The 57,412-nt window shown below is 71.0% G+C and carries 48 protein-coding genes and 1 pseudogene (2 of these 49 only partly in view); 28 read left to right on the forward strand and 21 right to left on the reverse strand.

Annotated elements, in window-relative coordinates; translation table 11 throughout:
- The 3 genes from IPI43_03160 to IPI43_03170 all read left to right on the forward strand — a co-directional run.
- Positions 1–1,235, forward strand: the 3' portion of a protein-coding gene (locus tag IPI43_03160; GenBank protein ID MBK7773126.1) for a hypothetical protein. The gene continues 523 nt to the left of window position 1, outside the view; only the last 1,235 of its 1,758 coding nucleotides appear in the window; the start codon falls outside the window, past its left edge; its stop codon occupies positions 1,233–1,235.
- Positions 1,236–1,301: 66 nt separating this feature from the next.
- Complete coding sequence (locus IPI43_03165) at positions 1,302–2,729, forward strand: sigma-54-dependent Fis family transcriptional regulator (GenBank protein ID MBK7773127.1); 1,428 nt, start codon at positions 1,302–1,304, stop codon at positions 2,727–2,729.
- The gene (locus IPI43_03170; GenBank protein ID MBK7773128.1) at positions 2,713–3,222 is read left to right on the forward strand and encodes a hypothetical protein; all 510 of its coding nucleotides are present in this window, start codon (positions 2,713–2,715) and stop codon (positions 3,220–3,222) included. Before IPI43_03165 ends, IPI43_03170 begins: the two co-directional genes overlap by 17 nt.
- A gap of 18 nt (positions 3,223–3,240) precedes the next feature.
- Here the strand turns inward: IPI43_03170 and IPI43_03175 are convergent, their stop codons facing one another.
- On the reverse strand, positions 3,241–4,992 hold the full coding sequence (locus tag IPI43_03175; protein ID MBK7773129.1) for a hypothetical protein: 1,752 nt from the start codon (positions 4,990–4,992) through the stop codon (positions 3,241–3,243).
- Positions 4,992–5,819 (reverse strand): tetratricopeptide repeat protein, encoded by an 828-nt coding sequence (locus tag IPI43_03180; GenBank protein MBK7773130.1) that lies wholly within the window; start codon positions 5,817–5,819, stop codon positions 4,992–4,994. The genes IPI43_03175 and IPI43_03180 overlap by 1 nt, the downstream gene beginning before the upstream one ends.
- 175 nt (positions 5,820–5,994) lie before the next feature.
- Between IPI43_03180 and IPI43_03185 the strand changes: the two genes are divergently transcribed.
- Positions 5,995–6,840, forward strand: a complete 846-nt coding sequence (locus IPI43_03185) for a hypothetical protein (GenBank protein MBK7773131.1) — start codon at positions 5,995–5,997, stop codon at positions 6,838–6,840.
- A gap of 9 nt (positions 6,841–6,849) precedes the next feature.
- Here IPI43_03185 and IPI43_03190 read toward each other — a convergent pair whose 3' ends face one another.
- Positions 6,850–8,136, reverse strand: a complete 1,287-nt coding sequence (locus tag IPI43_03190; GenBank protein ID MBK7773132.1) for a hypothetical protein — start codon at positions 8,134–8,136, stop codon at positions 6,850–6,852.
- An 81-nt stretch (positions 8,137–8,217) separates the two neighbouring features.
- Between IPI43_03190 and IPI43_03195 the strand changes: the two genes are divergently transcribed.
- Entirely contained in the window at positions 8,218–9,540 is a 1,323-nt protein-coding gene (locus IPI43_03195) for a sigma 54-interacting transcriptional regulator (protein MBK7773133.1), read from the forward strand.
- 6 nt (positions 9,541–9,546) lie between these two features.
- Here the strand turns inward: IPI43_03195 and IPI43_03200 are convergent, their stop codons facing one another.
- Positions 9,547–10,614, reverse strand: coding sequence for an MBL fold metallo-hydrolase (locus IPI43_03200; protein MBK7773134.1), 1,068 nt, complete (start codon positions 10,612–10,614; stop codon positions 9,547–9,549).
- A 266-nt stretch (positions 10,615–10,880) separates the two neighbouring features.
- On the opposite strand from IPI43_03200, the gene IPI43_03205 reads away from it, so the two are divergent.
- The 4 genes and pseudogenes from IPI43_03205 to IPI43_03220 all read left to right on the forward strand — a co-directional run bounded on the left by IPI43_03205 (position 10,881) and on the right by IPI43_03220 (position 15,589).
- Complete coding sequence (locus IPI43_03205) at positions 10,881–11,303, forward strand: YeeE/YedE family protein (GenBank protein MBK7773135.1); 423 nt, start codon at positions 10,881–10,883, stop codon at positions 11,301–11,303.
- 47 nt (positions 11,304–11,350) lie between these two features.
- Positions 11,351–11,677 (forward strand): annotated as a pseudogene (locus IPI43_03210) (YeeE/YedE family protein).
- A gap of 108 nt (positions 11,678–11,785) precedes the next feature.
- Entirely contained in the window at positions 11,786–13,612 is a 1,827-nt protein-coding gene (gene sulP / locus IPI43_03215; protein MBK7773136.1) for a sulfate permease, read from the forward strand.
- Positions 13,613–13,870: 258 nt separating this feature from the next.
- On the forward strand, positions 13,871–15,589 hold the full coding sequence (locus IPI43_03220) for an integrin (GenBank protein MBK7773137.1): 1,719 nt from the start codon (positions 13,871–13,873) through the stop codon (positions 15,587–15,589).
- A 28-nt stretch (positions 15,590–15,617) separates the two neighbouring features.
- On the opposite strand, the gene IPI43_03225 is transcribed toward IPI43_03220, so the two are convergent.
- Positions 15,618–15,977, reverse strand: a complete 360-nt coding sequence (locus tag IPI43_03225) for a GFA family protein (protein MBK7773138.1) — start codon at positions 15,975–15,977, stop codon at positions 15,618–15,620.
- A gap of 75 nt (positions 15,978–16,052) precedes the next feature.
- Between IPI43_03225 and IPI43_03230 the strand changes: the two genes are divergently transcribed.
- Both IPI43_03230 and IPI43_03235 read left to right on the forward strand, forming a co-directional pair.
- Entirely contained in the window at positions 16,053–17,543 is a 1,491-nt protein-coding gene (locus IPI43_03230; protein MBK7773139.1) for an alpha/beta fold hydrolase, read from the forward strand.
- A gap of 59 nt (positions 17,544–17,602) precedes the next feature.
- Entirely contained in the window at positions 17,603–18,760 is a 1,158-nt protein-coding gene (locus IPI43_03235) for a hypothetical protein (GenBank protein MBK7773140.1), read from the forward strand.
- 28 nt (positions 18,761–18,788) lie between these two features.
- Here IPI43_03235 and IPI43_03240 read toward each other — a convergent pair whose 3' ends face one another.
- Positions 18,789–19,127 (reverse strand): cytochrome c, encoded by a 339-nt coding sequence (locus tag IPI43_03240; GenBank protein MBK7773141.1) that lies wholly within the window; start codon positions 19,125–19,127, stop codon positions 18,789–18,791.
- 179 nt (positions 19,128–19,306) lie between these two features.
- Between IPI43_03240 and IPI43_03245 the strand changes: the two genes are divergently transcribed.
- The 4 genes from IPI43_03245 (at position 19,307) to IPI43_03260 (ending at position 22,807) form a co-directional block, all read left to right on the forward strand.
- Complete coding sequence (locus IPI43_03245) at positions 19,307–20,692, forward strand: hypothetical protein (protein MBK7773142.1); 1,386 nt, start codon at positions 19,307–19,309, stop codon at positions 20,690–20,692.
- A gap of 690 nt (positions 20,693–21,382) precedes the next feature.
- Entirely contained in the window at positions 21,383–21,598 is a 216-nt protein-coding gene (locus tag IPI43_03250; GenBank protein ID MBK7773143.1) for an energy transducer TonB, read from the forward strand.
- 89 nt (positions 21,599–21,687) lie between these two features.
- Positions 21,688–22,101 (forward strand): hypothetical protein, encoded by a 414-nt coding sequence (locus IPI43_03255; GenBank protein MBK7773144.1) that lies wholly within the window; start codon positions 21,688–21,690, stop codon positions 22,099–22,101.
- Positions 22,102–22,300: 199 nt separating this feature from the next.
- Entirely contained in the window at positions 22,301–22,807 is a 507-nt protein-coding gene (locus tag IPI43_03260) for a hypothetical protein (GenBank protein MBK7773145.1), read from the forward strand.
- Positions 22,808–22,891: 84 nt separating this feature from the next.
- Here IPI43_03260 and IPI43_03265 read toward each other — a convergent pair whose 3' ends face one another.
- From IPI43_03265 to IPI43_03280, 4 genes are all read right to left on the reverse strand, one after another.
- Positions 22,892–24,658, reverse strand: coding sequence for a HAMP domain-containing protein (locus IPI43_03265; GenBank protein ID MBK7773146.1), 1,767 nt, complete (start codon positions 24,656–24,658; stop codon positions 22,892–22,894).
- On the reverse strand, positions 24,655–26,013 hold the full coding sequence (locus IPI43_03270) for a hypothetical protein (GenBank protein ID MBK7773147.1): 1,359 nt from the start codon (positions 26,011–26,013) through the stop codon (positions 24,655–24,657). The genes IPI43_03265 and IPI43_03270 overlap by 4 nt, the downstream gene beginning before the upstream one ends.
- Positions 26,013–27,407, reverse strand: coding sequence for a hypothetical protein (locus IPI43_03275; protein MBK7773148.1), 1,395 nt, complete (start codon positions 27,405–27,407; stop codon positions 26,013–26,015). The genes IPI43_03270 and IPI43_03275 overlap by 1 nt, the downstream gene beginning before the upstream one ends.
- Positions 27,408–27,505: 98 nt before the next feature.
- Entirely contained in the window at positions 27,506–29,917 is a 2,412-nt protein-coding gene (locus tag IPI43_03280; GenBank protein MBK7773149.1) for a PBP1A family penicillin-binding protein, read from the reverse strand.
- A gap of 102 nt (positions 29,918–30,019) precedes the next feature.
- Here IPI43_03280 and IPI43_03285 point away from each other — a divergent pair, with 102 nt between their 5' ends.
- Entirely contained in the window at positions 30,020–31,351 is a 1,332-nt protein-coding gene (locus IPI43_03285; GenBank protein ID MBK7773150.1) for a serine/threonine protein kinase, read from the forward strand.
- 28 nt (positions 31,352–31,379) lie between these two features.
- Positions 31,380–32,084 carry an RNA methyltransferase gene (locus IPI43_03290; protein MBK7773151.1) on the forward strand — a complete coding sequence of 235 codons (705 nt, stop codon included), beginning with the start codon at positions 31,380–31,382 and terminating at the stop codon, positions 32,082–32,084.
- A 90-nt stretch (positions 32,085–32,174) separates the two neighbouring features.
- Here the strand turns inward: IPI43_03290 and IPI43_03295 are convergent, their stop codons facing one another.
- Positions 32,175–34,232, reverse strand: coding sequence for a thioredoxin domain-containing protein (locus IPI43_03295; protein ID MBK7773152.1), 2,058 nt, complete (start codon positions 34,230–34,232; stop codon positions 32,175–32,177).
- A 226-nt stretch (positions 34,233–34,458) separates the two neighbouring features.
- Positions 34,459–34,956: a hypothetical protein gene (locus IPI43_03300; protein ID MBK7773153.1), complete on the reverse strand. Its 498-nt coding sequence runs from the start codon at positions 34,954–34,956 to the stop codon at positions 34,459–34,461.
- 266 nt (positions 34,957–35,222) lie between these two features.
- Between IPI43_03300 and IPI43_03305 the strand changes: the two genes are divergently transcribed.
- Positions 35,223–36,062, forward strand: a complete 840-nt coding sequence (locus IPI43_03305; GenBank protein ID MBK7773154.1) for a serine/threonine protein kinase — start codon at positions 35,223–35,225, stop codon at positions 36,060–36,062.
- On the opposite strand, the gene IPI43_03310 is transcribed toward IPI43_03305, so the two are convergent.
- The 3 genes from IPI43_03310 to IPI43_03320 all read right to left on the reverse strand — a co-directional run bounded on the left by IPI43_03310 (position 36,055) and on the right by IPI43_03320 (position 38,735).
- Entirely contained in the window at positions 36,055–36,444 is a 390-nt protein-coding gene (locus IPI43_03310) for a VanZ family protein (protein MBK7773155.1), read from the reverse strand. The two genes, IPI43_03305 and IPI43_03310, sit on opposite strands and share 8 nt — an antisense overlap.
- Positions 36,445–36,482: 38 nt before the next feature.
- Entirely contained in the window at positions 36,483–37,901 is a 1,419-nt protein-coding gene (gene miaB / locus IPI43_03315; GenBank protein MBK7773156.1) for a tRNA (N6-isopentenyl adenosine(37)-C2)-methylthiotransferase MiaB, read from the reverse strand.
- Positions 37,902–37,976: 75 nt separating this feature from the next.
- On the reverse strand, positions 37,977–38,735 hold the full coding sequence (locus IPI43_03320) for a hypothetical protein (protein MBK7773157.1): 759 nt from the start codon (positions 38,733–38,735) through the stop codon (positions 37,977–37,979).
- 724 nt (positions 38,736–39,459) lie between these two features.
- On the opposite strand from IPI43_03320, the gene IPI43_03325 reads away from it, so the two are divergent.
- On the forward strand, positions 39,460–40,314 hold the full coding sequence (locus IPI43_03325) for a class II glutamine amidotransferase (GenBank protein ID MBK7773158.1): 855 nt from the start codon (positions 39,460–39,462) through the stop codon (positions 40,312–40,314).
- A 188-nt stretch (positions 40,315–40,502) separates the two neighbouring features.
- Here IPI43_03325 and IPI43_03330 read toward each other — a convergent pair whose 3' ends face one another.
- The 3 genes from IPI43_03330 to IPI43_03340 form a co-directional block, all read right to left on the reverse strand.
- Complete coding sequence (locus IPI43_03330; protein MBK7773159.1) at positions 40,503–41,636, reverse strand: FHA domain-containing protein; 1,134 nt, start codon at positions 41,634–41,636, stop codon at positions 40,503–40,505.
- Positions 41,637–41,710: 74 nt separating this feature from the next.
- Positions 41,711–42,496 (reverse strand): FHA domain-containing protein, encoded by a 786-nt coding sequence (locus tag IPI43_03335; protein ID MBK7773160.1) that lies wholly within the window; start codon positions 42,494–42,496, stop codon positions 41,711–41,713.
- A 213-nt stretch (positions 42,497–42,709) separates the two neighbouring features.
- Positions 42,710–46,942: a HEAT repeat domain-containing protein gene (locus tag IPI43_03340; protein ID MBK7773161.1), complete on the reverse strand. Its 4,233-nt coding sequence runs from the start codon at positions 46,940–46,942 to the stop codon at positions 42,710–42,712.
- A 191-nt stretch (positions 46,943–47,133) separates the two neighbouring features.
- Between IPI43_03340 and IPI43_03345 the strand changes: the two genes are divergently transcribed.
- Both IPI43_03345 and IPI43_03350 read left to right on the forward strand, forming a co-directional pair.
- On the forward strand, positions 47,134–47,787 hold the full coding sequence (locus tag IPI43_03345) for a hypothetical protein (GenBank protein ID MBK7773162.1): 654 nt from the start codon (positions 47,134–47,136) through the stop codon (positions 47,785–47,787).
- 4 nt (positions 47,788–47,791) lie between these two features.
- Positions 47,792–49,249, forward strand: a complete 1,458-nt coding sequence (locus IPI43_03350; GenBank protein MBK7773163.1) for a DUF814 domain-containing protein — start codon at positions 47,792–47,794, stop codon at positions 49,247–49,249.
- A gap of 227 nt (positions 49,250–49,476) precedes the next feature.
- Here the strand turns inward: IPI43_03350 and IPI43_03355 are convergent, their stop codons facing one another.
- The gene (locus IPI43_03355) at positions 49,477–49,764 is read right to left on the reverse strand and encodes a hypothetical protein (protein ID MBK7773164.1); all 288 of its coding nucleotides are present in this window, start codon (positions 49,762–49,764) and stop codon (positions 49,477–49,479) included.
- 286 nt (positions 49,765–50,050) lie between these two features.
- On the opposite strand from IPI43_03355, the gene IPI43_03360 reads away from it, so the two are divergent.
- The 6 genes from IPI43_03360 to IPI43_03385 all read left to right on the forward strand — a co-directional run bounded on the left by IPI43_03360 (position 50,051) and on the right by IPI43_03385 (position 55,562).
- Complete coding sequence (locus IPI43_03360; protein ID MBK7773165.1) at positions 50,051–50,884, forward strand: OmpA family protein; 834 nt, start codon at positions 50,051–50,053, stop codon at positions 50,882–50,884.
- Between the two features lie 221 nt (positions 50,885–51,105).
- Positions 51,106–51,630 (forward strand): CarD family transcriptional regulator, encoded by a 525-nt coding sequence (locus IPI43_03365; GenBank protein ID MBK7773166.1) that lies wholly within the window; start codon positions 51,106–51,108, stop codon positions 51,628–51,630.
- A gap of 332 nt (positions 51,631–51,962) precedes the next feature.
- The gene (locus tag IPI43_03370) at positions 51,963–53,534 is read left to right on the forward strand and encodes an Rne/Rng family ribonuclease (GenBank protein MBK7773167.1); all 1,572 of its coding nucleotides are present in this window, start codon (positions 51,963–51,965) and stop codon (positions 53,532–53,534) included.
- A 55-nt stretch (positions 53,535–53,589) separates the two neighbouring features.
- Positions 53,590–54,009 (forward strand): PilZ domain-containing protein, encoded by a 420-nt coding sequence (locus IPI43_03375; protein MBK7773168.1) that lies wholly within the window; start codon positions 53,590–53,592, stop codon positions 54,007–54,009.
- A complete protein-coding gene (locus IPI43_03380; GenBank protein MBK7773169.1) occupies positions 54,006–54,482 on the forward strand; it encodes a hypothetical protein in 477 nt (158 codons plus the stop codon). Before IPI43_03375 ends, IPI43_03380 begins: the two co-directional genes overlap by 4 nt.
- A gap of 144 nt (positions 54,483–54,626) precedes the next feature.
- The gene (locus IPI43_03385) at positions 54,627–55,562 is read left to right on the forward strand and encodes a serine/threonine protein kinase (protein MBK7773170.1); all 936 of its coding nucleotides are present in this window, start codon (positions 54,627–54,629) and stop codon (positions 55,560–55,562) included.
- A gap of 18 nt (positions 55,563–55,580) precedes the next feature.
- Here IPI43_03385 and IPI43_03390 read toward each other — a convergent pair whose 3' ends face one another.
- Together IPI43_03390 and IPI43_03395 are read right to left on the reverse strand one after the other, a co-directional pair.
- Positions 55,581–56,006, reverse strand: a complete 426-nt coding sequence (locus tag IPI43_03390) for an inorganic diphosphatase (GenBank protein MBK7773171.1) — start codon at positions 56,004–56,006, stop codon at positions 55,581–55,583.
- Entirely contained in the window at positions 55,996–56,724 is a 729-nt protein-coding gene (locus tag IPI43_03395) for a 4'-phosphopantetheinyl transferase superfamily protein (protein ID MBK7773172.1), read from the reverse strand. Before IPI43_03395 ends, IPI43_03390 begins: the two co-directional genes overlap by 11 nt.
- Positions 56,725–56,948: 224 nt before the next feature.
- Between IPI43_03395 and IPI43_03400 the strand changes: the two genes are divergently transcribed.
- Positions 56,949–57,412 carry the 5' portion of a hypothetical protein gene (locus tag IPI43_03400; protein MBK7773173.1) on the forward strand. The gene runs 211 nt beyond the window's last position, so 464 of the gene's 675 nt are visible here — the first part of the coding sequence; its start codon is at positions 56,949–56,951; the stop codon falls past the right edge of the window.

The raw sequence follows: 57,412 nt of genomic DNA on the forward strand, positions 1-57,412 counted from the left end.
TGGCCGCGTTCGTGGTGACGCTCACGGCGGCGTCGTACGTGGTGAGCCACGCGGCCCGCGAGGTGCGCGATCGCGAGGAGGCGCTCAAGCGCGCGCGCGACCGGGCCGCCCTCGAGTACCAGGTCATGTCCAACACGCTGGACGAGCTGGCCGCGGGGCTCGAGGTGGTGGACCCCGACGGAAGCCTGGCGTGGCGCAACCGGCGCGCCGAGGAGCTGAACGCGGAGGTGGCCATTGGCGGCGCGTGGAGCTGCCCACCCAGCCGCGCCTGTCAGCGCGCGAGCAGTGAGTGCCCGGTGCATCAGGCGCTGCACGCGGGGGAAGGCGGCCGCTGTCGCTTCTCGCTCACGGTGGACCGCGGCGAGCGCGCCTTCGAGATGCTGTCGTTCCCGCTGGCGGGGCGCGCCGGGCACCAGCGCGTCATGAACCTGTACGTGGACCGCAGCGCCGCCATGGTGCAGGAGCGCCAGCTGGTGCTGGCCGAGCGCCTGGCCAGCTTGGGCCGCATCGCGCAGGGCGTGGCGCACGAGCTGAACACGCCGCTGGCCACCATCCGCACGCTGGCCACCGACATGCGCGACGCCATCGCGCTGTACCGCAAGGCCGACGCAGACCAGCGCCCTGCCCTGGCCGACGAGGTGACGGCCGACGTGGACGAGTCCGCGGCGCTGATCCGGAGCGAGACGAAGCGGCTGGCCAAGATCACGCACTCGCTGCTGGCCGGCGGCGACCTGGTGCGCCCGAAGCTGGAGCAGGGCGTGTCGGTGGGCGCCGTGGTGGAGCGCGCGCGGGCGCTGGTGTGGGCGGGCCTGCGCGAGGGGCCCACGCTCACCGTGAACCCGGAGGTCTACGCGCTGCACGTGGCCGCCGACGCGGACCGCCTGATGCAGGTGCTGGTGAACGCGCTGCAGAACGCCGTGGACGCCATGCGCGGGCACACGGATGCCGGCACGATCTACGTGCACGGCAAGGGTGACGCGAGCGAGGTGGTGCTCTACGTGGACGACGAGGGGCCCGGGGTGGATCCGGCCATCGTGGCCCGGCTGTTCGAGCCCTTTGCCACGACCAAGCCGCCCGGCGAGGGCACTGGGCTCGGGCTCTACACGTCGTACATGCTGGTGCGCGCGATGGACGGTGACCTGGCGCTGAGCACGCGCCCCGAGGGAGGCGCACGCGCCACGCTGCGGCTACCGGCGGCCGAGCCCCCCGAGACCGCCGTGACCACCTACTTCTGAGCGCGCCCTTCGAGTGCGGAAAGGCGTCTTGCGTTTGGCACGAGGCCAGCGCACGGTGTGCGTCAGATGAGCACCGGAAACGTCCTCCTCATCGATGACGACGCCGCCTTCCGATTCGCGATGCAGAAGGCGCTGCGACGCGCGGGCTTCGAGGTGAGGGAGGCCGCAGACGGCGAGAGCGCGCTCTCGATCCTCGCGAGCGGCGACGTGCCCGACGTGGCGCTCTTGGACCTGCGCATGAAGGGCCTCGACGGGCTCGAGGTGCTGCGCCGGCGGGGCGCGGTCCGCACGCGCATGATCGTGCTCACCGGCCACGGCACGGTGCAGGCCGCGGTAGAGGCCATGCGCCTCGGCGCATTCTCGTTCCTCGAGAAGCCCGTGGACGCCGAGCTGCTGCGCCCGCTCATCAAGCAGGCCGTCACCGAGAGCCGCCGCACGGAGGGGCCCTCGGACGAGCGCCACGTCCCGCTGGTGGGCCAGAGCCCGTCCACGGCCGAGGTGCGCAAGTTCATCGCCACCGTGGGGCCCACCGACGAGACCGTCACCATCTTCGGCGAGACGGGCACCGGCAAGGAGGTGGTCGCGCAGCACCTGCACCTGGCCAGCCCCCGCCGCAGCGCGCCGTTCGTGGCGCTCAACGCGGCCTGCGTGCCGCGCGAGCTGTTCGAGAGCGAGCTGTTCGGGCACAAGCGCGGCGCGTTCACGGGGGCCAGCGCCGACCGTCTGGGCCTCTTCCGCGAGGCGCATGGCGGCACGCTGTTCATCGACGAGCTGGCCGAGCTGCCCATCGAGAGCCAGGCCAAGCTGCTGCGCGCGCTCGAGACGCGCCTGGTGCGGCCCGTGGGCGACAGCAAGGAGCACGCGGTGGACGTGCGCATCGTGGCGGCCACCAACTGCGACCTGTGGGCCGAGGTGCAGGCCGGCAATTTCCGCGAAGACCTGTACTTCCGCCTGCAGGTGTTCCCGGTGTTGCTCATGCCCCTGCGCGAGCGCCCGAGCGACATCCTGCCGCTGGCGGCGCACTTGCTGGAGCGCCTGGGTTACCGCGACGTCACGCTGGGCCCCGACGCCCAGCAGGCCCTGGTGGACTACCACTGGCCCGGCAACGTGCGCGAGCTGCTGAACGTGCTGCGGCGCGCGGCGCTGTTCGCGGAAGAGAACGAGATCCGCGGCGACCTCATGCGGCGCATGATCGCGGCGAGTGTGTTCGGGCACGCCGCCCCGAAGGCCATGCACGTGCCCATCAGCCTGAGCAGCGCGCAGGCCACCGTGCGGGAGGAGCCTCTCGAGCCTGCAGCGTCGCAGCGTCCCAGCAGTGGCGAGCAGGACTCGGGCGAGCGCACCAGCCTGGCCGACGTGGAGCGCGCCCACATCGAGCGAGTGCTGCGCCAGATGGACGGCAACGTGACGCGCACGGCCACCGCGCTGGGCATCGACCGGCGCACGCTGCAGCGCAAGCTCAAGACCTATGGGCTCGATGCCGCGCCCGAGTGAGGGCCGCGTGCGGGCGGCGCTCGGCTGGCCACGGGTGGCGTGCGCCACGGGGCTCTGGGCGCTCACGGCGTGCAGCCCGGCGCAGACCAGCGCGCCGCCCAGCGTGCCCGTGGCCAGCGACCCACCGCCGCCGGTCTACGTGGCCACCTTTCGCCTCGAGGACGCGGGCGAAGACGCCGAGGGCACCCCACGCACGCGCGTGCTGTTCGTGATGCACAGCGCCACCGAGCCGTCGGTGACCGAGGAGCTGGGCAGCGAGGCGGGCGGCTGCGTGGAGCGCCCCGCCGACGAGCGCACGCTGATGCGCGTGAGCTGCTGGTGGGGCCCGAGTGAGAGCCACTGGGCCGCGCGGCGCACCCCGAGTGGGGTGGCCCTGCTGCGCGCCGAGGGCCCGCGCGAGTCCCTGCCGCCGGTGGGCGAGGGGCTCGCGTGGGAAGTGCGGGTGACGCTGCCGCTGCACAGCCGGGCGCAGGTCACGCGGCTGTCGGACTAGCGCGTGACCTGCGAGGGGCTACTGCGAGACGCAGAACCGAAGGCCGGAGGCAGCCAGCGACACCGCGCCTCGATTCACTGAGGTTCCCACGACGATCTCGGCGTGGCCTGAGCCCACTTGGAGTGCCGACTCGATGGCGTAGACGCCGAAGAGGGTCCCGACTTCGGGGTTGTTGCTGCTGATGAAGGGCATGGGCCCGAGCACGCTGTTCAGTCCCAGTGCATCGTCCAACGTGAAGACGGAGAGCTGGATCTCGAGGAGCCCGTCACCGAGCCCGGCCGAGAAGAGGTAGATGGCGCCGCTGAGCACCTCGAAGTCGAAGTGCGTGAGCGCGGGTAGCACCGACTGGATGTCGGACGCGACGGCGGTGCAGTTGTCGAGCCCCGGCGCGGTGCACGTGTATTCGACGACTCGCAGGCCGCTGTCGTACGGAAGAATGCCGATGAGCCGACCCGTGGTCGGGTCGCGGGAGAAGCGCGCGGGCCCCGTCATCACGGCGGCCACCGTGGGTGGCGCCGCCACCGTGTCCGGGGTCGTGGCAACGGCATCCCACACTTCACCCGTCAGCCCCTCGGCGTTCCGCCAGAACACGTGCTCGCCCTCGCCATCGAGGGTGAACTCGAGGTCGGACGGGATGGTGACCCAGGCGGCCGTGGCGGCACCCGACCTCAGCGACCGAAGCCGGCTGTAGCCGCTGAAGCCGGCGTTGTCGTCGCGGTAGATGACGTCGGGGTTGGTGCCGCCGATGATCGCGAGCGGGGGCCGAAAGCCGGCTGACTGAAGCTCGTTCGCGGTCTCGATGAGATTGGTTCCGTCGTCCGCGATCAAGTAGACACGAGCCTCGCCGAGCAGGGCGACGTCGCCGCTCGCGGCGTAGTTCAGGTACCCGGCGCTCCCATCGACGGTAAAGCCGGTGACCTTGCCCGCATCGATGGGCCAGCCAACGCGGTTGCTCATGCGCGTGGCGAGGCCCTCCCACTCGTGGAGGACCGTGCTCGAGTTGAAGCCCTCGTACTGAGTTCGCGAGACCTGGGCCTCGCTGTCGTTCGTGCGAAAGCCGAAGACCCAATACGCGGCGTTGGGGTCACCCGTCAGCTCATCGAAGTAGTCCCCGGGCATGGCGACCGTGCTGAGCTGGGAGTCCACCGCCAGCTCCTCGGACACGAGCTGCACGGGCATGCGAGCGATCTCCGCGATGGTGGGCAGCAGCGCTCGCAGTGAGTCGTACTCGGGTGTGGCGCAGCCCTGGAACAGCCCATCGCCACACTTGGGTGCCGCCCCGGGGTACTGCTGAGCGTCGAGGTCGTTGCAGTCCGGGAAGATCGCGTCACACAGCGACAGCGTGGACAGGAAGCCGTCCTGATCTCGGTCGCAGTTGAGGCAGGCGAAGCCACCCGCCGGGTGACCCGTGCAGATCTCGTCCGGGTTACACGCACCGCAGTCGGTCTCCGGATTGATGCACACCCCCAACGTTGGGTCGCACAAGCCGTTCGCGCAGTGGGTGTCCACCAAGCACTCCACGCAGGAGTTGTCGTCGACGCAGTACTGGCCCTGCTCACACACCGTTCCGTTGCAGGTGATGGGCCCCTGGTCGACGCTGCCCTGGTCCTCCACGGAGCCATCTTCGGTGCCGGAGTCCTCGGGGGGGCCCGCGTCCGTGCGCGCGACGTACTGCCCCGAGTCCACCACCAGGCTACAGCCCGAGATGGGCAGCAAAGCGATGAGCAGCGCTGTGACCGCCGAGCTCGCCATGACGTGGTGAGTACGCATCAGAAGCTCCCCCGCAGCGAGGCGCCGGCGCCCACGGGACTTGCATAGGGTGTGAAGCGGAGCCGAGCTTGGTCCGTGCTCTCCTCTTCGTCATCGCTTCCACGACCGGTGAGCAGGAGGATGGTGCCCACGGTGGCCCCGACCACGGCCACGCCGAGCCCGATGTCGGCGCCCAGCGCGAAGCCGTCCATGCGCTGCACTTGCCCCGACGTGCAGCTCCGGTCGGCGCCGCACCCATCTTCGATGCGGCCGCGCTCCCTCAGGGCGAGCGGGCCGAACGTGGCGGCCAGCACCACCCCGACGCCTGCAACGGCGTATCCAATCACGGCACCGACCGGCACCCCACCGCCGCGGCGCGGCTCGTCCGGGGAAGCCTCCGCGTCGGCGGCCGGCTCCGTGTCCGGTTCCTGGTCCGGTGTGGGCTCGGCTTCCGGGTCGGGCCTCGGATCGCCCACGTTCGGTGGTGTGGGAGTGGCGCCCCGCGCGGCGATTCGCTCGAGCAGGTTCTCGTGGCGGCGCTCGAGCTGGTCTCGGTTGTCGATGGCCTCCACCTCGTCGAGGTAGCGCCTCAGATAGAGCGCGGCGTTGTCCAAGTCCCCAATCTGCTGGTAGCAGAGAGAGAAGTTGTAGAAGAGCTCGGAGCGCTGACTGAGGGCGTGCGAGCGCTGGAACTCGCGCAGCGCATCCTCGTAGTCACCTGCCTCGTAGTACGAGGCGCCCGCCTGGAAGTGGAGGCGCGCGCGGTCGTCCTGGGCCTGGACACGGACGCTGGAAGAGAGGGCCGCGACCAGCGCGGCGAAGAAGACCAAGTAACGATACAAGCTCAACCCCACTTAGGCAGGCACCCACCCGGAGTGCGACCGTGACAGACAGCGACCGCGCTAGTGTCGCCCCGGATTCGGTCCTTGTCCACTCACAGTGTCTGGTGCCGCTCTGGACGTAGTTCCCGGAGTGGTGACCAACGGTCGCCACTCACCAACCGACCGACTATGGTGTGAGCGCATGCAGTCCCTCGTGGTCCTCGTGGTGGTGCTGATGGCGGGGCTGGGGGCCAGCGGCTGCGGGGCATCGCTCACGTCCATGCAGCCGGCGCGGCTCACGCCCGAGTCGCACCTGGCCATGACCACGTCGCTCGCGGTCAACGCGCCTGTCGGGTCGGCCGGTGACACGCTGGACGCCCTGCAGGCCCTGGACGAAGTGGTGGGCGTGCTCGAGCCGCGCGAGATCCAGCTGCTGGCCGACGCGGTGAACGCCGGCTCGCTGAGCCCGCCCATGGTGGACCCTTCCGTGCGGTTGGCCTACGGGGTGAGTCGCTACTTCGAGATCGGCGCGCGTGTGGGCGGGTCGCATGTGGGTGTGAGCGCCCGCGTGCAGGTGCTGCGCATCGCCCCCGGCATCTACGCCTCACTGGGCTTCGAGCTGAGCAGCGCGCTGTCCACGCTGCCCATCAACCGCTTCAACGACCGCGTGTTCGTGGAACGCTATCGGCGCCTGGACGTGGGCCTGCCGCTGATGCTGGGCTACAGCTCGTCGCGCGCGCACCTCTGGGCAGGGCCCAAGCTCCTCTTCAGCCGCGTGCGCACGCGCGGCCACCTCTGTGTGCGCGAGAACGACGAGTGCACCGACCGCGTGGAGTTCCGCGGGTCTGGTTCGCTGCGCCACGTGGCTGGCCAGCTGGGCGTGGCGCTCGGCAAGCGCCGCTTCTGGATCGCGCTCGAGCTCACCATCGCGCGGCTGCGGGGCAACGGCACCGTCCGCGGGCAGCGCGGAGCCACGGAAGAGAGCTACACCTACGACCCCGACGGGCGCGTCATCCAGCCTGCGCTCGGGCTCATCGCGTGGTTCTGACGGCGCCGCTCAGGGCGCTTCGAACTCGCCCACGCTGACCACGAAGCGAGGCCTTCGCGCGCCGTCTTTCTGCAGCGCGGCGCTCACCGGATAGGCGTCTTCCGACACGCGCACGTGGATGTGGTTGTCGTGGTTGGGCCAGTGCTGGAGGTGCACTCCGTCCGAGTAGAGCGGCCGCAGGTCGGCGTCCACGGTACCGTCCAGCACCGCGTCGTCGGCGCCATCGCGCGTGGGCGGGATCAGCTCGCGGTCCAGGAAGGCACGCGTCACGCGACCGCTCTGATAAAAGGCCCCGAACATGCGCGCGTTGGCGTATCCGTCATAGTTGGTGACCGTGCCGGCCACGCACTCGCGCCCGTCCACGTACATGAGCTGGCAGTAGGTGCGCCAGGGCGCCTCTCCGTCCAGCCCATAGAGCGAGATGTCCACGTCCTTGCCGCGCTGATGCGACGCGTGCCGCAGGCTGCCGGTGTCGGTGCCGGGCGTCTCGCCATCCCACTGCGAGAAGTCCTCCGGGATGAAGGGCGCGTAGCCCGCGGCGGCCATGGACTGCCCGGCGAAGCGCACCAGCATCAAGAGGTCGCGGCGCCCGAACTGGTAGCGCATCACGGTGCTGGGGGTCCAGTCGTAGCCGTCCACGGCCGGGTCGATGGGCAGCGGCAGCTGCAGCAGGCGGTCGCAGTCGCCGAGGCACTCCGGCCCGTCGGCGAAGGGCGTGCGCGTGACGTGCAGCGTGCCGGTCAGCGCGGTGCTGCTGGTGAGGCGCACCCAGTACGTGCGCGCGGCCTGCGGCTCGAAGACCGCCAGCGTGCGGATGCCGCGACCGCCGTTGGTGAGGCCCAGGTACGCCGGACCCACGCCGTCGTAGCGCTCCACCGTCATGGTCACGGCCGCGGTGGTGGGCGCGAAGTCGAAGCGGAAGCCCACGTGCTCGCCGCGCGGGACCTCCACGCGATAGAGGAGCTCGTGGCTCGCAGCGAGCGTGACGCCGGTGGCTCCGTCGGCCAGCGGCAGCGCATCCGGCGCCACATCGTCGGGGGCCACTCCGTCGTCGGGTGAGGTCACGCCCTGGTCATGGCCAGCGTCGAGCGGCGCGCCCAGATCGAGTTCCGTGCCCGCGTCACCGGCGCTGCCGTCCGGCACGCCCGCGTCGCCCACCGCGGCGTCGTCGAACGAGGCCGGCGGACCGTCGCCCACGCGATTCTCGCAGCCAGCGCAGACCGCTGCCGTGCACGCGACCCACAGCCAAGCGAGACGGGGTGGGAGGCAGCGCGACCAGGTCTGGGGTGAGTGCATGTGTGATTCATAACATGACCATAAGGTCATATCAATAGGCGACCGTCAGAACGCGTGGGTCGGAGCCTGGTAGGCTGCGCCATGCCCACGCTCTCCATGCTCGCCCTCGAGGACATCGCCGGCGCCGCCATCGTGCTGGACCCGCAGCTGCGGGTGGTGGAGTTCACGCCGGCCGCCGAGCAGCTCATGGCCGCCCCGCTCGCCCCCGGCGTGTTCGCCGCCAAGGTGCTGTGTGGCGAAGGCGCGCAGCGGCCCATCGCCGAGGCGCTGGCGGCGGGCAAGCCCATCGCCGCCGAGGTCCCGCGCGTGGACCCGGACGGCGGCACGCGCGTGCTCTACGTGCGCGGCACGCCCATCAAGCGTGACGGGGTGATCGAGGGCTTCTTGCTCCTGCTCGAGGCGAGCGGCTGGGAGGACGGCGGCCCCGACGCGCCCATCACGCGCTTTGGGATCCTGACGGGTGACCGCGCCATGAAGCGCCTGCTGCGCGACATCGAGCGCGTGGCCCGGCGCAGCGCCACCGTGTTGGTGCGTGGCGAGACGGGCACCGGCAAGGAGCTGGTGGCCCAGGGCATCCACGACGCGTCGAGCCGCCGCGACGGTCCGTTTCGCGCCATCAACTGCGCCGCCCTGCCGCCGCACCTGCTGGAGAGCGAGCTGTTCGGCCACGTGCGCGGCGCGTTCACCGGCGCCGTGCGCGATGCCCCGGGTCACTTCCGGCTGGCGTCGGGGGGCACCTTGTTCCTGGACGAGGTGGCCGAGCTGTCGCTCGAGCTGCAGGCCAAGCTGCTGCGGGTGCTGCAGGAGCGCGTGGTGGTGCCGGTGGGTGGGCGCGACTCCATCCCCATCGACGTGCGCATCGTGTCGGCGACGCATCGCTCGCTGCAGGCGGCCGTGGCCGACGGCGAGTTCCGTGCCGACCTGATGTACCGCCTGCGCGTGGTGCCGCTGTTCATCCCGCCCCTGCGCGAGCGCGGCGACGACGTGCTGCACATCGCGCAGCGCTTCGTGACGGAGCAGAATGCGCGCGGCGAGCGGCAGGTGCTCAGCCTCTCGAGCGGCGCGCGGGCGCGGCTGCTGGCGCACCCCTTCCCCGGCAACGTGCGCGAGCTGCAGAACGTCATCGAGTACGCGTTCACCATGGGTGACGGCCCCGTGCTGGTGGAGTCCGACCTGCCGCCCGAGCTGCTGCAGGGCGCGGGTGGCGAGCCCGTGGACCAGGCCTCCGCCGTGAACGTGCCGGCCACACGCAGCGCCGAGCCGGGCAAGGCGGGCGACGAAGCTGCGCGCATCCGCTTTGCCCTCGAGCGGGCTGCGGGCAACCGGGGCCGTGCCGCCCAGAGCCTGGGGATCAGCCGGGCCACCCTCTGGCGCCGCATGCGGGCGCTGGGCATGGACGACTGATCGCGTTCACACGGCGCAGGTGCCGCCCTCGGCCTCCACGTAGGCCAGCATGCCACCGCGCATGGACGCCACGCGCTTGAAGCCCATGGCCTCGAGCGTGCGCGCCGCCCCCGCCGAGCGGCGACCGCTGCGGCAGATGACCACGATGGGCTCCTCGCGCGGCGCGTCCTTCATGCGCTCGCTGAGCTTGTCCAGCACCACCGAGTCGGCGCGCTCGAGCATGGGCAGCTCGCCCGTCAGCTCGTCTTGCTCGCGCACGTCGATGAGCCGCACCTCGGCGTGGGCGTCGCGCACCCAGGCCACGTCCACCTCGGGCGTGCCGTCGCTGAGCCGCTCGACAGGCGCCCAGCCGCGCTCGATGGGCAGCGCCGAGTCGCTCTGCGGCGCGAGGCCACAAGCCAGGTTGGCGGGCACGGCCACGTCGATCTTGCTGGGCAGCGCCAGGTTCAGGTTGCTCATGATGGTGACGAACTGGTCCTTGCTGCGCCCGCCGCCGAGGCGCGGGTTGTGCGCCTTCTCTTCGCCCACGGTGCTCATGGTGCGCCCGCGGTAGTCGTGGCCAGGCCAGATGCGCGTGTCGTCCGGCAGCGAGAACACCTGCTGCTGCACGGAGTCGTAGAGCGTGCCCGAGTCTCCCTGCTGGAAGTCGGTGCGCCCGCAGCCGCGGATGAGCAGCGCGTCGCCCGTGAAGGCGTTCTGGTGGTCCTCGGTCACGTACGACACGCAGCCGTTGGTGTGCCCGGGCGTGGCGCGCACCTCCAGAGTGATGCCACCCACGTGCACCTTGTCGCCATGGCGGACCTTCACGTCGGCACACACGGCCCCTGCGGCGTCGCTCACCACGGAGCGGCTGCCCAGGCGCTGGCGCAGCAAGCCCGACCCGGTGATGTGGTCGGCGTGGGCGTGGGTCTCGAGGGTGTGGACCAGCGTGAGGTCGAGCTCGCGCAGCAGCTGGGCGTCGCGCTCCACTTGATCCAGGACCGGGTCGATCAGCGCCGCCTGCCGCGTGACGGGGTCCGCGATGAGGTAGGTGTAGGTGCTGGACTCGGGGTCGAAGAGCTGTCGGAAGAGCATGGTGGCCTCTTGGTAGGGTTCGTTCGTCCGGGGGGACGGCATGAACAAGAGCACGCCGCGTGCCAGCCCACAGAGCCTGAATTCGCGGCGGGGCGCAACGCTTTGCAACACCGTTGCGCGTGCAACAGGGGCACATGCAACACTCTGCAACATTCGCGCTGCCCGAGGCATATACGAGGTGCACGCAATTCACCGGCGATGTGCGCGGGCCATGCGTGGCACGAAGCGTGCTTTGATGGGCCGCCATGACATCTTCGTTCTTCTCCATGGCCAGCCTCACTGGCCTGCTGGGCGGGCTCCTGATCGGGCTCTCCGCCTCCCTCCTGTGGGTCATGAACGGGCGCATCGCGGGCATCAGCGGCATCGCCGGCGGCATGTTCGCTGCCCCGCTGCGTGAGGTCTCGTGGCGCGGCGCGTTCGTGTCGGGGCTGGTCATCGCTGGCGCAGTCGGCGCGCTGGTGAAGCCGGCGGTGTTCGGGGCGCCCACCACGCTGCCCTTCGCGCAGCTGCTGGCCGCTGGCCTCTTGGTGGGCACTGGCACGGCCCTCGGCTCGGGCTGCACCAGCGGCCACGGCGTGTGCGGGTTGGCGCGCTTCTCCTCGCGCTCGCTGTTCGCCACCCTCACGTTCATCGGCGTGGGCATGCTGACCGTGGCTGCCGTGCGCGCGCTCGGCGGAGGTGCGCTGTGAAGGCGGCCGTGGCTCTGGTGGCCGGGCTGCTGTTCGGTGCGGGCCTCATGCTCTCGGGCATGACCAACCCGGCGCGCGTCATCGGCTTCCTGGACGTGCAGGCGTGGGACCCCACGCTCATGTTCGTGATGGGCGGCGCGCTGTTGGTGACCACGCCCGTGTTCGCGTGGGCCAGGCGGCGTGAGCGCCCCGTGCTCGAGCCCATCTTCCATGCGCCGGCCAAGACGCAGGTGGACCGCCGGCTCTTGCTGGGGGCTGCGCTCTTCGGTGCTGGCTGGGGCCTCGCCGGGCTCTGCCCGGGGCCCGCGCTGGTGTCGTTGCCGAGCGCGCGCGTGGAGCTCTTGGGCTTCGTGGCGGTGATGCTGGCGAGCCTGTTCGCCGTGCGTGCGTGGGACACGCGCCGCCTGATGCGCCTGCTGGCCGAGGCGCCCACGCGCGTGGGCGACGACGAGATCATGGACATCATGGAGGCCGAGTAGCCCATGACGGCCGCCGCGCAGACACCCGCGAAGCGTCGCTCACTGCGGCCCGCGTGGCTGCGCGGCTACGACCGTGCGGTGCTGCGCGCGGACGTCATCGCGGGGGTGATCGTGGCGGCTGTGTTGATCCCGCAGGCCATGGCCTACGCCACGCTGGCGAACCTGCCGCCCATCGTGGGGCTCTACGCCGCCGCCGCCGCGCCGTTGTTCTACCCGCTGCTGGCCAGCTCACGGCGCCTGGCCGTGGGGCCGGTGGCGCTCGACTCCATGCTGGTGGCGGGCACGCTGGCCACGCTCGGTGCCGTGGCCGTGGCCGACCGCGTGGCCTACGGCGTGCTGCTGGCGCTGATGGTGGGCGCCATCCTGTTCGTGCTGGGCGTGCTGCGCTTCGGCTTCGTGGCCAACTTCTTGTCGCGTCCGGTGGTGCTGGGCTTCACCGCAGGCGCGGCGCTGCTGATCGCCAGCGGCCAGGTGGGCCCGCTGATGGGCATCTCGCTGCCCACGGGCCAGGGGCTGCACGCCGTGGTGTGGGCTGCCGTGAAGGGGGCGAGCGGGGCCCACGTGCCCACGCTAGTGGTGGGGGTGGTGAGCGTGGCGCTGCTGCTGGCGCTGCGGAAGCCGTTGCCGCGCGCGTCCTCGCCCATCGTGCTGGGTGGCGCGCTGGTGGTGTCAGCGCTGCTGCACCTCGAGGACCACGGCGTGCGCGTGGTGGGCGAGCTGCCGCGCGGGCTGCCCATGCCCGCCGTGCCCGGCTTCGACTTCCTGGCGAGCGCCCCGTACGAGATCCTGGTGCCCGCCGCGCTCACCATCGCGCTGGTGGCGTTCACCGAGGCCATCGCCACGGCGCGCGCCATCGCCGAGCCGGGCAGCGTGGTGCGCCCTAGCCAAGAGCTGGCTGCGCTGGGCGTGTCCAACCTCGCGGCGGGCCTCTTCGGCGGCTACCCGGTCACTGGCGGGCTGTCTCGCTCGGCCATCAATGCGGGCGCCGGGGCACGCACGCCGCTCGCGGGTGCCGTGACGGCGCTGCTGGTGGCCCTGGCGCTGATGGTGGCGACGGGCGCGTTGTACGCGCTGCCCATGGCCAGCCTGGCCGCGCTGGTGATCGTGGCGGTGCTCAAGCTCATCGACGTGGCCGCCGCCAAGCGCATCGCGCGCACGAAGCGTGGCGACGCGGTGGTGCTCGGCCTGACGTTCGTGGCCACCGCGCTGCTGGGCGCACAGACGGGGCTCTTGATCGGCGTGGCGCTGTCCGTGGGCGCGTTCTTGATCAGCACGTCGAAGCCGCACTTCGCGGTGCTGGGACGGCTCCCGGGCACGGAGGACTACCTGAACGTGGAGCGTCACCCGCACGCGGTGCAGGAGCCCGGCGTGGTGGTGCTGCGCATCGACGCGCAGCTGTACTTCGGCAACGTGACCTTCTTGCAGGACTGCGTGCGCGGCATCGTGAGCGAGCAGGGCGTGGCCATGCACACGCTGGTGATCGAGGCGGCCGGCGTGAACCAGCTGGACAGCGCGGCGGCCGAGACGCTGGACGCGTTAGATCGCGAGCTCGAGGGGCGCGGGGTGCGGTTGCTGCTGACGCACGTGAAGGGACCAGTCCGTGACGTGCTGGCGCGCACCGACATGCTGCTGCGCATGGCGCGCACCGGGCGCATCTACTTGGGCACCCACGAGGCGGTGATGAAGGCGGCCAGCGGGGAAGAGCTGATTGGGCGCGACCCGGAGAAGGACCCGGACCCGCGCGCGTTGGCCGACCGCGTGGGGTGTGGAGAGACGGCGCGGCGGCTGATCCCGAGGGAGGGACGGCACGGCGAGGGCAGCGGGATTTAGGGGGGCGCAGTCCGTGAGTCGAGTCCGAGTCGAGTCGAGTCGAGTCGAGTCGAGTCGAGTCCGAGCCCGAGTCCGAGTCCCAGCCCGAGTCCGAGTCCGAGTCGAGTCGAGTCCGAGTCCGAGTCCGAGTCCGAGGCCGAGTCCGAGGCCGACCAGCGAACACCCGACACGAGCGGGCGGCCCCTGATTGCTCGCACGATCTTGCGACGGGTATGCCGCCGAGATACCTTCAGCGCCGATACAAGGAGAGTGGAGACGATGACTACCAAGCGCAGCCCCCGAAGCGTCCTGATTCTTTCCCTGGCCCTCGGCGGCCTGGTGGGCGGCTGTGGAGGTGACGCAGCTGGCAACGACGCGGGGACCGACGGGGCCATCGCGTGCCTGGTCAACCAGTACGTGGAGGACGCTGCGTGTGTGGCCTGTCCACCGGGTACGAGCAACCTTCCCGGCGACAGAACATCGGGGGGTGACACCATCTGCGATCCGCGACTTTGCGAGGAGGACGAGCGCGTCCAGGCGAACGCCTGTACGCCATGCCCTGCCAACACTTTCAACGATGCCGGCGACGACGCTTCCATGTCGGATACAAGCTGCGAAGACGCCTGTGAGGTCGCGCTGGGCCTGCCCTGCGCAGATTTCGCGGAGGCATACGTCAAAGCCTCGACCGTGGACGAGGCCGATCGGTTCGGTCGGTCGGTCGCGCTCGACGGCGACACGCTCGTGGTAGGGGCCCCCGATGAAGACGCAGACACCGGGATTGACGGGACGCAGAGCGACGATACGGCCGTGGACAGTGGCGCTGTGTACGTGTTCACACGCGTCGGCGCGACGTGGACTCAGCAGGCGTACCTCAAGGCATCCAACGTCCAAGGCAGCGATAGATTCGGGTTCACGGTAGCCGTGTCCGGCGACACGATCGCAGTGGGTGCGCCAGGTGAAGATAGCGCGGCCCCAGGAGTCAACGGTGACGAAGCCGACAACTCACTCGAGTCCACCGGCGCAGTGTACGTGTTTACGCGGAGCGGAGCGTCCTGGAGCCAACAAGCCTACCTGAAGGCGTCGAATCCTGACTCGACGGACTCTTTCGGAGTCGCATTGGGACTCTCCGGTGACACCTTGGCCGTCGGTGCCAACTGGGAAGACAGTACGGCCACGGGGGTCAACAACGATGAAACAGACGACACGGCTGTGCAGAGTGGCGCCGTGTACGTATTCACCCGCTCATCAAACACGTGGAGCCAGCAGGCCTATCTGAAGGCGTCCAATACCGACGCGGGCGACGAGTTCGGGACGGCTCTTGCACTCGACGGAAACACACTCGCGATCGGAGCCTGGGAAGAGGACTCGGCCGCGACAGGAGTAGACGGCAGCGAGTCCAGCAACGCGAGCGAGACGAGCGGCGCTGTGTACGTCTTCACGCGGAGCGGTGTCACGTGGACGCAGCAAGCATACTTGAAGGCATCCAACACGATGGTCGGCGCGCAGTTCGGGTTTTCCGTCGCGCTCTCCGGTGACACCGTAGCGGTAGGGGCGCCAGAGCATCAGACCGGAGCAGTCTACATCTTTGGCCGCAGTGGCGGTGTTTGGAGCCAGCAGGCATTGCGTACTGCCAACAGACCCGCCGACGCCTTTGGCTACTCAGTAGCACTTTCGAACACCATGCTCGTGGTGGGCGCACGTACCGAGAGCCGTGGTGGCTCTGGTCTCAACGACGACCCGCCGTTCGCCACAATCGAGGCGAGCGGAGCCGTCTACGTGTTCACGCAAAGCGCCACTTTGTGGTCCCAACTGGCCTACATCAAGGCATCGAATCCAGACCCATTCGATCAGTTCGGATTCTCCGTGGCCGTATCCGGAAGCACGATCGCCGTTGGTGCCACCAACGAGGACAGCGCTGCCACTGGCCTCAACGGCAACGAGGCCAACAACGACGCCCTCGACAGCGGCGCTGTCTACGTGCGCTTGCTCGCACCGTGACCGCGCATCAGGGACGCGGCGCTGGGATTCAGAAGCTCTTCCCGTCGACCATCTGCACGGTGACTGCGTCGAGGTCGAAGCCGTCGAGGCAGCGCACGTTGATGGCGATGATCGGGGAGCCGTCGCGCCGCGTGCCGCGGGCGAACGACCCCACGCCACAGGTCTTGCAAAACAGGTGGTGGATGGTGTGCTTGTTGAACGTGTAGTCCGTGAGGTGGTCCTCGCCCGACAGGAGGGTGAACGCGTCGGGGGTGACGAAGGAGAGCAGCGTGCCCTTCTTGGAGCACATCGAGCAGTTGCAGCCCATCCCGGTGTCGGCCGCGATGTTCACTTCGTAGCGGACCTTCTGACAGTGGCAGCCGCCGGCGTGGAGCGTGGGTTCGGTCATGCGGCCGATGGTGCCACAGAGAACCCACCTTCCGATGAGCCGATGGCGGCGCTCGCGGCTGCTACATTCCGTGGCGTGGGTATCGCTCGCATCCTCCTGCTCGTGCCTCTCCTCGTGCTCGCGCTGGGGTCGGGGTGCCGCGATGGCTCGCACCGGCCGACGCTGCCGCGTGGGAGCGCGCCGCGGTTCGAGCTCGGCCGGTGTGAGGCCCAAGTCCCGGAGGGCGCTCAGGTCGAGTGCGGGACGCTCATCGTGGCCGAGGACCGTGACGCGGAGGTGTCGCATGAGGTGCGGATCGCGGTGGCCATCTTCCGCAGCGGCGCGTCGGCTCCTGATGCGAGCCCAGCGGTGTTCCTCCCGGGCGGCCCAGGCGACGGCGGCCTCGATCGGCTGGACTACTTGTATGGGTTGTCTGCGCCGGTGCGGGCCAGGCGTGACCTGATCGTGCTCGACTATCGGGGTGTTGGCCGGTCGTCCCCTTCGCTCGTGTGCACCGAGGGCGGCGGTGATGAAGGTGAACGCATCGAGCGCTGTCGCGAGCGCTTCGAGCGCGTGCCCGTGGATCTCACCGCGTACTCGAGCGCCGACATCGCGCGCGACCTCGCGGACCTCCGCACCGCGCTCGGCGTGCCTTCGCTGCATCTGATCGGCAGCTCCTACGGGACCAGGGTGGGCCTCACCATGCTGCGCGACTTTCCGGAGGTGGTGGGCAGCGCGAGTCTGGACGCGGTGGCGCCGCCCGAGGTGGACCTCTTCGAGACTGCGCCCCTGACGTTCGACCGCGCCTTCACGCGCATCCTCGAGTCGTGCGCGGCGGATGCCACCTGCGCGGGGGCGTTTCCTTCGCTCGCCCAGGATCTCGACGTGGTCCTCGAGCGCCTCGCCACCCATCCCCCCGACATCTCCTTCACCGTCGATGGCCAGCTGCAGCCCGCGGTGCTGGACCGGTCGCTCTTCATCGGGCTGCTGCTGCGCGCGTTCACGCCGGCGCTCCTCGGGACGGTCCCGGCCATCATCCACGCCACGGCCATCGAAGACTATGCGCCGCTCATCGCGTTCGGCGAGCTCGCGCCGCGCACGGGCACGCGCTATCCGTTCGCGTTCGGCATGCATCTGTCGGTGCAGTGTGCGGAGGAGGTGCCCTTCAGCTCCGCCGCAGATGCCGAGGCCATCTCGAGCGCGCATCCGCGCTTTGCGTTCATCAGCGCATACCGCGTGGCCGCCGAGCGGTGCGAGCACTGGGCGGAGCTCACCGTGGACCCGCGGGAGGACGAGCCGGTGGCCAGCAACGAACCCGTGCTCTTCCTGAGCGGCGACTTCGACCCCCTGCTGGACCCCGCGTGGGCCGAGGACGCCCGCGCTTCGCTCCCCACGAGCATCCACCTGCTCTTTCCGAACGCCGCGCACGGCGTGCTCCACACAGACTGCGGCTGGCAGGCGGTGTCGGCGTTCATCGACGCGCCCGATGAGCTCCCCACGCACCCATGCGCGGCCGAGGCGTCTCCTCCGCCGTTCGTCGTCGATCCCGGACCGCTGCTGCGCGAGATGCTCGAAGCGAGACCGTGACACCCGCGCGGTAGCCATTCGTGCGAAGCTCCGCATCCCATGTACTGCGGAGGTTCCGTGTGACGCCCTCGATCTCGGTTTGGCTCTTGGCGGCTCTCCTCGGAGCCACCGTGGCGGCATGTGGTGGGGCTCGTCCCGGCGGCTCCGCGCCCACTGAGCGGGTGCTGCTGGCAGGTGGATACCTCGACGCGCTGCTGCCGAGCGGCGAGCGGATCGCGCCGGACTCACCCAACGACGCCTCGGGCATCCTCGCCGTGGTGACGCACCAGCTGCGGCGCACGAGCGGCGTCCTGCGCATCGAGTCACTCGACATCGGTCAACGCGTGACGCCCACGTTCGCAGCAGACGCTGTGGCCATGGAGCGGCGAGCGCAGTGCGCCGGAGCCGAAGCGCGTCTGGTGGCAGAACCGGGTCTCGCCGCCCCCGACGGCTTCGCGGTCGTGGCATTCGCCCCGGTGGCGACCTGCGACGGCGGTAGTCCCCCCGACGCACGCCTGTACGTGAGCACCCCCGACGGCGCCGTCATCCAGCTCGAGTTCCTCTGCGAAGCACAGGGCTGCCTGCCGGATCGGCGCGCCGTGCTCGAGGCCTTCGTGGGCTCGTTTCAGCGCGCTGCACCGCCTTCGTCCGCCGGTGGGACGCGCTTCCTCGGGCTCTCGTCCGGGCTCGGGATCTCGCTGGTGGTTCCGGAGGGCTTCGTGGTCCGACAGTACTCCGGGGAGGACACGGCTGCGTTCGCGGTGGTGCGGCCCGCGCACGTGGACGGGCCGGCCGACATGCTCTCGGTGGCGTTCCACTTCAGCTCTTCGCCGAACACGCTCGCCGAAGACTACGCATCGACGAACGAGCAGGCGCGCACGTTCCAAGGGCGGGTGGCGGGTCAGGACGTCGAACTCCTGGAGCTCACCGGTCCGTCGCGACGCAGGACCATCGCGCGCCTCGAGCTCGCTGCGGTCTCCATCGACGTCGTCATCCGAGCCGAGTCCGACGAGGTGCACGCGCAGCTCATGCGCGCCATCGGAGACGCCGTGGTGCGCGACCCGGACGCCGAGGACCCCCCCCCCCCCCCCCCCCCCCCCTCCCCCCCCCCCCCCCCCCCCCCCCCCCCCCCCCCTCCCCCCCCCCCCCCCCCCCCCCTCCTCTTCTTTCTTTGCTCTTTCCACATCCATCACAATACCTCCTCGCAGTGTCCACTAAACCACCACTGCACTTTATGAGGACGACGAGGACGACTTCTTGCCATAGTCACTGCGGCCCGATGCGCGGCTGAGCCAACTGGCCCGCCTGGCTGTCGGGTGTGGCCGCAGGGGGCGCTGGCGGAAGCTCGGCATCCACAGAGCTGATGACCGTGAGGAACGCGAGCACCGCCTCGAGGTCGCCCTGGCTCAGGTACTCCTCGCTGATGCCAGGCATCGCGGTGTTGCCCTCCCGAATCTGCCGCCGCATCTGCGCGGGCGACCAACGGTACCCGCGTGGGTTCACCCTGCCCGCATGGCAGGGGTTGCAGAAGGTCGAGAAGATGGAGCCGCCGAGCGCGATGTCACGCGAGGCGACGGGGCCCTCATAATCGATGGATGATGGCATCGCCGCTGGCGCATGGACCGGCGCACACCCCGCCACGAGGATGACCACCCAACCGCTCACTCCGATTGCGAACCTACCCACCACTGACCTCGACGACGAGGCTACAGCGGTCGTCCTGCGATGACAACACGGTGCCGAGCGGGGAACGTTCCGCAGGAGCAGGAGCGTTGGCCGCTGAGATGACCGAGTCCGCCGACGACACGCTGCCCGCTCCGCGCTCCCTGTGGGAGCTGCTGCGGTCCTCGCTCGGCATCGGCGTGGTGCTCGGGGTGGTGGCCGTGGTGGCCGTGCCCGCGTGGGTGTGCTTGATCGGGATCGCGCCGAGCACCGTGGCCGCGGTGGCCCTGATGCGCGCGCAGCTGCAGCTGGCCGTCCCCGGCGCACAGCCCGAGCCTGTGGACGGCACCGGCATCGGCTGGCGCTGGGTGCACGCGGGGGCGTGGGTGTTCGTGGGCGTCGCGGGCTACATCGCGGCGGTGGCGTGCGCGAGCGCGCTGGCCGGGCGGCTCACGTGGAGGGACCCGTCGTCGGACCCGGGCACCGCGGCGCTCACCCTGACGCTGGCTGCGGGGTATTGCGGGGCCGTCACGCCGTTCGCGTTCGTGCCGTTCGTGATCCTGGACGTGCGGCGTCCGCACCGCCTGTCCGATGTGCTGGTGACGTCGGTGGGGCTCGCCACGCGCGACTTCCTGCCGCTGCTGGGCGGGGCGGTGTTCGCGGGGCTCATGCTGGGCGTGCCGCTGTGGCTGGCGACGGCGTACTGGCAGCTCGGCTGGATGCTGGTGTGGGTGCTCGCGCCGTGGCTCACGAGCGGCATGATGGTGCATCGCTACGCGCGCCTGTCGGCCACGCTCCCCATGGACCCGCGTGAGGGCCAGCTGCCCACGGCGGGGGTGCTGATGCTGGGGGCATGGGCCGCGCTCGCGACGGGGATGGCGCTCGCGCTGACGCACCTCGGCACGGGGCGCGGGTGGCTCGCCTGGTCGGGTGAGACGCCGGGGCTCGCGCTGGTCTTCGGTGTGCTCGGGCTCGCATGGGTAGCCGTGGTGGTGGTGCTGACGCGCGCGTGGTCACGAGCCCGGGCGGTGCGCTGGGTACTCAGCGGGCACGGGAGCGCGACGGCCGCGTTCACTGGCGAGCTGCTGCTGCAAGACGGTGCGGCGCTGGTGGCCACGCAGGCTGGCTTGCGGGTGGAGGGCAATGTGTGGGTGGTGGGTCGCGAGGCGCGCCTCCAGGTGCCACCCGGCGTGCACGAGACGCCCCACGCGCTCGAGCTGCGGCCCGATGCGCTCGCCCCCGGCGCGAGCGTCACCGTGGTGGGGACGTTCCGCGCCATCGCTCAGCCGGGCCTGCGGGGTGCATCGCTGGACTGGCCACGGCGCGCGTCGTTGCTGGTGGGGGACTACCGCGAAGCCCGCGCCACCCTCGCGCGGCGCGCCGCGCGGTCCACCATCGCGCTGCTGCTGCCCATCACCCTGCTCGCCACGGTCACGGCCGGCGCCCTCATGCTGGACGCTCGACAGAACGTCTTCCTCAACGACCCGTCCTGGTTCTTCCCACGTTGAAGCCGCTCGAGGGCGTCAGCGCCGAGCGAGGCCCGCGTGCAGCCCGCGCCGCTGGAGCGCCCGTGGAAGCCTCGGAGGCGGAGGTGAAAGAATTCAACAGGCCGAAATGGGTCGGAAACACGGCCTCCCCAGCATGGAGAGGTGTCTTCCCGTGCACCCTTCGGCCGCCGTCACTACCTCCTCGGAGGGGGGCTGTCCGTGCTCGTACACGGGGCTGCGCTGTTCGGATGGTCTGGGACGCAGCCGAGCCAACCGGCCGAAGAGGAACTGCGCGCGGGCGTGATCTGGCTCGAGACGGCGGCGTCTCTTGGCGGTGCGATCGGGGAGCAGCCCGCGTCGCCGAGGCCCGGCGAGTCGGGGTCCCGTGTTGCCGCGCGCGTCGCTCGCCGTCCCCACCACGCCGCGCCGCCGCGCACTCCGACCGTCCACGAGACCACGGGGGAGACACAGGAGGTGTCCTTGCCGGCGGCCCCGAGCGCGGCGGCGCAGCCAGCCGGGGCACCCGAGGGCGTCGGCGCCACGATTGGTGCCTCGGGCGCGGGGACCGGGTATGGCTCGACCGATGCCCGTGCTGGCTCCGGACTCGCTGCCGGGGGCGACGCTGGGGCCGCCGGGGGAGCCCCCGTCCAGGGACCGCGGCTCCTCGCGGCGGGGAACCCTTGTGCCGGGTACTTCCCGCCGGGGGCGCACGTGGCCCACGGTCGCGTGCAGGTGGAGGTGGAGGTGAGCGCCAACGGTCGGATCGCCGCCACGCGCGTGATGGCCGAGCAGCCGCTGGGCGAGGGGTTCGCTGGGGCAGCACGCGCGTGCGCCGCCGACCGCTTGCAGTTCGCGCCTGCACAGACGTCGCAGGGGACACCGGTGGCGGGACACGCACGGCTGCTGCTGAGCTTCGATCGCAGCTGACGGCGCCCTGAACAGTCAGATTGTTTCCGATATATTTCCGATCGGTGTCTTGACAGTTTCCGCACGCCGACCAAAGGTACGACTCAGGCATGACGCGAACCTCCATGCGGCTGGTGTACCTGTTCGGTGTCGTCGTCTCGGCCTCGGCGCTGGGAGCGGGCGCCACAGCGGTGGCCTCCGCAACGGCGGTGATGTCAGCCCCACGTGTCGCGGCTCCGGAGGAGCTCGTGCTGGTCGCCGATCCGGCTCCGCTGCAGAGCGAGCCCGAGACGCCGTTCGAGGAGGCGGAGCAGACCTCCGATCCCACCGAGTCGTCCAAGGGTGGCGAAGAGCGCCCCGAGTCCTCGGATGGCGAGACGCCCTTCCTGGACGGGCGCTACATCGCCACGTTGGCTTCCGCGGACGCCCTGACCGCACGCGTCGGTTCGCCGCCCCCGGTGAGCGAAGCGGCGCTCGCGTCGCAGTTCCATCCCGACGGCCTCGACCGCCCTCCGAGGGCGTGAACGCGGCCGGGGGGACGAGCTCTTCGTCTCCCTGCGCCGACGCTGGCCTCGACTCCGAGCGAACCCCGTGCCGCGAGCCCATGCGCTCGACGTCCCGGTAGCCACTCGCGTCGAGGCGTCCGTTCACCCGCTCCGGTGCGCGATGTCGCGCGCGCGGAGTCTCACCCACCCCCATCCTGAATTCTCAAGGAGCATCATCATGTTCAAGAAGACCCTCTTCGCCTCTCTCGTCCTCGCTCTCACTGGCTTCGTCGGTGTCCCTGTCGCCGCACCGGAGTCCCCGCTCGCTCCGGCTCGCGCGGAGGCCAGCGCTTGCGGAGGTGTCGCGCTCGACGACTCCGTCCGGGAGCAGGTCTACGGCGCTGGCGCGGCGTTCGCCGTGAGCCCCATCCGTGAGACCGTGTTCTTGGCGCGCGCCATCCAGCCCGTGCGCACCATGGGCGCCGTGGTCCACGTCCACGCGCAGCCCGGCATGACCCAGCAGTACCTCGAGCGCGCGCTCCAGTGCCACGCGCGCGGCGGTCAGGCGGTGAACCCGGCCGACCCGCTCGTGCTCCAAGAGGGAGCCATCCGCGACATCGACGTCCGCTCGGCGGGCGGCGCCTTCGCGGTGCGTATCGTGGGCGACAGCCCCGCTGCGGGGCGCGCCATCTTCGAGCGGGCCGAGAGCCTGGTCGGCGGGAGCGTGAGCGTCCAGCAGCTGTGATGGGAGCCACACGGTAGGCTCAACGACACGGAACGCCCCGGCGGTCGCACCGCGATCGACGGGGCGCTCTCATTCCGTCCGCGGTCAGCTGCGCGTCAGCTCCGACAGCGTGGCGTCGGCCTGCGACTCGCTCGCGTCCATGGGCGGCCCGCTGACCGGGAAGAACACGCGGAAGCCCGCGCCTCCGTCGAGGCCCTCACCCAGCTCGATGAGGCCGCCGTGGTCTTCCACGATGCGCTGCACGATGGCGAGACCGAGGCCCGTGCCCGTGGACTTGGTGGTGTAGTAGGGCTCGAAGACCGTGTCGCGCTGGTCGAGCGGGATGCCGGGGCCGTTGTCCAAGACGGACACCAGCACCCCTTCGCGGTCGGCGCGCAGCACCACGCGCACCACGCCGCCGCGCATACCGTGGCGTGCGAGCGCCGCATCGCGCGCGTTCTGCACCAGGTTGACCAGCACCTGCGCCACCTGCTCGCGGTCGGCGCGCACCATGGGGATGGCGCCCTCCACGCGCAGCTCGGGGGGCACGTCGTCGTGCGCGTGCAGCGTGGTCACCTGCTCGGCCACGCGCACCAAGTCCACGCTGTCGAGGCGCGGGCGCGGCATGCGGGCAAACTCGCTGAACTCCCCCACGATGCGCTTCATGCGCTCCACCTCTTCGAGGATGGTGAGCGTGCTCTCCTCGAAGATCTCGTCGAAGTCCGGGTGCTTCTTGGCGTAGGTCTTGCGCATGGTCTCGATGGAGACCTGGATGGGCGAGAGGGGGTTCTTGATCTCGTGCGCGATGCGCCGCGCGATGTCGCGCCACGCGGCGATGCGCTCGGCCCGCCGCAAGCGCTTCTGCGCAGACTTGAGCTCGCGGGTCATGTGGTTGAAGGCGCTGAAGGTGCGGCCCACCTCGCCACCGCCGCGCTCGTCGATGGCCAGCTCGAGGTCGCCGGCGCCGATGCGCGTGGCGGCGTCCTCCAGCTCACGCAGCGGGCGCGAGAGGCGCACGGCCACCAGCGTCGCGAAGAGCAGCGCCAGCAACGCAGCCACGCCGGCGGTCAGCAAGTTCTGCTGGAGCAGGCCCGCCAGCTGCGCCTCGAGGTCCGCGTCGTCGATGGCGGCCAGCAGCTCGTAGCGCTCCTCCCCGCTGGCCGAGCGGAACGTGAACACGCTGGCCTGCCCGCCGCCGTCGCGCACTTCGCTCGGCAACGCGTCTCCCGGGCGCACCAACACGGCACGCACGGCCGAGTCTTCGCCGAACCAGCGCGAAGCGCGCTCCGCGTCCAAGAAGGCGCCACCCAAGAGGGCCACGCGAACGCCGTCGCGCTCCACGGCGCAGCCGGTCACCCAGGCTTGCTCATCGCGCGCGGGCTCACGACCGTCGCGCACGCGCAGCGTGGTCACGAACGGCTCGTCGCCGCTGCGCTCGAGCTCCTGCAGCAGCGCCACGTCGCGCGCGCCGGCCAGCGACGGGTAGTGCCCAGCGCCCAGCACGCGCCCACGGTCGGCCCCGCGCGCGTCGAACAGCAGCAGCGCGTCGAAGCCCACGGACTCCATCAAGGGCGGCAGGAGACGCTCGAGCTCGGCCTGCTCGGGGCCCATGAAGTGCCCGCGCGCCAGGTCCAACATGACGCGGTCCACCAACAGGTCGTGAGCGCAGAGGCGCGCGAGCGTGGCGCTCATGTCGCTGGCGCGGCCCGCCAGCAGCCGGCGCCCGGCCTCGGCGCGCGCGTCCAGCTGGCGCGCATACGACTCTCGCGTGCGGGCCTCGATGCCGCGCTGGGCCAGCACGCCCACCACCGCCATGGGCAGCCAGGCCACCAGCACGAAGGCCAGCGAGAGACGCACACGCAGGCTCTTCATCGCAGCACCTCGCGCGGGCGATAGAGCGCGTCGAGGCGCAGCCGGCCGAGCGCGTCGAAGCCCACGCCCAGCAGCGTGGCGCGGTGGCGCACCCCATGATCGCGGCCCCCCAGCACCCAGGCGGCCACGTCGGCGGAGCCCGGATCGCTGCCCACGCGCAGGCCACGCTCGGCAAGGTCACGCGCGCGCTCGAGCTGCCCTGTGGCCGCGAACGCCGCGGCGGTGATGGCGCGGTCGGAGGTGAGCGGCGTGAGCAGCGTGGCCAGACGCAGGTCCCACACGCCCCGGCGCACCCGATCGGCCAGCTCACGGCGCCCGCTGACCACCACCTCCACGCGGAAGCCGCGCGGGTCCAGCTGCGCGGCCAGCGCGTCGGCCACGCGGCGCTCGAACGGGTCCTCCGCGGCCACCAGGATGCGCAGCGGGCCACTGGCGCGCGCGGTGGCCGCGCCCTGGTGTTGCCAGGCCGGCAGGTTGGGACCGAGGCGCGCTCCAGGCACCACGCCCACGCGCTCGAGGCGTGCGCGATCTAGCGCGCCCTCCACGGCGGCACGCACGGCGGTGCTGGCCAGCGCCCCGCCCGCACGGTTGGGGATCAGCAGCACCGGCGCGTAGCGGCCCGCGCGTACGAAGGCGCCATCTCGTCCGGCCGCGAACGACGCATGCAGCTCGCCCAGCTCGAAGGCGCGCAGCTCGTCGCTGCTGCTGCGGGCGGCCACCACCTGCACCTCGCGCAAGTAGGGAGCGCCGCGGGGCGCGAAGCGCACCCCACGCAGCCGCAGGTGGCCGTTGGATTGCACGTCCACCACGAAGGGCCCCGTGCCGCGCGGCACGGCCTGCTGCGCCACGATGGCCAGCGGCGCCGCGCTCAGCCGGTGCGACAGCTCGCGCGCCGAGAGCCGCGTGCGGAACGCCACCACCAGGGGGCCGTCGGCTCGCACAGCGCCCACCCCGGCCAACAGCCAGCTGTGCCGGCCTGTGCGCGCCGCCTCGAGCGACTGCGCCACGTGCGTGGCGGTGAGCGTGGCGCCCCCGTGCACGCGCAGGCCGTCGCGCAGCGTGACGCGCAGCTCTCCCTGCTCGCGCGCGGGGTTGTCCAGCGCCAAGAGCGGAAGGGTGCGACCGCTCGGCTCGGTCAGGTACAGCGTGTCGTACACGGCCGCTTCGAGCGCCGCCTGGAGTGGCGTAAGCGCGTCACCGGGCAGCGGGCGCGTCAGCGCCCCGTCGGCAGGCAACACCGCCACGCCGCCGAAGGCCGGAGGCAGCGCCCCCTGTGCCGAGCGCGACAGCGCGAGCCCGAGGAGGAGCGTGACCAGCACCAGCGTGGCGCGCCGTGGCGTCGAGGCGGCCGCCATCACTCCACCACCCACACCCGTGAACCGCCGCGCGCGCGCGTCTCGAAGGCCACGAAGACGGGACGTCCGGTGCCCAGGAAATCGCCCGCTGCGCTGTGCAGCACGGAGCCGGGCATACGCGGGCTCTCCCACACCAGCGCGACGCGTCCGTCGGGCGTCACACGGAACCAGCGCAGCCGGTCTTCCTGGCCTTCGCGGATGTAGTCGGAGGTCAGCACGTCGAGCACGCCGTCCGCGTCGACGTCGGCCGCCGCGAGCGACGCCCCCTGCCCACCCACGCTGCCGTGGCGCCCAGCAGCGCTCGCCACCAGGCTGCCGCGCGGGGTGACCAGCACCGCCACGGGCAGCGCCGCGCCGCTCGGCTGGCGAACGTCCCGCACCACGCGCGCATAGAAGCGGGGCTGCTGCGACGGGGAGTCCTCGCTCGGCTCCACGTCGTCCTCGTCATCGAGGCCGTCGGCGCGCGCGTCGGGCGCCCCCGCAGGCACGAGCTCGCCCTCGAAGTAGTCGCGCCCCGGCACCCAGCGTGCGCAGCCGTCGGAGAACAAGAGCCCCCCGGAGCACCCGGACGCGACCGGCTCGAAGAGCAGCTCGCCGTCCACCAGCGCGAGCGCGAAGTCGCCCTCACGGTCGGAGCGGGCCAGCACCACGCGCCCGGACTGCACCGAGAACCAGGCCTCGAAGCGACGCACCATGGGGACGGTCGGCCGCGCCGCCGGCCAGCGGGCCCGTGCACGGCGCACCAAGCGCAAGCGCGCACCCCCCGCCGACTCGAGCGTGTACACGGACACGTGCGGCGCGCGCGCCACGATCAGCTCGTCGCGCTGATCGCCGTCGAGGTCGGCCACCCCGAAGCCCAGCAGCCCAGCAGCGTCGAAGCGCAGCGAGCGCGCGCTGATGGTGCTAGCCCGCACGGGGGGCACCCCACCCACCACGCGAGTGAGGAACGCATCGAGCGGCGCGCTCGCCTCGCTGACGTGCTCCACGGGAGGCTCGCTGCGGGCGTCCACATAGCGCGCGGTGAGCAGCACGCGCTGTTGGTCGCGGCGCAGCGCGACGCTCACGCCCGTGTCCCGGCCCGCGGTGCGCAGGCGCGTCACCAGCGTGTCGCGCGAGCCGTCCACCGTGGAAGCGAGCTCCACTGCGCCCGCGGGCAGCTGCTGCGTGAAGGCAGCGCGCAGCGCATCGCTCCACGCGGTCTGCGCGCTCGTGTCCGCCGCCGGCAGGCCAAGTACGAGCAAGGTGCTGCGGCCCGCCAGCCACGCGGGCGGTGTCACGCGCGCCAGGAGGGGATGCGCGGCGGCCGGCCCGTTGTCTCCAGGCTGCGCACGCGCGGGTTCCGGCGCACCCGGCGTCTGCGCGTGCCCGGCCGTCCCCAGCCAACACGCCACCATGCCCAGCACCCACCCCCCCCGCAGGCTGATCCGTTGGCCCGTGGGGCTCCTGTCGCCACGTCGTCGAGCATGCGCCCCCGCGCATCCCCGCTTCTGCGTCACGGGCTGCCACCGAACTGCTCGAGCAAGTACGCGTCGGGCGCGGCCACGTCCGGGCGGCGTGCCTGCTCGGTGGGCGCGGTGCCCTCCAGGAACACCTCGTCGCGCGCGCCCTCTTGCCCCGGGTAGGCCAAGAGGCCGCTGGCCGGGTCGATGATGGCGGTGACCACGCCGCTCGGCATGGCGAAGTCGAGCGGAGGCCCCGAGTGCGCGGCCTGCATGATCTCGAGCCAGATGGGCAGCGCGGCGCGCCCGCCGGTCTCGTTGCGGCCAATCGGCCGGCGGTCGTCGAAGCCCACCCACACGCCCGTGACCACACGCGGCGTGTAGCCGATGAACCAGGCATCGCAGGCGTCGTTGCTGGTGCCCGTCTTGCCCGCTGCCGGCCGGCGCAGCGCGCGCGCCCGGGTGGCCGTCCCGCTCTCGATCACGCTGGTGAGCATACTGGTCAGCACGTAGGCCTCCGCGGGCGTCATCACGTCGCGCGCGTCTTCGCGTGGGGGCAGCGCCACGTCACCGCTCGGGCCCTCGATGCGCGTCACGATGCGCGCGTCCGCCCAGCGGCCGCCCGCCGCGAACGTGGCATACGCGTTGGTCATCTCGATGGGGCGCACACCGCTCGCCCCGAGGGCCAGGGCCACCGACGGATCCAGCTCGGTGGTGATGCCGAGACGCGCCGCGAAGGCCACCACGGCGCTGGGCTCGAGCTCTTCGATGACCCGCACCGCCACCACGTTCACGGACCCGGCCAGCGCGTCGCGCAGGCGAATGGGCCCCTGGTGCCGCCAGGTCTCGAAGTTCTGGGGCTGCCACTGGTCGTACACGGCGGGCGCGTCGATGACCAAGGTGGCGGGCGTGTACCGCCGCGACTGGATTCCCAGACCGTAGACCAAGGGCTTGAACGTGCTGCCCGGCTGGCGCACCGCCTGGAGCGCACGGTTGAACCCGGCCCCGTCGTCGTATCCGCCCACGATGGCGAGCACATCCCGCGTGCGCGGATCGATGACCACGGCGGCAGCTTCCGGCCCCAGCTCGAGGCGCGCCTCGGACACGTCGTCCTCTTCCGTGGCGAGCCGCAAGAGCGAGACGTGCACGCGCGCGCCCTCGGCGGCGAAGGCCTCGGCCGAAAGCCCGCTGGGGTTGTAGCGCGCGGCTTCCGAGAGAGAGACCACCGCGCGGGTGCCGCTGATGTCCACCACCAGCTCGGCGCGCTGGTTGTTGCGCTCGAGCACGCGCGCCACGTAAGTGCGACCCAAGCGCAGCGCTTCCGCAGCCGGAGCCTGGGCAGCACGACGCGGCGCCGCGAGGGGCCCTCGGTAGGCGTGCCGCCCGTCGATGGCCTCGAGCCCTCCGCGCACTGCGGCGCGCGTGGCCCGCTGCAGCGCGAGGTCGATGCTGGTGTGCACGGTGAAGCCCCCACGGCGATAGGCTGCATCGTCTACCTGGGCGCGCAGCACCTCGCGCGCGATGGTCATGACCTCCGGCGCACCCCCGCCTGCCGGTGGCAGCTCCACGAGCTCCACCTCGGTGTCGCGGGCGGCCGCGATCTGCTCGAGCGTCACGTCGGGCCAGTAGGCCTCGCGCTTCGCCTCCAGCTGTCCCAGAACATACAGCTGGCGCCGGCGCGCCGCCTCAGGGTGGCGCCGCGGGTTCAGCCGCGTGGGCGACTGCGGAATGCCCGCCAGGAGCGAGGCCTCGGCCAGCGTCAGGTCCTCGGCGTTCTTGCCGAAGTAGTACTGCGCGGCCTCCTGCACGCCGTAGCGCCCCTGACCGAAGTTGATGTGGTTCAGGTAGAGGTGGAGGATCTCGTCCTTGGTGAGCTCGGCCTCCACGCGGTAGGCCAGGATCAGCTCGCGCACCTTGCGCCCGAACGTGCGCTCGGGGGTGAGCAGCAGCAGCTTGACCACCTGCTGGGTGATGGTGGACGCCCCCTGCGCCGCTCGCCGCGCGAGGATGTCGCGGAAGATGGCGCGCGCAATGCCCACGTAGTCCACGCCCGAGTGGCGGTAGAAGTCCGCATCCTCGCTGGCCAGCATGGCCAGCACCATCACGCGGGGGATGCGGTCGATGGGGATGACGGTGCGGCGCTCGTCGTACAGCTCCCCGATGACCGCGCCGCGGCGGTCCACCACGCGCGTGATCTGCGGCGGGTCGTAGGCGCGCAGGCTGGCGACGTCCGGGAGGTCTCGGCTGTAGTAGGCGATGATGCCCACCAGCGTGACGACCCCCAGCACCAGGCCCACCAGCGCCAGCTTGAGCAGACGCGCGCCCCAGCGCCGCAGCCGGCTCGGTGGGGGCGGCGCAGCCTGACGGCCCCCTGGCCGCCCGGGACCGCGACCCGGGCGAGTGGCGCTGGCCGATGAGGGGCGGGCAAAGGGAGGCGGGCTCTTGCGCTTGCTGGGAGGTGGCATCGGGTCGGTCGGCGCAGGGCGGCGCTCGCGTCACCTCATATAGCAACGTTGGCGGGGAAAGCCCCATTCCGGCGAGTCGTGACGTGGTAGCGTTATCACCCGATGCAGAATCGCTTCATCCGGTGCCCCCACTGCGGCGTCCCGCACGACGCCTCGGTGCCGCTGTGCCCCACCACCGGACAGCCCGTGGCGCGCGCCACCAAGCGCACCAGCTCGAACCCTGCTCCGGCTACGGCGGCAGCCCCCGCGGCGGCGCCCAAGGCAGCGCCCGTGTCTGCACCGTCGTCACCCGCAGACGTCATCCTCGGTGGGCGCTATCGCCTGCTGCACATTCTGGGCGAGGGGGGCATGGGCACCGTCTGGGCCGCCGAGCACCAGCTCCTCAAGAAACTTGTGGCCGTGAAGCTGCTCCTGCCGCAGCAGCTGCATGGCGCCGCGCGCAAGCGCTTCGAGAGGGAGGCGCGCATGGCCGGCTCCATCGGCCACCCCAGCATCGTGAAGGTCTTCGACCTGGGGCACCGCGAGGACGGCGCACCCTACCTGGTCATGGAGTACTTGAAGGGCGAGTCGCTGGCGGACCGCCTCGAGACCTATGGCGCGCTCGACGTGGCGGAGTGCGTGACCATCATGACGCAGGTGCTCGGGGGTCTCGCGGCCGCGCACGAGAAGGGCATCGTCCACCGCGACCTGAAGCCGGACAACATCTTCTTGGCGCGCCAGGACGACGGGGTCACGCGCGCGAAGCTGTTGGACTTCGGCGTCAGCAAGAGCCTGGACGAGAACACGCTCGCGCTCACCCGCACGGGCGCGGTGATCGGCACCCCGTACTACCTCTCGCCGGAGCAGGCGCGCGGCGACCAGGGCATCGACCATCGCGTGGACCTGTGGGCGGCCGGCGTGGTGCTCTACGAGATGCTCACCGGACAGCTGCCGTTCATCGCAGACAACTACAACGCGCTGCTGGTGAAGATCCTCATGAACGCGCCAGTGCCGCCCTCGCGCGTGCGGCCCAGCATCCCGCTCGAGATGGAGGCCATCGTGCTGCGGGCGCTGGAGCAAGACCGCGAGCACCGCTTCCCGAGCGCGCAGGTCATGCTGGACGCGCTGGCACGCGTGCAGGTGCCCAACGCCAAGGGCACGGGCTCGGCGCGGCGCGCGGGGCCGAAGCCCACGGAGGACGACGACGGCACGCTGGTGTCCACCGACGTGCACCTGGGCGAAGAAGAGCTGAGCGTCACCTCCGACCTGGACGAGCCCACGCAGGTCAGCGACAGCTTCGTGTTCGATGCCCTGCGCCGCACCGGCACCCTCGAGGTGGACGTGGACATCGATCTCGGCGACGAGGAAGAGGGCGCCCAGGACGAGCAGGAAGCCACGCTGGTCAGCGACAGCATCGCGCTCGACTTCCCGCACAAGAAGAGCGGCAAGCCCTGAGCCCCGCGGCCTGCTACAGGGGGCGTCCATGCGGCACGACTCCACCGACGTCATCGAGATCACGGGCCCTCCGGAGCTGACCCGGCCGGCGTCCGACGTGATCCGCGTGCTGTCGGGGATGATCACGCCCACCCGCCTCGGGCGCATCGAGGCCGCCGCGCGTGGACGCACCCTTGGGGTGGTGCCGGTCCTGGACGGCCTGAGCGACCCGCACAACGCGTCGGCCATCTTGCGCAGCTCGGAGGCGTTCGGCGTTCAAGCGGTGCACTTGGTCCCGGGTCCACACGGCTTCCGCGCCACGCGCTCGGTGGAAAAAGGCAGCAGCCGCTGGCTGGACATCCAGCTGCACGCGGACTCGGCCACCTGTGCCGACGCCGTGGTGGCCGCGGGCTACCAGCTCTTCATCGCGGTCATGGACGGCGACGAGACGCCCGAGTTGCTGGCCGAGCGCGTGGCGAGCGGGGAGCGCGTGGCCGTCGCCTTCGGAAACGAACGCGAGGGCATCTCGGACGCGATGCGCGCCCGCGCCACGGGCAGCTACCGGGTGCCCATGCGCGGGTTCGTGGAGAGCCTGAACGTGTCCGTCGCGGCCGCGACCACGCTGTACACCATCACGTCACGGGCCCCGCGGCTCGCGAGCGAGGCGGAAGTGCAGCGCCTGATCGCGCGCTACCTGATGCACTCGGTGCACGACGCCGAGTCCGTGCTGGACTTGCACCTCGATGGTGGGTAGGCGCGCCGCCATCTCGGCGAGCAGACGCGACGGAACGCAAACGGGCCAGCCCCGAAGAGCCAGCCCGCGTGCGTCATTCGTCAGCCAGCTTCAGCGCGCGGCGAGCGCGGCGCGCACGGCGGCTTCGAACTGCTCGTAGGGGACGGCGCCGGAGATGACGGTCCCGTTGATGACGAAGCCCGGCGTGCCGTTGATGCCCACGGCCTGCGCGGCCGCGAGGTCGGCGTCCACGGCCGCCTTGTGACGCTCGGTGTCGAGCGCCTGGCGGAACTGCGCCATGTTGATGCCGCCGAGCTCGGTCGCGAGGCGCTCGAGGGTCTCGCGGGTCAGGTCACGCTGGTTCTCGAAGAGCTTGGCGTTGTAGGCCCAGAACTTCTCGTCGCCGCCCTGACGCTGCACCTCGCGGGCCGCCTGGGCCGCGATGTGCGCGTTCGGGTGGAACGGCAGCGGGAGGTCGCGCCAGACCAGACGGATCTGGTTCGGGAACGCGGCCATGAGCTGCTCGATGGTCGGGAGGACGCGCGAGCAGAACGGGCACTGGTAGTCGCTGATCTCCTGGATGACGACCGGCGCGTTGGCCGGGCCCTTGCTGGGGGCACCCGCCGGGATGGCGAGCTCGACGCGGGTCGGACGCGCGGGAGCGGCGGCGGGGGCAGCAGCTCCGGGAGCCGCGCCAGCCGGGGCGGCCAGCATCTGCTGCGTGGTGTGACCGTTGCGGATGGTCTCCGCGTAGACGCGGGCGCGCGGGGTGCCAGCGGCCACGAGGGCGCGGGCCTTGGCGAGTTCCTCGTCGATGACCATCTTGAAGGCCTCGAAGGGCTGGGCGCCGCGCAGGTTGCGGCCGTTGATGAAGAACGACGGGGTGCCGCTCGCGCCGAGGCCCTGCGCCAGCTGCTGCTGCGCGGTGATGATGGCCTGGTGCTCGTTGTTGTCGAGGGCGGCGCGGAGCTGAGCCATGTTCAGGCCCGCCTGCTGCGCGTAGGTCTCGATGTTGGGGCGCGAGAGGTCGGCCTGGTGCTCGAAGAGCAGCGCGTGCAGGGCCCAGAACTTGGCGTTGCCGCCCTGCTCGAAGGCCTCCATGGCCGCGATGGCGGCGGGCATGGCGTTCGGGTGGAAGCCGAGGGGGTTGTTCATCCACACGACGCGGACGTCACGACCGTACTCCTGCACGATGCGCGTGACGGTGGGCTCGACGCGCGAGCAGAACGGGCACTGGAACTCGCTGAAGAGCACCAGGGTGACGAGAGCGTCGTCCGGACCCTGCTGGGGCAGACGACCCTCGACGGGCACGCGGTAGACCGCGTTCGGATCGGGCTGCGGGCGAGCCTGCTGGGGAGCGGCGCCCGGCTGAGCGCCCGGGGCGGCGGCCGGGGCAGCGCGCGTGAGGCCACCACGGGTGACGGCGGCGTAGATGTTGGCGGCCGGCGTGCCGGACGCGATCAGGCGCTGCGCGTTGGCGATCTCGGCGTCGATGATGGCCTTGAAGGCCTCGAAGGGCTGGGCGCCCGTGACCTGGATACCGTTGATGAACGAGTTGGGCGTGCCCTGAGCGCCGATCTGTGCGGCGAGCGCAGCGTCGGCCTCGATGGCGCGCTGGTGCGTGTGGCCGTCCATGGCGGCGCGGTAGCGCGTCATGTCCAGGCCGACTTCGCCGGCCCAGCGGTCCAGGTTCTCGCGGGTGAGCTCACGCTGGTTCTGGAACAGGATGTCGTGCAGCCGCCAGAACTTCTCGTTGCCACCCTGCGCGAACGCCTCCATGGCGGCCTCGGCCGCGGGCATGGCGTTGGGGTGGAAGCCGAGCGGGAGGTTGCGCCACACCACGCGCACCTGCGTGGGGTACTCGCGCAGCATCTGCTCCGTGATGGGGATCATGCGCGAGCAGAACGGGCACTGGAACTCGCTGAACACCACCATGGTGACGAGCGCGTTGGCGGGGCCCTTGCTGGGCTGCGCCGCCGTCACCGGGATGGCGTAACGCGGCGTGCCGCCTGGGGCCGCAGCGCCAGCGCCGATGGCACCTGCTGCGCCTTCGCCTTCGCCCGCGCCGTCGTCGGAGGGCGCGACGACGACTTCCGCGTCCTCACCGCCACCGCCGCTGCGCTGTCCCACCAGGTTGCCAACACTGAAGCTGGCGATGGACGCGATCAAGATCGCGATAATTGCTGATCCTCTACTCATTGGTATGTACCTCTCGGCGCCCGTCCCAGTGTTGGGGACGGTGCGCAGTAAACGTTTTGCTGAAGGGAACCGGGTTCGAAGAAGCCTCGAGCACAGCAGGCACGGCGCTCGTCTTCGGGCGTCACGCGCAGCAGTCGCGCCCCAGAGAGGGACACCGCTGGCGAGCAGAACGAGGACGGACGGAGCCCAGCCGCGCTCAGCCCAGACGGGGCGGGCGATCGAGCTCACTGAGCTGCCCCGTTGCACCGGTTCCCACCCGAATGGGCGGGTGACCAGGCTTCTCGGGATGCGCTACAGCACACACGGCGCGATGCTCGGAGAGCGTCGCGCCAGCGTCGGTCGAGTTCACGCGCTCGTCGCGCGTCGGGGCCTCGCTGCCCGTGTCACACTGCGGCTCGTCGCCGTTCTCGCACCATGCGGGATTGCCACCGGCGCGGCGGCTGCCGGGGCCCCGGCGCTCGGCACCGTCTACGAGACCGGTGCCCGCCACCCAAGCAGCGCGGTCTTCGTCTAGCGCCAAGGCCGCCGAGGTGGGCGCACTGACCGCGCTGGTCTCGATGCAAGCGCCGCGCGAGTCTGCGTGGGCCGTGCCAGCGGCACCGCAGACCACCACGCCGGACGCGACCAAAGACGCCAACAGCAGCGCACCACGGGGCGCGAGCGGGCGGTTCGGGGTCATGGGCGTCGGTCGCATGGGGGCGTCAGGATACGCAAATGCCGGGGAACCGCAATGGCCGGGAGCGGACTCGCCCTGTGGGCGGGGAAGAGATTGGACAGCCGGGGAACGAGGGAACGAAGCGGGGTGTGTGGGAGTGGAGTGGAGTAGGACGGTGAGGAGGCTTCGTTGCGGGGCTCGTTCCCCGGCATCCGTGAAGTACAACGCGACGGGCCGAGGGGTATTCCGTCGCCTCGCTTTTTTTTTCTCCGCGGTGGGGGCGGCGGCCTTAGTAGGCTGCCGCAGTGCAATCGCTAGAGAGAGGCGCGATCTTCGCGGGGCGCTACGTGGTGGAGCAACTCCTCGGGGAGGGAGGCTCTGGAGCGGTGTTCGCGGCGCACGACCCCGACACGGGTGCGGCCGTGGCCATCAAGGTGCTGCGCCCCGAGCTGGCCGAGGACGCGGGCCTGCGCGCGCGGTTTCGACGGGAGGCCGGGCTGCTGCAGCACCTCTCGCACCCGGCCATCGTGACGGTCCAGGGTGGGGGTGAGACGCCCCTGCACCCGGGCGGCCCGGCCCTGCCGTTTCTCGTCATGGAGCGGCTGACCGGGCTGACGCTGCGCGCCTCACTCGCCGGCCCGTCTTCCCCCGCCGAGGTGCTGGCCTGGCTGATGCCCATCGCGAGCGCGCTGACGCAGGTGCACGCGATGGGTGTGCTGCACGGCGACATCAAGCCCGACAACCTCTTCCTGACGGGGAGCGGGCCCAAGTTGGTGGACTTCGGGAGCGCGAAGGTGCACGGCTTCCCGCGCCTGACCGCCACCGGAGAGCTGACCGGCACGCCGCACTACATGGCGCCCGAGGTCATCTCCGGGGAGCGCACGCTGGACGCACGGACCGACGTCTACGGGTTGGGGGTCACTGTGTTCGAGGCGCTCGCGGGGCGGCTGCCCTTCACCGCGCGTCACCCGGGCCGTTTGGTTGCCGAGATCATGAGCGGCGACCTGCCCTCCCTGCTCACGCTGCGCCCGGACCTGACAGCGCTCGCACCTGTCGTAGCGCAAGCCATGCACCGCACCACGGATGGCCGCTTCCCCAGCGCAGAGGCGTTTGCGCTCGCGCTGGCCGCAGTCCCGGTCAGCTGACGGGAGGCGTGCTGGCGGACGCACGCCGGCGACGGCCCCAGACCGCCGCTACGAGGGCGCCGAGCAGCGCGCCGAGGGCGTCCGCCACGATGTCCATCAGGTCCGCGTTGCGGCCAGGCACGAAGCTCTGGTGCAGCTCGTCCGTCACGCCGAAGGCGGTGGCCAGGAACGCGCCCACCAACATGGTGCGGAGCCCGTGGTGCAGCGGCCACGTGCGCACGGAAGCGTAGGAACACAGGCCTCCGAGCACAGCGTACTCGATGGTGTGCACCAGCTTGTCTTTGAAGGGCAGCTCGTCGATCGCGGGCGCTTGCAGCCGGAAGGACGACAGCAGGAAGATGAGCGCCATGTACGCGAGCGCCGGGGCCCACGCCTTCAACACCTGAGCGCGCGTGGGTGCCGACGGGAGCGGAAGCGAGCTCACGCCACCACCGGGAGCGCCAAGCGGCCGCGTGGGACCTTGGTGGCGAGCGGCCCGCGCGGTACCTCCCCGACCGCGCGCCCGAGCAGGCTGTGCTTGTAGGCCTCGGTGATCTCCACCTCCACCAGGTGGCCCGTGGGGTCGTGCCCCTGCGGCGCGTCGAAGTGGGTGATCTCGTGGCGCTCCGAGCGCCCGCTGAAGCGCCCCGTATCGCCGCGGCTGGGGCCCTCCACCAGCACGTGCTGGCGCGTGCCCACCAACGAGGCGAGGTGCGCGCTCTGCTGCTCGGCCACGAGGTCGAAGAGGCGCGTCAGGCGCTCGCCCTTGACCTCCTCGGGCACGTCGTCCACCAGGTTGAGCGCGGGCGTGAAGGGCCGCGGCGAGTACTTGAAGCCGAAGGCCGCCACGAAGCCCACTTGGCGCACGAGGTCGAGCGTGTCTTCGAAGTCGGCCTCGGTCTCACCGGGGAAGCCCACGATGATGTCGGTGGAGAGCGTGAGCCCCGGGCGGGCGCGCATGAGCACGTGTGCACGCTCGATGTACTCCTCGCGCGTGTAGCGCCGCGCCATGCGCCGCAGCTGCTCGTTGGAGCCCGACTGCACGGGCAGGTGCACGTGCGCCGGCAGCACGGCCAGCTCCGCGTGCGCTGCGATGAGGTCGTCCGTGAGGTGCCGCGGGTGCGGCGACGTGTAGCGCAGGCGCGCGAGGTCCGGCACCTCGGCCGCGATGCGGCGCAAGAGGTCCGCGAACTGCGAGCGGCTCGCGGTGCGGCGGCTGGTGGGCGCGACTCCATCTTCGTACCAGGAGTTCACGGTCTGCCCCAGCAGCGTGATCTCGCGCACACCGCCTTCCACCAGGCGCGTGATCTCCTCGACGATGGTGTCCCCCGAGCGGTAGCGCTCGCTGCCGCGGGTGTAGGGCACGATGCAGTACGTGCAGCGCTCGTCGCAGCCCTTCATGACGGTCACGAACGAGGTCACCTCGCGCAGGCCCTCGCGCGGCTTGGCGTGCAGGAACTGCGGCTCGTCCATGTCGAACACGGTGCGCGCGCGCGGCGGGGCGCCGCCCTCGGCCTCACGCAGCAGCCCGGGCAGCTCGGGGATGTTGTCGGGCCCCAGCACCAGGTCGATGAAGGGCGCCTTCGCCAGCAAGCGCTCGCCCTCTTGCTGCGCCACGCACCCCGCCACCGCCAGCATCACACCACGGCGCTGCTCCTTGAGCGGGCGCAGCGTGCCCAGCAGGCTCATGAGCTTGTGCTCGGCCTTCTCGCGCACGCTGCAGGTGTTGACCACGATGAGATCCGCCAGCGTGGCGTCGTCGGTCGGCTCGAACCCGTCCGCGTGCAGCACCTCCTCGATGCGACGCGAATCGTGCACGTTCATCTGGCAGCCGAAGGTCTGGACGATGTAGCGCTTCATGGGGACCGGCCAACTTGTCGCGCGCCGGGGCGCTCGGCGCAAGCCAAGGCTGCCTGCGGCGCGCCGATGGAGGCGTCAATAGACCGAGGCGATGGCGTCCATGCGGGGCGTGGGCACCCCCAGCGCGCGGGCGTGGTGCTGCAACCTGTCGAGACGCGAAGCCGAGGTCCGCCCGCGACAGCCGTGCTCGGGATCGCCCGCCACGGAGGCCTCGAAGTGTGCGAAGAGGGCGTCGAAGTCGAGCTCCTGCCCCGTGAGCGCCGCCTGCACCGCGATGACCTCGCGCGCCACCACCTCGGCCAGCGGCCGGTGCGCCGCCAGCAGCTGCCCCACGCTGCCGCCCACCTCGAGGCCCGCGATGTTGGCCGTCAGAATGTACAGATTCTTGGCCACCAGCTCGAACAGCAGCTGCTCGTCGGGCACCGCGTGCGTGGGCACGCCGAGGCCTGCCAGCGCGGCCACCCAGAACTCCCGCTGCGGCCCCGCAATGGGCGTGCTGCGGATGGGCCGGAGGTCGGTGGTGGCCTTCTTCTCGAACCACACCACCGCCACCGTCGGGTCCACGACACCACGCTCGGTCCAGCTGCTGGGCAGCAGCTCGTTCTGCAGCAGCAACGTGCGCTCTCGGTAGCCCGCCGGCAGCGCATCGAGCGCGGCCGTGAGATCCAGCTCGCCCACGGCCACCACCACCGACCGCGGCGCGGGCGTTTCGCGCGCCACCTCGGCGATGTCCTGCCCACGCGTGACGGGCACCACCCGGCACCCCGCGCCCTCCGCCGCCCGCGCGAACACCCCACCCATCTGCCCGAGACCGATCACCACGACGTCATCCATCCCCCACCCCTTATCACGCGCTCGGTCACAGATCCCGCGCGCCGCGTGGGTGTCGTGACGTGGGGAGGTGATCGCGAGGAGCGGGAGCGGCACCCTGGTCTGCGGGGCCGGTCGCGCTGGCGCTCCCTCGGGTGCCTCCCCCAATTCGGCGCGTCCTGCGGACGCTTGAATTGGGCCCCCCCCCACCCCCGCTGCCCAGGGCGCCGCTCCCGCTCCACGCCAACGTCTAGAGGCGGCAAGGGCCCAACTGGGGCGTGCGGGATCCGCTTCTCCACGACGGGCTCACCTGAGCGCTCCGAAGCGCGCCGAGCGCCATCGAGCGCAGCCAGACCCACCGTGCGCCATCGAGCGCAGCCGGACGCACCGAGCCCAGCACGCTCACGAGGCTCGTCGGCCCCAGCCATCCGATGCATCCAGCTGAGCCCACCTGAGCCCAGCCGAGCCTCCGGCGCCCTCTCCCAGGGGCCCGCCAGCGCACCCACGCCCGGCGCGAGGCGCCACCGTGGAGGGCGACGGGCGCCCTGGGCAGCGGGGCTTGATGGGCCCCCGAAAACAAACGCAGCGCGCAGCGCGAAGTGCCGTTTTCAGGGAGGTATCAGAGCGAGCGCCAGCGCGAGCGCCCCCGCAGACCAGGGTGCCCGTCGCCCTCCTCGCCACAACGCCCCCCTTCGAACCAAGGGAGAGCGTTGGCGCGCCCCCCCCCGCGCATGCATGATTGCGGCACATGTGCAGGCTCTTTGCGTTTCGCAGCGTGATCCCCAGCCAGGTCCACCGCTCGCTCATGGCCGCCGACAACGCGCTCGGCGCGCAGAGCGACAAGCACCGTGATGGCTGGGGCGTGGCCTTCTACGTGGACGACTCGCCGCACATCACGCGCAGCCCCACCACGGCCATCGACGACCACCTGTTTCATCGGGTGAGCGGCATCGTGGCGTCGGAGACGGTGCTGGCGCACGTGCGCAAGGCCACGGTGGGCAACAACTCGGTGCTCAACTGCCACCCGTTCCAGTACGGCCGCTGGACCATGGCGCACAACGGGGAGATCCGTGACTTCGAGCGCCATCGCGCCGCCATGCGCGAGCTGGTAGACGACGGCCTGCGTCGCTACATCCTGGGGGACACCGACAGCGAGGTGATCTTCTTCATCTTCCTCACGTTCCTGCGGCGTCGGGCGCCGCTCTACGCACGCTTCGCCCTCGAGGACGTGTTCGCGGCGCTGCGCCAGACCATCACGCTCATCCGCGAACGCTGCGACACCGGCGAGCCGGAGGGGGACGCGCTGCTCACCATCATCGTCACGGACGGCACGCTCATGGCAGCCACGCAGGGCGGCAAGGAGCTCTTCGTGTCCACCTACAAGACGCGCTGCGCCGACCGCGACGAGTGCAAGTCGCTCTCGCCCGAGTGCGAAGCACCCACCGTGTCGGGGTACGTGAACCACCTGGTGCTCAGCAGCGAGCGCATGGGCGGGGAGAACGTGTGGCTGCCGCTCGAGCCGGGCGAGATCATCGGCGTGGACGCGCGCATGCGGCTGCACCGCGAGCGCGACGGGAATCGGCGCCTGCCCGTCGTCAGCTGACGCGTGGCGGCCACTGGGCACTCACGGCTGAAGCGCTGAAGCCGTGGGTGCCCATTGTGCCTTGCAGCCAAGCGAATCGGCCCCCGCAAGAGATGTGGAGGATCGCTAGACGGTGACGGTGACGAACGCCACAACGCGAAACGGGCACCCGAAGGCGCCCGTCTCACACGTGGTTGGAGCGCTCTGCTTCAGTACTCGACGCGGAACAGCTGCTGGCCCATGAGCAACAGCGAGCCACGCGGGATGACTGCGGTGCCACGCACGCGCACGAACGTGCCGTTGGAGCTGCCCACGTCCGTGAGGAACATGCGGCCGCCCTCGCCGTGCACCCGGCAATGCAGACCCGACACGTAGCCGTCATCCGGGAAGATGACGTCGCCGCGCTCGCGCCCGAGGTGCAAGCCGGTGGGCGGGATGGGGTAGCAGTTGCCCACCGTGTCGCGCCCGATGAGCAGGCAGATGCGGCCCAGGAAGCCCGGGTTGGCGCTGCCCATGATCTCCGCTCCGTCCGCGCCGCGCCGAGGCGCGGGCATGAGGTCGAAGCGGATGATCTCCTGACCGATGCGGAAGATGCTGCCCGGCGTGAGCTCCGTGGGCACGTCGTGCGCGATGCGGATGTAGACGCCGTTGAGGCTGTTGAGGTCGGTGACGACCACGCCGCCGCCCTTGAACTCGAACGCCGCGTGCTGCGGGCTCAAGTACGAGTCGCCCGCGAAGGGGCCGCTCGAGTCGCGGCCCACCGTGGTGGTGCCGCTGAGCGAGAAGCGCTCGCCCTCGGTACCGTCGGGCCGGATGAGGACCAGCTGACCCGAGCCCTGGCTGGGCGCGGGCGCGGCGGCGGGCACGGGCGCCGGAGCCGGTGCGCTGACGGGCGCCTTGGTCATGTCGAAGCCGCAGCTGCCGCAGAACTTGAAGTTGGCGGGGACGGGGTTCGAACACTGCGGACACGGCACCTTGCCGTCAGCCGCAGGAGCGGCCGCCTGCGGTGCAGGAGCTGGCTGCGGTGCGGGAGCCGGCTGCGGCGCCGGAGCCGGCTGCGGCGCGGGCTGCGCCACGGGACGAGACGTGGGCACCGCCGGGGTGGGTGCCATCGCGTGAGGAGCCCCACCCCCTACTGGAATACCAGCGGGCGGCGTGGGCGCCGTGAAGCTCTTGGGCTGCGCGGTGTCACGCGGCAGCTCAGCACCACAGCCAAGGCAGAACTTGTAATGGGGCTGATTATTCTTGCCACAGCGGGGGCACTCGATCACGGAAGTCTCCTCAATCGGAAGGGCCAACTGGCCAACGCTGCTGGCCAAGGACCCGTAAGTGGGTGCGAGCATAGTCAGGCTCGCGAGAAAGGGTCAAGGGAGTGTTGGGCAGCCGAACGAAATGAGCGGCACGCCCAAGCGCAGAATCAGGCCGTCACCTCGACGCGCAGCAGCTGCTTGCCGAGGAAGAGGTAGTCGCCGTGGTTGAGGTCGGCCTGGCCCTTGATGCGGGCGTAGGTGCCGTTGCGCGACCCGGTGTCGGTCAGCATGAAGCGACCACCGGCGTTGTCGATGCGCGCGTGGTTGCCGGACATGTAGATGTCCTCCGGGAAGTTGAGGTCGCAGTCCTCGCGGCCGATGACCGCCGAGGCCTCGCGGGCGCAGAACACGATGCCGTCCACGCCGCCGACCAACACCTGCGTGACGCGGAAGGGGCTGGGGCGCCGGGGCGAGGAGTAGAAGTAAGTCTGGTCGTCGGCCGGGCTCGAGGCATCGGGCGGGGTGGCGTCCAAGCGGAACACCTGGTCGCCACACAGGAACGTGTCCCCCGGGGCGATCTCGACGGGCTGCGTGATGCGCAGGAAGATGCCGTTGGTGCTCTTCTCGTCGCGCGCGATGAGGCGCTCGCCCTCGTAGAGGAAGTTGGCATGGCGGGGGCTGAGCCACGTGTCGTCCGGGAAGATGATTTGGTCTTCTTCGCGGCCGGCGATGTGCTCGCTGCCCTGCAGCACGTAGCTGAGGCCGTCCACGCCCTGGTCGCCACGGATGAGGATGAGGCGCGCCTTGCCGGGCGTCTGCATGGCTCCGAAGAAGTCCACCTGGCCCGTCTGGACCTGGATGGGCACCTCGCCACCGCAGCCACCACAGAACTTGTGACCCGCCGGGACGGGGCTCGCGCACTCTTTGCAGACGTAGTTACGGGCTTGCTCCATCGGTTCCTCCGCCCCAGCTTGGGGACTCAACGCGGCCGCGGCACCGAGCAGGACTCCGCAGTTGACACAGCGAGGCGCGCCCATGGGGCAAAACGCGTCGCACTGTCCACATACGATCCCAACGTACTCATCCATGCCAACGGCTAATCCTGGTTGCTCGTCGCAGAGCGCGACCGACGCAGCGGGAGTAGTACGTTATTGTCAGTGCTCGCGTCAACGTTGCAGGGCCGCGGCGGCCGCGCGACGAACGCTGCCGTCCGTGTCGGTGTCCCGCGCGCGCTCGAGGCCGGCTCGTGCCGGACCCGCGGTGCTGCCCGAAAGGCCCGCGATGGCCGCCTCTCGCACGAAGGCGTATCGGTCTTCCGTGGCCAGCTCCACCAGGTGCTGGACCAGCGTGGCCTGTTGGGCGGCCGAGAGGGCCACCGCGCCCTCGAGCGGCCTGGCGTAGCGCGAAAGCGTGTGCGTGGCCTCGAGCCGAGTGGGCCAGTGCGCGTGGTCACGTGCCAGCAGCGTCACCTGCTGGAGCGTCTGGTCGGTGGGCGCCCGCTCCCGCAGAACGCGCAGCGCAGCGCCCACCACGGCGGGCTCGGAGTCACCCAGGGCCCCTGCGAGCGCCGCGTCCACGGCGTCTCCCGACAGCCGCGCCAGCACCACCAGCGCGCCCTCACGCACGCTGCGGTCCGGGTGCCGGGTGGCGTCGGCCACGTCCGGAACCAGGGCCGCGCCGAGCGCGGCCAGCTGCGTGAGCCCGCGCTCGCGCGCGCCCGGCTCCCAGCGCTCGAGGTCACGGGTCAGGGCACCCAGCCCAATCGTGCGCGGCCCTCCGACGCCGGCCCCCGCGGGACCCGCCGCCAGCAGGACCAGCGCACCGCGCACGGACTCGACCGGCCCGCGAAGCGCATCTCGCGCGGCGTCCACCAGCGCGCCACGCAGCGGCTCGAGCTCGATGGCCCCGCCCGTGGCCGCGATGTCCAGCATCAGCGGGAGGTAGTCGGTGGCCTGCGCGGCCCCTTGCGGCACGGGGAACGGGCTCTCGTCGGTGCCGGCCGCAGCGCTCGCGCTGGGAATGGCATGCAGCGCCTGGGACGCAGCCTCGTGCTGCCCCTCGGCCACGTCGAAGAGCGCATAGGCCAGCGCCTCGCGCGCGTCGGCCGTGCCGACCTGACCGAGGGCGTGCGCCGAAGCGCGCGCCAAGAGACCCTCGCCCGCGCTGCGCAGCGAGGTCACCAGCACCGGCACGTCCTCGGCCATCCCGAGGCGCCCCAGCGCCCAGGCCGCGCAGGCCCGCACCGAGGGATCCGGATCGTCCGCCAGGAGCGCGCGGAGAGCCGGCGCGGCAGCACGCTCACGCGCACGCCCGAGGCCGAGCGCCGCGAAGGCGCGCACGCTGCGATCGCCCTCGCCCAGCAAGGCTCGCAGCATGGGCACCACGCGCCGGCCGCCCATGCGGGCGAGCGACCACGCGGCGGTCCCGCGCAGGCGGCTCTCGGCGCCGGTGGCCAGCACCTGGAAGCGCGGCGCCAGCGTGTCTGGCGCCACCGCACCCGCGCCGGTCAGCGCGCGCATGCGCAGGTCGCCGTCACGCTCGTCGTTCTCCGCCAGGGCGAGCAGGGGCCCGGCGGCGTTCGGGTTGCCGAGGTGCCCCAGCACCTCCACCGCGATGCGCTGCTGACGAGGGTCCTCGTCGGCCAGCGCCTCGAGCAGCGGCTTGATGGCGCGTGCGCCCAGGCGCCTCAGGTTGGCCTCGGCGGCCGCGCGCTCGGCGCCCGAGCTGGTGGCCAGCTGAATCCATGGCGACGTCATCTGGTCGTAGAGGTCCACCACCAGCTTGCGGAAGATGGGCCGCTGCACGTGAGCCAGCGCCATGGGCAGCAGCTCTTGCTCGAGGGTCTCGAGGGTGCCCTCGCCCAGGTTGATCTGCATGGACACACGGGCCGCTTGGGACACCAGCTCGTCGTCCGGGGAGGAGCGGATCACGCGGCGCAGCAGCGCGTCCGCCGCCCGCGCGTCGCCGGCGGCCAGATGCAGCTCGGCCAGCTGGAAGTACGTGGTGAAGAGCCGCTCGTTCAGCTCGATGGCACGGCGGTAGCTCGCGATGGCGTTCGGGGTGTCCTGCCGCGAGCGGTAGAGCTCGCCCAGGCGGCGGTGCCCCTCGGCGTCGTCGGGCGAGCGCTGCACGGCCTCGGCGGCGAACGCCACGGCGTCCTCGTCGCGGTAGAGCGCGTGGGCGTGCTCGGCCATCTGCTGCAGGTAGCGCGGCGCGCGCCGGGCGTCGGCCTCCACCAAGCGGCGCAGCACCGTGATGGCGGCCGCGCGGTCACCCTCCACCACGTGCACGCGCTCGAGCGCGATGAGGCTCTCCACGTCTCCCGGCGCGAGCTCGATGAGCCGCGCCAGCGTGGCGCGCGCCGCCGGCAGGTCGCGCGGGCGGCGCTGCAGGTGCGCCTCGCTGAGGTAGCGGCCGGCCTCGAGGTCCGGCGGCGTGGCCGAGAACGCCACGGTCCACACGCCAAGCTGCGCCTGCAGCAAGCGCCGCCGCCCGTAGATGGCCACCACACGCCGCCGCGCCTCGCGCCGCGCAGCCCGCTCGACTCCGTCCATGGCGATGACGCGCTGCCAGACCTCGATGGCCTCCGTGTCGCGCGCGGCGCGCTGCTGCGGGGTCTCCCCGTCGAGCGGACGCTCCAGCACGGTGGCGAGGCCACGCGCGTGCTCCACGTCGTCGGGGGCCAGGCGCAGCGCCTCGCGGTACGCCTCCTCCGCGCGCGCGTCCATGGCGTGGTCCGCGTACACGCCGGCCAGCGTGGCGTAGGCGCGAGCGCGGTCGGGCTCGGCCGTGAGGATGCGCTGCCAGACACGCACCGCGCCCGGCTCGTCCCCCTGATCCAGCAGCTGCTCGCCCAGCGCGATGAGGTGCGCAGGGTCGCTCGGGTCGATGCGCACCAGCTGCTCCACCTCACGCTGCGCCAGCTCGGTCTCCCCCCAGCGCGTGTAGAGTTCGGCCAGCGCCTCGTGCACCGCCGGGTCGCTGCCGAACTGGCGGCTGGACCCGGCCGCCAGGCGCAGGGCCTCCTCGCGCTGCCCGGTCTGCATGAGCAGCTGCGCCAGCTCCACCACGAAGCGCGGCTCGCGCGGGGCGCTGCGGATCAGCTGGCGGTACTCCGCGATGACCTCGTCCAGCCGCCCCGAGCGGGCCAGCAGCTGCGCCAGCCGCACCCGCGTGTCGATGTGCCGCGGGTTGCTGCCGAGCGCGCGGCGGTAGGCCACCAGCGCCTCTTCCTCGTGGCCCAGCTCGTCGTGCAGGCGCGCCACCAGCTCGTGCTCCTCGAAGCCTCCGCCGCCACCGGCCTCGAGCTCGGTGATCAGCTCGGCCAGCCGGTCGCCACGGCGGTAGGCCTCCACCATCCCGTCGTAGATCTCGGCGCGCACGCCGGACTCGCGCCCCGCCACGCGCAGCGCACGCTGGTAGGTGGCGATGGCCTCCTGCACCTGCCCGGCGCCCAGCTGGGCCTGCCCCAGCTCGCGCAGCACCGGCGCCAGCACGCGGTTGTCGCCGCGCAGCGAGGTCACTACGCGCTCGTACTCCTCGATCGCGCGCTGGTGGTGGCCGAGCCCCGTGAGCGCGCGCGCGAAAGCAGTGCGCTGGTAGATGCCGGCGTCAGCCCCGCGAGCCAGCTCGCGGTAGTGCGCGGCGGCGTCGTCGAAGTCGTTGGCGGCGAGCGCCAGCTGGGCCAGCTCTTCGCGCAGGTCACGCTGGGCTTGGTCTTCGCGGGTGAGCGTGAGCGCACGCCCGAGCGCGGCCCGTGCACCGGGCAGGTCGCCAGCCGCTGCGGCGAGCCGCCCCTGGGCGCCATGCGGAGCCGGGTCGTTCGGGCGCAACGCCGCCGCCTCGGTGTACATCGCCAGCGCCTCGGCGCGCCGCTGCTGCGCCTTGTACAGGTGGCCCAGGATCATGCGCGCCGGATAGGCCTGCGGGTTGCTGCTGACCTCGCTGCTCAGCTCCGCCTGCAGGCGGTCCACGCTGCCGTCGCGTTCGCGGTAGAGGTCCACCAAACGCTGAAACGCGAACGTCTCGCGCGGGTCGCTATCCAGGATGGCGCGGTAGCGCGTGATCAGGGTCTCGGTGCGCTCGCCGTCCGGCTCGCTGCCCGTGGGCTGCCCGGCGGGGCCTGGACGCTGCGTGGCCGTGCCGGTCTCGCCGGGATCGTCGGGCTGCATGCTGGTCCCGGGACGCATGCTGGTGCCGGGCCGCATGCTGACCCCGGGGCGCATGGTGGTCCCCGGACGCATCCCCGGCGCAGGCTGCATCCCCGTGCCGGGCCGCATGGTCAGGCCCCAGTCCTGGGCGTGGGCGGGGGCCCCTCCCGCGAGCGTGAAGAGCAGCGCGGCGCTGGCGAGGCAGAAAGGACCCGGGGCTGGCAGAGAGAGACGCGCGAGGTCGAACACGAGGGGCAGGATAGCGGGGTTTCTGGCGCGCCGCTGGCGAGTTCCGCGCTCACTCGGTGGATGAGCGGTGAGGTTCGGGATGGCCCCCCGGTTGCCCCAACGGGGTCCGTGCACTAACTAGAGGGCCTTCGGATGGCGAGCCGAGCGCGGCCTCTCGCGCGGGCGGAGCCGGTCCGACGCAGAGAGCTCGCATGTCACGTCTCGCTGGTGCTCAACTCGAGCGCCCCCCCGGAAAGAAATACGCCAGCGCCCTGCGCTTCGCCGAGATCCGCCCCCCGCTGCCGGTGCCGCGCGCCGGCACGCTGGCCCGCTGGCGTGACGACCTGGCCGACGACTTCGAGCTGGCCCTCGAGGCGCCGCTCGGGACGTTCCGCGGCGCTGCGGGGGAGCTGCGCATCGACGAGGGCGTCATGGACCGCGTGGCCTGGCTGCGCGACGCCCTGGTGGCCCTGCGCGCCTTCGCCCTGGTGGTGCGCACGTCGGCCGACATCACGCCGAGCCGCCGCGACCGCGACCGTCTGTCCGCCTGCCTGGATCTGTTGCGCGTCGATGGCGTGACCATCGTCTGGGAGGCCCGCGGCCTGTGGGAGCCCGAGGAGTTCGCCGTGCGGGCGCTCGAGCTGAACACCGTCCCCGCGTTCGACCCGCTCAGCACCCCTGCCCCGGTCGGCGGGCCCTTCCAGTACGCCCGCGTGCCCACCGTGGGGCAGCGCGCCCGCATCAGCGAGGGGCTGCTCTACGAGATCGACCAGGCCCTGGCCGAGTCCGAGCGCGCCTACGTGGCCATCGAGTCGTCGCAGTCCTTCCGGCGCGCGACCGAGCTGCAAGCGCTCTTCGACGCTTAGAGCGATGCGCACGCTCGGTCGCATCACCCGCATCGACCGGCCGAGCGCGGCGCTCTTCGCCTTCTCGTTGCGTGGCCACGGCGACGCGGAGGTGCTGCTCTTGGGGACCCGTGCGCCCGCCTGGGGTGCTGGGCTCGTGCCCACGCGGCCACGGGGCGCTCCGGCCGACGCGCTGACGCAGGGGCTGCGACGGCGCCTCGAGGGGGCCGAGGTGCTCTCGGTGGAAGAGACCCCCAGCGGCCTCGCCGTTCAGCTGCGGCTGGCCGAAGACCCCGCCCCGACGGCACAGCCCACGGGAGGCCCTTCGCCTGCGGGGGCACCGGACGCCGACATCAGCAGCCCCGTCAGCGCATGGCTGCTCGTGAACCGCGAGCGGGGCGCCGTCACCCTCCTGGTGGATGGTCAGCCCGTGCTGGTCACCCACCCTGGTGTACCTGCCGGGGAGCCCCCGACTCCCACCGACGACGCCCGGCTCTCGCGCGCCGAGCTGGTGGTGCATGGCCCCCTCCTGTTGCGTGCGGAGGCCAGCGAGCTGCTGACCAGCGCCCGGCGCTCACTCGGCACGGCGCTCGCCCGGACCCTCAAGCGCCTGACCCGCAAGCTGCACGCCATCGAGGCGGACGCCGCGCGGGCCGACCACGCGCCACAGCTGAGGCTCGACGCCGACCTGCTGCTCGCTCACGGCCATCAGGCGCAGCGCGCTGCAGATGGGACCGGCTGGGTGATGGCGCAGGACTGGAGCGCGGACCCACCCGTCGAGCGGCGCATCCCCCTCGAGCGCGGTGAGCGACCGGCCGATCGCGCGGCCCGGCTCTATCACCAGGCGCGGCGCCTCGAGCGTGGGGTCAAGGTGGCCGAGGAGCGTTGGCTCCTGGCCGAGGCCCAGCTGGGGCAGGTACGGGAGCTTGCCGCGGGCTGCGCCGCCGCCACCACGCTGGCCGAGCTGGACGCCATCGCCAAGACGGCGCTCGGGCTGGGCATCCGCGAGGTGGACGACACCGCCCCGTCGGCGGTGGGTCGCGCCAGCCCGGCGAAGCGCCGCCCAACGAACAAGGCGGATCAAGAGCGAAACCCGTTTCGCCGCTTCGTGTCCAGCAGTGGTCACCCCATCTGGGTGGGCCGCTCCGCCCGCGAGAACGACGCGCTCACGCTCCACCATGCCAAGCCGTATCACGTGTGGTTGCACGTGGAGGGCCGGGCCGGCTCACATGTGATCATCCCCTTGATACGCGGCGCCGAGCTCCCGAGCGATCTCCTGATCGATGCCGCCCACCTGGCCGCGCACTCCAGCGATGCGCGAGACGAGTCGCTCGTGGAGGTGATCTACGCCGAGCGCCGTCACGTGGTGAAGCCACGTGGATACCCTGCTGGGGCCGTGCGCGTGGACCGCCGCAAGACGCTGGCCCTGCGACAGGAGCCCGCGCGCCGAGACGCATTGCTCGCGGGCGAACGGCGCGTCTGAGCGATCCCACAAGACGATCAAGAGCGCCCCGACGAGGGAATCGTCGGGGCGCTCTTTGTTCTGCCTCCCACCGGGCGGCCCTTTCAGCGGACTCCTTCGGAACCTAGTGGTTCGTCGGGTGGTGCGCTGTGGGGCTTGGCATCGGCGGGGGCTCCACAGATGGGGTGGTTACGCGCGGCGTTCCCGCGACGCGGACACCCAACTCATGGGGCGCCCGCCGAGAACTCTCAGGCAGCCGGAGCGGCCGGAGCAGCCTTAGGGGCAGCCTTCTTGGCGGCCTTCTTCGGAGCAGCCTTCTTGGCGGCCTTCTTCGGAGCAGCCTTCTTGGCGGCCTTCTTCGGAGCAGCCTTCTTGGCGGCCTTCTTCGGAGCAGCCTTCTTGGCGGCCTTCTTCGGGGCAGCCTTCTTGGCGGCCTTCTTCGGGGCAGCCTTCTTGGCGGCCTTCTTCGGGGCAGCCTTCTTGGTGGCGGCCTTCTTGGGGGCAGCCTTCTTAGCGGTCGTCTTCTTGGTAGCCATAATAGGACCTCCTCCAGATGGGGTCAGCAGAACAAACGTACCGTATTGTCACGTCACGTCATGTGTCAAGCACAACCGCACATAATTTATACATAACTTTGTCTCTTTTGACCGAGAAAGGGGGCCAAATAGGGAATAACATCTCGAAATCATTCGATTTTACGAAATCGTCGCAAAAGTGAAAATTCCATCCACTTTTTGCGATCCAGGGGCTTGCCGCCGATCCGCCGCGCGCGTTGACAGCGCCGATCTCGGCCCGGTAGGGTGCGGCCAACTGGAGAAGCCCATGTCCGCTACCCCTCGCTCGCACCGCCGCCTCCCTCCCCTCGCTCTGTGCCTGTCTCTGGGGCTGGCCGCCGCCGCCACGGCCAGCTGCGGGCCCTCGCAAGAAGACCTGGACGCCGAGCGCGCTCGCGTCCGAGAGCTGGAGTCGGCCCTCGAGACCGCGAACGGGCAGCGCGCCGAGGTGGACGCCCGCTTGGCCGCCCTCGGCGAGCAGAACACGGAGCTGGCCCAGCGGTTGCGCGCTTTGGGGCAAAACGTCGAGGAATTGGAGGGCGAGCGCTCCACCTTGGCGGCCAACCTGGCCGAGACCCGCCGGGCGCTCGAGGAGCTCCGTGAGCGTGAGCGTCAGGCCCAAGCCCGTGTGGCCACCTTCCGCAGCCTGATCGAGCGCTTCCGGTCGATGATCGAGAGCGGCCGGCTGCGGGTGCGCATCGTGCGCAATCGCATGGTGGTGGAGCTGCCCACCGGCATCTTGTTCGACTCCGCCAGCTCCGAGCTGAAGGAAGAGGGCCTCGCCACCCTGAACGAGGTGACGAGCGTCCTCCGCGAGATCGACAACCGCGAGTTCCAGATCGCAGGCCACACGGACAACCTGGCCATCCGCACGCGGCAGTTCCCGGACAACTGGGCGCTGTCCACGGCCCGCGCCGTGACGGTGGCGCGACACATGATCACCCAGGGGGTGCCGGCCAACCGCATCTCTGCCGCCGGACACGCGGACACCCAGCCCATGGCGTCCAACGACGACGAGGCCGGGCGCGCGCTGAACCGCCGCATCGAGATCGTGCTGCTGCCCAACCTGGACGAGCTGCCGGATCTCACCTCTCTCGAGTAGCCCCTGAAACTGAACCGCCGTTCAGCTTCGGTTGACGAAGCCCGCGTGGTCGCGTAGTATTGGCCGGCTTCAGGTCCGAGTTCGGGCTTGAGGACACGCATCCGGCGCGCTCGTCAAGCTGACGAGCCGCTCAGACGCGGCCGCGTGGTTTGGTCGAGGCGACCCCTTCGCTCGGTCGCGCACCTCGCGATCACCGACGATTCATTGTTGAGGGAGTCCTCATGCAGACGCAGCACCAGTTCAAGGTGGGCGACAAGGCCGTGTATCCCGCCCGCGGAGTGGCCGAGATCGTGGCCATCGAAGAGCGCGACATCGGCGGCAACAAGATGCAGTTCTACATCCTGCAGATCCTCGGGAACGACCCGAAGAGCGCTGCAGGCGCAGACAAGATCATGGTGCCGGTCAGCAACGCCAAGAACGTCGGGCTCCGCTCGCTGCTCTCGGAAGAGGACATCACCGACATCTTCGAGATCCTGAACGAAGAGCCGGTGGCCTTCGACAACCAGACCTGGAACCGCCGTTACCGGGGTTTCATGGACAAGATCAAGACCGGTTCCCCCTTCGACGCCGCCGAGGTCATGCGCGACCTCTACCGGCTGCGCTGCGAGAAAAACCTGTCGTTCGGCGAGCGCCGCATGCTGGAGACCGCCCGCAACCTGATCGTCAAGGAGATCTCGGTGGCCCGCGGGCGGGACGAGGAAAAGATCACGGCGGAGATCGAGTCGATCTTCGACGAAGCGGTCTGAGCACCCTGGCCCCCGGGCCAGGTGACGATTCTTCCACCTCGGCCTACATCCGCTCCGCGGGTTCGTATATCCTGCGGCCGCGAGATGGTTGATCCTCATACCGGCGTCGATGTGACGGGCAGCGTGCGCGCTCCCGGCCGTGCAGCGGGCAACACGCCCAGCAACGCGGCGCTTCGGGGTACCCCAATGGCCATTCGGTCACGTGGGGCCCGGCACGCGACGACCTCGCAACCGTTCCACTCCTCGCGACGGCGGTCCAGCTCGCATGAGCCCCCGGCGCGCTTACCACGACGCTCATCGTCCCATCCCGAGCGTCCCCCAAAGGTCTCTGCATGGCGAACAACAGTCTGCTCATCAACGTGGACATCGGTGAGACGCGGGTCGCGCTCATCGAAGACGGGATCCTCGGCGAGCTCTACGTGGAGCGAAAGCGGGACCGCTCCCCGGTAGGCAACATCTACCTGGGACGAGTGACGCGCGTGCTGCCCGGCATGCAGGCCGCGTTCGTGGACGTGGGCCTCGACCGGGCAGCCTTCCTGCACGTGGAAGATCTCCTGCCAGCCTCCGACCCGACCGCCCGCACCTCCTCGGACGAGGACGAAAGCGACCTACTGGACGCCGACGACGTGGACGCGAAGGGGCCGGAGGGGCGCAACCGGCAGAACGCCGCGGCCAACAGCCAGCGCGTATCCCGCAGCACCCCCATCCGCGAGGTGGTGCGCGAGGGGCAGAACATCCTGGTGCAGGTGTCCAAGGGGCCCATCAGCACCAAGGGCGCGCGCGTCACGGCGCACGTGGCCCTGCCAGGTCGCTACGCCGTCTACATGCCCACCATCGACCACGTGGGCGTGTCGAAGCGCATCGGCAAGGACCAGGAGCGCAAGCGCCTCAAAGAGGTCATCGACGCCATCAAGCCGCCCGAGGGTGGCGTGGTGGTGCGCACGCTGGCGGCCGGGCTCACCAAGAAGAAGCTCAAGTCGGACATCGGCTACCTGGTGAAGGTCTGGGAGAAGACCACCGAGAAGCAGAAGACCGTCAAGCGCGCCCCCACGCTGCTCTACGAAGAGCCGGACATCATCCTGCGCACTGCGCGCGACATGTTCACGGAGGAGATCAGCGAGATCATCATCGATGATCCCAAGGAGTATCAGCGCCTCAAGGAGTTCCTGGAGCTGTTCCTGCCGGAGCGCGCCGGGGACGTGCGGCTCTACGAGGGCGACGACCCGCTGTTCGACGAGTACGGCGTGGAAGAAGAGATCACGCGTGCCCTGTCGCGCAAGGTGCCGCTGCCCTCGGGCGGCTACCTGATCATCGACCAGGCCGAGGCGCTCACCGCCATCGACGTGAACACGGGGCGCTTCACCGGTAAGGGCAAGGACGTCGCCGAGACCATCTTCCAGACCAACCTCGAGGCCGTGAAGGAGATCGCGTATCAGCTGCGCTTCCGGAACATCGGCGGCATCATCGTGCTCGACTTCATCGACATGGAGAAGGCCGCGCACCGGGACAAGGTCTACAAGGCGTTCCTCAAGGCGCTGAAGAAGGACAAGGCCAAGACCACCGCCGTGCGCATCAGCGAGCTGGGCCTGGTCGAGATGACCCGCAAGCGGACCCGCGAGTCGCTGGGCCGCACGCTCTACGAGCCCTGCTTCTTCTGCGACGGCACCGGCCAGCTCATGAGCAAGACCACGGTCTGCCACGAGATCTTCCGGCAGATGCGGCGCGAGAAGGACGCCCTGCCCGGCTACAAGATCACCATCAGCGCCCACCCCGCGGTGTGCGACCTGCTGGAGCGCGAAGAGAAGAAGGCGCTCGAAGAGGCGGCCAAGCGGCTGCAGCGGCGCATCGTGCTGCGGCCTCGCCGCGACTACCACCTCGAGCAGTTCGACCTGGCCGCAGACTGATGCGGCACGGCGGATTGACGACACCCGAGAGATCTCCGAGCCTTACCCCGTGAGCATGAGCACCCGTCCCCCTCCCGCTGCGACCGATGGCTCGGACGCCGCGCGGCGCGAACAGCGCGTCACCATCAACAAAGAGTTCGAGTCCTTCGACGCGTTCGTGCACGAGTACGTCACGAACATCTCGCGTACGGGAGCGTTCGTTAAGTCCCAGAGCCCGCTGGCCATCGGCACGCTGGTGGACCTGCGCTTCACGGTGTTCATGGACGACGTCGAGACGATTCAGGGCGTGGGCGAGGTGGTGCGCGTGCAAGACGACCCGCCCGGCATGGGCGTGGTGTTCCGCGAGCTGAACCAGTACTCGCAGCAGCTCATCGGCCGGCTGCTGACGCTGCCCCGGCCGCCTGCGCCGGTCACCACACCGCCGCCGGCCTATACGGGCGAGGACGCCGACCCTGGAGACGAGAGCACCGGATGAGCCAGCCGCGGGACGCAGCAGGCCCTCGAGGCACGGCCACCGTTCGAGGCCGGCGCGTGGCGGAGCTCACGGACGCCGAGCTCGAAGCCGAGGCTGCGCTGCGCCGCAAGGCTCGCGAGCGGCAGGCGTCGCGCGCGGGGGCGCCGTCCGCGGCCAGCGCTGCCGGAGCGGGGGCCACCTCACCGGTGGCCAAGGCGAGTGTCGCGAACACCCCGCAAGGCGCGCTGGACCCGCTGCCTCCTGGCCGCGTGCTGCTGCGCCGTGAGCTGGAGCAATACCTCGCCAACCTGGAGCTGCAGCCGGGTGCCACGCTGGACGCCGTGCGCGAGCAGTACTTCAAGCTGCGCGAGCGCTACGACCCGAAGAAGCAAGCCAGCGACGAGAAGCGCCAGGTGGCGCAGTCTCTGGTGGACCGCTTGATGCGCGCTTACGAAGCCGTGACCGCGCACTACGAGGCCAAGGGCCAGACCTGAGAGAAGGCGGGCTCTCCGGCCCGGCTAAGAATTCGACACGATCGACACATTCGACACCCGTGGGGGGTGTCTGGCACCATGGGGGTCTAGATGAACAGCGGGGACGAGAAAGACGTCGAGCGCAGCGCGACCCCTTCGTGGGGCATGCGTCGGCCGACGCCCGCGATGGGCCTCGCCACGGCAGACCTCGGCGCGCACACGTCGGCGGGCTTCCGCCAAGCGCAGGCGCGCATCGGCGAAGTGCTGGGCAAGCGCTACGAGCTGCTGAGCGTGCTCGGCGCCGGCAGTGGCGGCTCCGTGTTCCGCGCGCGCGACGCGACCACCGGCGTGGAGGTGGCCCTCAAGCTGCTGCACGAGAAGCTGAAGGGCTCTGCGCTCGACCGCCTGCGCTTCGAGCGCGAGGTGGCGGCGGCGTCCACGGTCCATCATCCCAACATCGTGCGCATGCTGGACCGCGGGCTCGAGCCCGACGGGACGCCCTATCAGGTGCTCGAGCTGTTGGACGGCCGCGCGCTCGAGGCCGCTGGTGAAGACGGTCCACTCGAGGTGGCCGCCGCTGTGGACGTCACGCGCCAGCTGCTGGCCGCGCTGTCTGCGGTGCACCTGCATGGCTACGTGCACCGCGACGTGAAGCCCGAGAACATCTTCCTGACACGCAGCCCCGACGGGCTCCTGCAGGTGAAGCTCATCGACTTCGGGGTGGCCCGGCTGCTCGAGGAGCCACTCAACGGGTCCATCACGGACGACAACATGGTGGTTGGCTCGCCGTCGTTCATGAGCCCCGAGCAGGTGTCCAACGACCACCCGCTGTCGCCCGCCACCGACGTCTGGCAGACGGGCGCGGTGCTGTTCTACATGCTGGCGGGGCGGCCGCCGTTCCAGGACTCGAACCTGAGCAAGCTGCTGGTGCGCATTGCGCGCGAGCCTGCGCCGGCCATCGCCAACTACCGCCCGGACTGTCCGCCATCGGTGGCCGCCATCATCGCGGGGGCGCTGCGGCGCAACCCCGAGAACCGCTACCCGGACGCGCACCACATGTCGGTGGCGCTGCACAAGGCGGCGAAGGAAGCGCGCCTGTAGCTCGCGCGCGCGGCCGGCTCACACGCGCGTGAAGCCGCGGTAGCCCGTTGCAGCGCGCTTGCCGCGAACCCGGTCGTGGGTGGCCTTCACGGCGCCGTAGAAACGGAAGAACGCGATGAGCGCCAGCTCCTGCACACGGTCGAGCGGCACTTCGGAGCAAATCCACTTGTCGTCGGAGAGGCCCTCGTCGATGAAGTGGACACACGCCCGCACGGCCAGCTGGTGCACGGAGCCGCGCGGGCAGTGCGCGCGCGAGCCGACGATCAAGGCGTCCTGCGCGTCACCGTCAGCCCCCATGACGCCGACCACCGAGCCGTAGTGGAATGGGCAAGGGACGGGGCTCAGGAACTCGACCCGGCCGTGCGCGCCGCGCTTCGCGAAGGAGCCGCGCGGCACCTCGACGCGTACCGTCACGCACCGCGGGAGCGCGGCGTCAGCGGCCATGGCGCAGCTCCACGCCCGTCATGAGGTAGCCGTGCGCACGCACGTAGCGCCCGTGCAGCGCGTCCCCGGTGCGGAAGGGCCCGGCGTCACGCAGGAAGATGGCGGCGAACTCGCCCTCGGGCGGCAGCCCTCCCGTGGCCGGGAGCGAGGGCAGCTCCACGCGCATGCCATGGAAGCCATAGAACGTGCGCGACAGGGTGTACTGGCACTTGTAGGCGCACTCCTTCGCGCTGAAGATCAGCTTGCCCAGCAGCCCGCGCAGCGCGTCGTCCGGCACGGCCTCGAGGCGCGTGATCTCGTCGGGCGTGAGCACGCTGCCGAAGAGCGAAGCCTTGAGGGGGGAGTCCGGCTCCACGTCCACGCCGAGCGCGGCGCGGGTGGACTCGAGCGCCACGGCGGCGGCGCACCACCACTGGGTGTGCGTGATGGTGCCGACCAATCCAGGAGGGAAGCGCGGCGCACGGTCGTCGTCCTGGGTGACGGGGCCCGGTGGCACAGCCAGGGTGCGCATGGCCGAGCGCGCGCAGTGGCGACCCGCCGCGTACTGCAGGCGACGCGTGTCGATGGCGCGCGCCACGGCGTCACGCTCGACGGGCAGCAGCACGTGCTCGGGGTCGACCTCGCGCGGGTCCACCTCGGCGACGGCCACGTCGGCGTCGAAGAGGCGCCGCACCAGCGCGGGCAGCTCCGTGGGTGGGTTCGCAGGTGGCGAGGTCACGCAGTCATCGCGCTACCGCGCTCCGTCGATGCGCGCAACGACCCTGCGGTGGGGCTGCGGCGCCGTCCGTGAACGGGGCTAACATGGCGGTGCCCACAGCCGAATCGCCGCTTGACGAGCATGGGTGATGAATCAGACGCTCGCGAGCACGTCCCAGCCGCCACGGCCGGAACGTTCTACCGCTGTCACCGCCGCTGCCGTCGTCGTCGTTGGAGGCCCCAAGAATGCTCGCTCACCGCGCTGTCCTCGTCTCTTCCCTCGCCCTCGGCCTCGCCAGCACGCTGCTGGGCGGGTGCTTCCGCCACGCCGAGGTGATCACCACCATCGCCAACCCGTTCGTGGCCGGCGGCGTGATGCCGAACGAGGTGCAGCACCTCTACGCGTCCACGGAGCAGCAGCGCCAGCTGCCTCCGGGTTCCATGACCGACCTCGCGACCCTGACGCAAATGGACGCCGCGGCGGCCTGCTTCAGCGTGCAGCTGCGAGCGCTCGACGAAGGCGGCGGACAGACCTGGACCGACCTGCGCAACTGGGAGGTGAGCCTGCTGGTGGACAACGTGGAGATGGTGGACCCGGCCATCGAGCTGCACGCGCCCGAGCACAATCAGTACAACGGGGTGTCGCTACAAGACGTCGTGGTTGGGCAGCGCCAGGTGTGCCTGGACGGCAACGGCGTGGAGCGCGCGCC

This window comes from Sandaracinaceae bacterium (assembly GCA_016706685.1).
In the GTDB taxonomy this organism is placed as follows: Bacteria; Myxococcota_A; Polyangia; order Polyangiales; family Houyiibacteriaceae; genus JADJJE01.

Coding starts and splice junctions, on each gene's coding strand:
- IPI43_03260 (MBK7773145.1), top strand. CDS start 22,301: ATGTTCAAGAAGACCCTCTTCGCCTCTCTCGTCCTCGCTCTCACTGGC.
- IPI43_03380 (MBK7773169.1), top strand. CDS start 54,006: ATGAGCCAGCCGCGGGACGCAGCAGGCCCTCGAGGCACGGCCACCGTT.
- miaB (MBK7773156.1), bottom strand. CDS start 37,901: ATGAAGCGCTACATCGTCCAGACCTTCGGCTGCCAGATGAACGTGCAC.
- IPI43_03375 (MBK7773168.1), top strand. CDS start 53,590: ATGAGCACCCGTCCCCCTCCCGCTGCGACCGATGGCTCGGACGCCGCG.
- IPI43_03300 (MBK7773153.1), bottom strand. CDS start 34,956: ATGCGACCGACGCCCATGACCCCGAACCGCCCGCTCGCGCCCCGTGGT.
- sulP (MBK7773136.1), top strand. CDS start 11,786: ATGACGGCCGCCGCGCAGACACCCGCGAAGCGTCGCTCACTGCGGCCC.
- IPI43_03200 (MBK7773134.1), bottom strand. CDS start 10,614: ATGCTCTTCCGACAGCTCTTCGACCCCGAGTCCAGCACCTACACCTAC.
- IPI43_03185 (MBK7773131.1), top strand. CDS start 5,995: ATGCAGTCCCTCGTGGTCCTCGTGGTGGTGCTGATGGCGGGGCTGGGG.
- IPI43_03195 (MBK7773133.1), top strand. CDS start 8,218: ATGCCCACGCTCTCCATGCTCGCCCTCGAGGACATCGCCGGCGCCGCC.
- IPI43_03165 (MBK7773127.1), top strand. CDS start 1,302: ATGAGCACCGGAAACGTCCTCCTCATCGATGACGACGCCGCCTTCCGA.
- IPI43_03220 (MBK7773137.1), top strand. CDS start 13,871: ATGACTACCAAGCGCAGCCCCCGAAGCGTCCTGATTCTTTCCCTGGCC.
- IPI43_03335 (MBK7773160.1), bottom strand. CDS start 42,496: ATGGAGCAAGCCCGTAACTACGTCTGCAAAGAGTGCGCGAGCCCCGTC.
- IPI43_03170 (MBK7773128.1), top strand. CDS start 2,713: ATGCCGCGCCCGAGTGAGGGCCGCGTGCGGGCGGCGCTCGGCTGGCCA.
- IPI43_03205 (MBK7773135.1), top strand. CDS start 10,881: ATGGCCAGCCTCACTGGCCTGCTGGGCGGGCTCCTGATCGGGCTCTCC.
- IPI43_03390 (MBK7773171.1), bottom strand. CDS start 56,006: ATGGCCGCTGACGCCGCGCTCCCGCGGTGCGTGACGGTACGCGTCGAG.
- IPI43_03280 (MBK7773149.1), bottom strand. CDS start 29,917: ATGCCACCTCCCAGCAAGCGCAAGAGCCCGCCTCCCTTTGCCCGCCCC.
- IPI43_03270 (MBK7773147.1), bottom strand. CDS start 26,013: ATGGCGGCCGCCTCGACGCCACGGCGCGCCACGCTGGTGCTGGTCACG.
- IPI43_03365 (MBK7773166.1), top strand. CDS start 51,106: ATGCAGACGCAGCACCAGTTCAAGGTGGGCGACAAGGCCGTGTATCCC.
- IPI43_03190 (MBK7773132.1), bottom strand. CDS start 8,136: ATGCACTCACCCCAGACCTGGTCGCGCTGCCTCCCACCCCGTCTCGCT.
- IPI43_03345 (MBK7773162.1), top strand. CDS start 47,134: ATGTCACGTCTCGCTGGTGCTCAACTCGAGCGCCCCCCCGGAAAGAAA.
- IPI43_03325 (MBK7773158.1), top strand. CDS start 39,460: ATGTGCAGGCTCTTTGCGTTTCGCAGCGTGATCCCCAGCCAGGTCCAC.
- IPI43_03360 (MBK7773165.1), top strand. CDS start 50,051: ATGTCCGCTACCCCTCGCTCGCACCGCCGCCTCCCTCCCCTCGCTCTG.
- IPI43_03255 (MBK7773144.1), top strand. CDS start 21,688: ATGACGCGAACCTCCATGCGGCTGGTGTACCTGTTCGGTGTCGTCGTC.
- IPI43_03290 (MBK7773151.1), top strand. CDS start 31,380: ATGCGGCACGACTCCACCGACGTCATCGAGATCACGGGCCCTCCGGAG.
- IPI43_03355 (MBK7773164.1), bottom strand. CDS start 49,764: ATGGCTACCAAGAAGACGACCGCTAAGAAGGCTGCCCCCAAGAAGGCC.
- IPI43_03320 (MBK7773157.1), bottom strand. CDS start 38,735: ATGGATGACGTCGTGGTGATCGGTCTCGGGCAGATGGGTGGGGTGTTC.
- IPI43_03385 (MBK7773170.1), top strand. CDS start 54,627: ATGCGTCGGCCGACGCCCGCGATGGGCCTCGCCACGGCAGACCTCGGC.
- IPI43_03225 (MBK7773138.1), bottom strand. CDS start 15,977: ATGACCGAACCCACGCTCCACGCCGGCGGCTGCCACTGTCAGAAGGTC.
- IPI43_03245 (MBK7773142.1), top strand. CDS start 19,307: ATGACCGAGTCCGCCGACGACACGCTGCCCGCTCCGCGCTCCCTGTGG.
- IPI43_03265 (MBK7773146.1), bottom strand. CDS start 24,658: ATGAAGAGCCTGCGTGTGCGTCTCTCGCTGGCCTTCGTGCTGGTGGCC.
- IPI43_03370 (MBK7773167.1), top strand. CDS start 51,963: ATGGCGAACAACAGTCTGCTCATCAACGTGGACATCGGTGAGACGCGG.
- IPI43_03330 (MBK7773159.1), bottom strand. CDS start 41,636: ATGCTCGCACCCACTTACGGGTCCTTGGCCAGCAGCGTTGGCCAGTTG.
- IPI43_03275 (MBK7773148.1), bottom strand. CDS start 27,407: ATGGTGGCGTGTTGGCTGGGGACGGCCGGGCACGCGCAGACGCCGGGT.
- IPI43_03175 (MBK7773129.1), bottom strand. CDS start 4,992: ATGCGTACTCACCACGTCATGGCGAGCTCGGCGGTCACAGCGCTGCTC.
- IPI43_03240 (MBK7773141.1), bottom strand. CDS start 19,127: ATGCCATCATCCATCGATTATGAGGGCCCCGTCGCCTCGCGTGACATC.
- IPI43_03350 (MBK7773163.1), top strand. CDS start 47,792: ATGCGCACGCTCGGTCGCATCACCCGCATCGACCGGCCGAGCGCGGCG.
- IPI43_03285 (MBK7773150.1), top strand. CDS start 30,020: ATGCAGAATCGCTTCATCCGGTGCCCCCACTGCGGCGTCCCGCACGAC.